Below are 57,671 nucleotides of genomic sequence, written 5' to 3' on the forward strand. Positions count from 1 at the left end.
TAAGGAAATGAATTCATGGTTTATCACTCGATACGAGGATGTATCAAGCTTATTACGTTCAAACGATTTGATTACTAGCCATCTTATTCAGGAAAAATTAGATAACCTCAAAGAAGGTGAAAGTGAACACTTTAAAGAAATTATCGACATCATTTCAACTTGGATGATTTACAACGATAGACCAGTTCATACACGCCTTAGAAAGTTCATGAACCAAGCATTTATGAGAAAAGAGCTTGAAATTATCAAGCCTGAAATTGCTAAGATTACACATACATTGATCCAAAAAATTACAGATAGTGGTTGCACAGAAATTGACTTTGTAGAGGAAATTGCACACCCATTACCTGCGATGATTTTGTGCAAAATGTTAGGTCTAGATGAAAGCGAGGTAGGAAAGTTCATCAAATGGTCGGATGATATTGCTGATTTTATGCAAAATTTTGTGGTATCAAGCGTACCAGACAAAGGAGTTTCAGATATTACTAAAAAGAGCATGAGAGAGATGTTTGATTTTCTGTTTGAAACCATTAAATCTCGTCGCAATATACCTCGAAATGATCTCATCAGTCGCTTGGCTAATTCTGAGAAATTTGAAGACGGAGCGATGTTAGGTGATGCAGAAATAGCGGCTCAAACTGTTCATCTGATTTTCGGTGGACATAAAATTCCGCAATTTATGCTAACAAATATGTTGCATTGCCTGATTACTCATCCTGAACAGATGGAAGCACTTAAACAAGATAGCTCACTACTTGATAATGCACTCATGGAATCAATGCGTTTTGAGGGGCCAATTCAATATGTCACTCGTCATGCAGCCAAGGATATCGTACTGCACGGAGAAACTATAAAAAAATACGACTCGGTTTATCTGTTTTTAGGGGCCGCAAACCGCGATCCGCGAGCTTTCCAATATCCTGACATGTTTAATATTCAAAGAGAAGAAAAGTTAAATCATGTTGCGTTTGGTGGTGGGTATCATGCGTGTATTGGTGCTGCGTTTGTACAAATGGAGCTCAATGTGATATTAGAAGGGTTGTTTGGTGCCTTTAAAGATATTCAATCTAACTACAATATTCAAAGCCCTGATTGGTCACATAATCCAACCTTCCATGGTATTAAGTCAATGAGTATTAAGGTAAAATAATAATTATGCCCCATCAGTTGTATTATTGTTGGGGCAATAGGATATTATATGAAATTTGTATTTTTAACGGATATTTACGGAATCTCAGAGCATGTTGAATTAATTGCAAAACGTTTAGATGGTGATGTGTCATTTATTTCGCCTTACGAAAGAGAAAGCGAAATCCCAAATGATAAAGATGCAGTGTATGAATATTTTCACAGTGTATCATCAATAGAAAAATACACACAAAAAGTAAGACGTGCTCTTGAATATGTCGATTCTTCGGTGATACTAGTTGGATTCAGTATTGGTGCTACAGTGGGATGGAGAATATCAGGTGATAGGCATTTTCCGATTCAGAATTCTATTTGCATTTTTGGTTCACGTATTCGTGATTATTTGAATGTAAAACCAATTAAACCTATATCATTGTTTTTCTCCAATGATGAAAAATACTTTATCGATAAGCTAGAGTATTCTGATTGGATAACCATAGAGCTGGTAAATTGTGCCCACTCGGCGATATCAGAACCTAATGGTTGCAATATTGCTGTAAGACTAATAAACAAGGCTTTAAGGTAATAATTATATATGTTGAATAATACATTAAAAACACTATGTTTCTCCTATTTTTTTGCGTGGGCCATTTTTCTCAATTTTTACTTTGTTATTGCTGAAAAAAGTGGTTTAGATGCAAATATAGCAGGAATAGTCAGTGGCATATCATTTTTAGCACGTACTGTAGGTCTGCTCACACTCTATCCCTACTTGATTAAACATTTTGGTACTAAAGGAACTGGGATATTACTTGCGGGTGGTACAGTAGTAACGTGCATCTTATTATTAATATCGACAAACAGTTACCTCTCAATAGTATGTTTAATTGCTGTTGCGTTCTTCTTACCGATTGGTCTCCCTGTAACTGAATCAACGTTGACTGGCTCAGATTTAAAAAGTGGTCAGTATGAAACGATTCGTTTATTTGGTTCACTTGGTTTTATTATTTCTATTATTTTTGCGAGTTTCTCATTTACTTATTATCAAAAAGAAATTTTAGTACTACTAATTGTATTGCCGGTATCTATATATGGTGTTACGATGACTATGAGAGTGTTAAAAAATCAATACTATGATATTTCATTAACTAATTTTCAACCAATACACCTTTATGTATTTAGCATTGTCTTTTTAATTCAGGGCGCACATGCTGGTTTTTATGTGTTTGGTGCTCCGTATTTTCATGGATTAGGCTTCAATTCAGTAAAGATTTCGGCGATCTTCATAATTGGTATTATCGCAGAAATTGGTATATTTAAAGCTCTTTCTTCCAATCAATCTATATCTTATCAATCCCTATTATTGGTTGCTACAGTAGCATCAATTATTCGATGGGGAGCTATGATTGCTTCAGACAACTTCATGATCATATTTATATCAGCAATGTTACATGGTATTACGTTTGGTGCGGCACATATTGCATTTGTTAGATTTATTAAAGGCGAAAATCCAAGTGGTAATTTTATTTCATCTTCATTTCTTATTTATGGTGCAATGATCATGAGCTTAAGCCTCAGTATAGTGACATTCAGTATCAATTCAATTGCATTTGAAAGCTACTTTACGATACCTGTGATAGTATCGATAGTTGCTCTCGTGCTAGTAGCCATGTTAATGGTATATAAAAAATATGGCGATCGCATAATGTAATACATTGATCTTATAAGATATTTGATATTTTTCTCGTTTTTCTATGGAAATGGTAGATCAATGGAAAAAGAGGATAGCAATAATAAAGTCATTATTTGACGGCAATGTTAAAGAGGCGGGAAGTTTCGCCTCTTAAGTAGTCATTAATAAATGAAATTACTCATCCGGGAATTCAGCCATAAAACTTTCGGCTTTCTCTACCATTGATTTACTGCCAACAAAGAAAGGTACGCGCTGATGCAGTTTGGATGGGATGATATCCAGAATGCGGTTGGCGCCATCACTGGCTTTACCGCCGGCCTGTTCGGCCAGGAATGCCATTGGGTTACATTCATACAGCAGACGCAATTTTCCTGATGGATGGCTGGCGGTACTTGGGTAAATGTAGATTCCGCCTTTCAGCAGGTTGCGGTGGAAATCAGCAACCAACGAGCCGATATAACGTGTGGTGTAAGGACGCTGAGTCTCCTCATCCTGTTCCTGGCAATATTTAATGTATTTCTTCACTCCCATAGGGAATTTGATGTAATTCCCTTCGTTGATGGAATACATATTGCCTTTGGGGGGAAACTGGACTTTCTCATGAGAAAGGCAGAATACGCCGAGTGAAGGATCATAAGTAAAGGCATGTACACCACAGCCAGTGGTATAAACCAACATAGTTGAAGAACCGTAGACAACATATCCGGCGGCGACTTGGCGATGACCTGGTTGCAGGAAATCTTTTTCAGTCACTGGCTCGCCGATTGGGGTAATACGGCGGTAGATAGAGAAGATAGTACCAACGGAAACGTTTACATCAATATTTGAAGAACCATCCAATGGGTCCATCAAAACAACATATTTTGCATTTTCAGCGCGGTCGCCTTCGAAAATAACGATGTCGTCTTCCTCCTCGGAAGCGATACCGGCAACTTCACCGCGTGCTTTCAGTGCTGCTTTGAGTTTTTCATTAGCATACAGGTCCAGTTTCATCTGTACTTCGCCTTGGATATTGGATGCCCCGCTGGCCCCTAAAATATCCACTAAACCGGCTTTGTTGATATCACGGTGAATGATTTTTGCTCCAAGCTTAATAGCGGAAAGCAATGCGGTGAGTTCACCCGTGGCATGAGAAAAATCTTGCTGCTTTTCGACGATGAATTCGCCTAATGTTTTCATGACGAAAGTCCTGAATGTGATTTGATAGTGGTTTTAGAATGTCCATTGCACTCTTACGCGGGCAGTTTAGCCAAAGAAAGGGATGATTCATAGGCTATTCCATTTCTTATCTTGCTTTTGATGGTTAGAATAGTGGCTAACTTCATGCTATGGAATGGGAAATCAATGCGTATTCATATTCTTGGTATCTGCGGTACTTTTATGGGTGGACTGGCAATTTTGGCACGTTCTCTCGGCCATGAGGTAACCGGCTCAGATACCAATGTTTATCCACCAATGAGTACCTTACTAGAAAAACATGGGATTAGCCTGATTCAGGGATATGACCCGGCACAATTGGATCCTGTGCCAGATATGGTCATCATCGGTAATGTTATGAGCCGTGGAAATCCTTGTGTAGAAGCCGTGCTGGAGCGCGGGCTTCCTTATACCTCTGGCCCTCAATGGCTACATGATTATGTCTTGCCGGAGCGTTGGGTTTTGGCGGTTGCAGGGACGCATGGCAAAACAACAACAGCCGGCATGTTGGCTTGGATTCTGGAAATTTGTGGCTATAAACCGGGTTTCTTGATCGGTGGTGTTCCTGGGAATTTTGCAACATCAGCTCAGATCGGAGAAAGCCCATTTTTCGTGATAGAAGCCGATGAATATGACAGTGCTTTCTTTGATAAACGATCTAAGTTTGTGCATTACAGCCCACGTACGCTGATCATGAATAATCTGGAATTTGATCATGGAGACATTTTCGGCGATCTGGCTGCTATTCAGAGACAGTTTCATCATCTTGTCAGGATCATTCCGGCTAGTGGCAAGATTTTTGTGCCAGATAACGATATTAATCTGAAACATGTCTTATCTATGGGTTGCTGGAGTGAATTGGAATTGGTGGGTGAAACTGGTCGCTGGCAGGCAAAAAAGATAAGTACAGACAGCAGTGATTATCGGGTGTTTTATGGTGGTGAAATTGTTGGAGAAGTGAATTGGTCACTGGTTGGTGAACATAATATGCGTAATGGGTTGATTGCGATTGCAGCTGCACATCATGTTGGTGTCCAGCCAGCCGATGCCTGTCGTGCTTTGCGCGATTTTATTAATGCCCGTCGTCGCCTTGAACTACGTGGTGAGGAGAATGGCATCACCGTTTATGATGATTTTGCGCATCACCCGACAGCAATTTTGGCAACACTGGAAGCTCTGCGTAGTAAGGTTGGTGGAACTGCTCGTATTATTACAGTGTTAGAACCGCGTTCAAATACCATGAGAATGGGTGTAAGTAAGAATGAGATTGCGCCAGCGCTGGGGCGTGCTGATGAAGTGTTCTTATTTCAGCCAGCTAATATTAAATGGCATGTATCAGAAATTGCAGATCGCTGTGTTCAGCCGGCGTATTGGAGTGCTGACATTGATTCGCTGGTGCATATGATTGTTGATAAGGCACAGAGAGGCGATCATATTTTGGTTATGAGTAATGGCGGGTTTAGTGGTATTCATGAGAAACTCCTATCTGAACTGAATAAAAAAACTTATCAACCCTAAGGGTGGCGGCAGGAAAATGAATCGCGCCAGCATGGCGCGATTCATTTAAAGTTCTTGTTCGAACAATTCAAGAATTTTTTCACGTAGCTGTTCTGCTGTGAAACCTCTGGCAAGTGTGATGAAAATAGTATCGTCACCCGCGATACTGCCAAGTATACCTTCTGCTTTACCAAGGGAATCCAACAGACGAGCAATAAGCTGAGCAGCACCAGGGCTTGTGCGAATTACAACAATTGAATGGTTGTGATCAACATCCAGTACCAAATTTTTTAGCGGGCTAGTGGCAGTAGGGACGCCAAGCTCAGCAGGAAGGCAGTAGACCATTTCCATTTTGGCATTACGGGTGCGAACAGCACCAAATTTAGTCAGCATTCTGGAGACTTTGGATTGATTAATATTCTCAAAACCTTCTTCCAGCAAGGCAGTGACGATTTCTCCTTGAGAGCTAAATTTTTCTTCTTTCAATAATGCTTTGAAAGCTTTTACTAACTCTTCCTGTTTAGAGGGAGTACGCATATTTCACCATATTCAATCAGCTATGAAGATTATATTATGCATATAAATGAATTTTTATGCAATAAAAATGATTTTATAACCATTTTGAAAGCATGAATTAGGCTTATGCTATATAGAAAGTCACAAAATATGAATATGAGAATTTGCTTTTTGGGACTGGTTATCAGGTAAATATATTGTTAATCAAATGATGTTGTTTGGTATTGTCGTTGGGTGTAAGGTATTTAGCAGATTATTTCATAAAATCATAAGGTAATTATCAAAATAGTGCCCATTATCTCATTAACAGATAAGCATTTTGCCTAGAATATGGCGATTTTTATGTCCCACGGTTAGAGCGTAAGTCCACAATTTGGCTGTTAACAGATTGTTTTCAAGAACGTAGTAATCTATGGTTTATAACCAGATGAATTCATAGCATTTTAAAGTATAAACGATTTAAGGAGTATCAGGATGAAAGTTGCAGTTCTCGGTGCAGCCGGTGGTATTGGTCAGGCTCTTGCTCTTCTACTAAAAACCCAGCTTCCTTCAGGTTCAGAACTCTCTTTATATGATATCGCTCCAGTGACACCTGGGGTGGCTGCTGATTTGAGCCATATTCCAACGGATGTGAGAATTAAGGGCTTTGCTGGTGAAGATGCAACGCCAGCGTTGGAAGGAGCGGACGTTGTATTGATTTCTGCTGGTGTTGCCCGTAAACCAGGTATGGATCGTTCAGATCTGTTTAATGTTAACGCCGGTATCGTTCGTAACCTGGTAGAACAAGTGGCTAAAACGTGTCCGAAGGCACTGATTGGGATTATTACTAACCCAGTCAACACAACTGTAGCTATTGCGGCTGAAGTGCTGAGAAAAGCGGGTGTATATGATAAAAACCGCCTATTTGGTGTAACAACCCTGGATATTATCCGCTCCAATACTTTTGTTGCTGAATTGAAAGGTAAAAAACCTCAGGAAATCGAAGTACCGGTTATCGGTGGTCACTCTGGTGTGACTATTCTGCCTCTGTTGTCCCAAATCCCTGGTGTGAGCTTTACTGATGAAGAATTGGCAGCTTTAACTCAACGTATTCAGAATGCAGGTACTGAGGTTGTTGAAGCTAAGGCTGGTGGTGGATCTGCAACTCTGTCTATGGGACAAGCTGCGGCTCGTCTGGGTCTTTCTTTGGTCTGTGGCTTACAAGGCGAAAGCAATGTTGTGGAATGTGCCTATGTTGAAGGTGATGGCAAATATGCGCGTTTCTTCGCTCAGCCGGTTCGTTTGGGTAAAAATGGCGTAGAAGAGCGTCTGGAAATTGGCAAATTGAGTGATTTTGAACAAAAAGCACTGGAAGGCATGCTGGACGTATTGAGAAAAGATATAGAATTAGGTGAAAAATTCATTAATAACTAATTAATATATTTTATAAATATAAAATATATGCCTATGAAACAATAAAAACCGCTGGTACAACGAATTACCGGCGGTTTTTATTTAACGAATATAATTCGTTAGCTAATTATTTGTTTGTTCGCGTATTTTCCTTTCTAATAATTCTCCGGTATTTGGATCAAAATAACGACTTGGCCAAATCTCTGAAGGGTGTATCTCCAGATAATTCGCAATTATCCATTCTCCTTTTGGCCATGGGCGGGACAGTGCATTAGCGAGTGTAGATGAGCTCAGTCCCGCTTTGCGTGATACTTCAGCTAAGGTTGTTCCCCGCTTGCGTAAAGCTGCAATTATGTCTGCAGGATGCCAATCAGATTTCCTTGAAATCATTTTTAATCCTTTTTTTATTAAATTTGATGCTATGTTAGTGGTATAAATAACAGGTCTGCATGAGAGCAATAACGAACTGAAACCTGTTATTGAGAAATAAAATAGCATTATTTTTCTAAAAATATTTCCAAATTTTTTCTTAAAAACTTCTTTTTTGAACTTGGTTACAAAAATAGAGAAACGTGATGAAAAAAGAGTGGTTTTCGGCCAAGGAATTGATCGGCGTGGGTGAGTTACCTGGATCACCACAAGGAGTTAATGCCAGAGCAAAACGCGAGGAGTGGTTATGTCAGAAAAGGCAAGGAGTACAAGGCAAAGCAGTCGAATATCACTATTCCTGTTTTCCAGAGACGACCATTGCAGCACTGGAGCTTCATGAATCATCTTCTGAGTATCAGGTGCAAAAGCAAGATCCTTTATCGATTTGGGTTGGAGCTTTCCACCAGTTGTCAGAATCTGAGAAACAGGCTGTGACAGCCATGATTTTACGAGATGGTATCAGAAGTTTTTTGGAAAAACTTTCTGTTATTTAACTTTTTTTTGGAAATTAAAAATGCCAGTTAACTTGGCTTCTTCTTCATTATCCCGGTGCAAAGTGAGAAGAAAAGTATGAAAAAAGAATGGTACTCAGCTAAAGAGCTGGTTGGTATTGCCGGACTTCCTTCTTCGCCGCAGGGAATAAATCTGATGGCAAGGCGGGAAGGATGGGAATATAGACGTAAACTGGGTGTTCAGGGCAAGGCTCTTGAATATCATATAAATAGTTTGCCTGAGGATGTACTCAATATGTTATCCGTAGGGGAAAACACAGTTGATTACGCAAACAAACGGCAGGACCCATTCTTAATCTGGGTTGAAGCTTACTATCAACTGACTAAAGTTGAGCGGGAAAAAATTGTGAAATTCATTCTTCGGGAAGGGTTGGCAAAACTTATTAGCTATATTGATGTTGAAGACGTAGAGCAAAACCTGGAGGCAGATTAACCCCAGGTTTTGCTGCTATCAATTAAGAGAGGCGTTGTACGGCGATATGCGCTAACCCCACAAGTGCTTGCTTGTATGGGGAGTTTCCCAGTACCTGTAAAGCAGCAATGGCTTTATCAGCTTCTTCTTCTGCTCGCTTACGGGTATATTCCAGCGAACCGCACTGTTTCATTGTTGTCAGTACGGTTTCGAGTAAATGGCGGCCATTACCTTTTTCAATTGCTTCACGAATAAGTGCTGATTGTTCCGGATTACCATGATTCATTGCGTGCAGCAATGGTAATGTTGGTTTACCTTCATTGAGGTCATCACCGGTGTTTTTGCCTAGTGTGTTACTATCAGCATCATAGTCCAGTAAATCATCAATTAGCTGGAATGCAGTGCCTAAATAACGTCCGTAATCTTGTAAAGCAGCTTCTTGTTCCGGTGTTGCGTTGGAAAGGATCGCAGAGGAGTGTGCGGCAACTTCAAACAGCCGCGCTGTTTTACTGTAAATCACGTGCATATAATCGTCTTCAGTGATATCTGGGTCATTGCAGTTCATTAACTGTAAAACCTCGCCTTCAGCGATAATATTGGTTGCTTCTGACATCAGTTTAAGAACCCGCATAGAGTTAAGAGTTGTCATCATCTGAAACGAGCGTGTATATATAAAATCGCCAACCAGTACACTGGCCGCGTTACCAAAAGTGGCATTGGCTGTGGCTTTGCCACGTCGCATATCCGATTCATCCACAACATCATCATGTAACAAGGTCGCTGTGTGGATAAATTCAATTAAAGCAGCGACAGTAATATGCTTATCACCCTGACAACCTAATGCTCTGCCAGCGAGAATGGCAATGATTGGGCGGATGCGCTTTCCACCGCTACTGATTATGTAGTAACCCAGTTGATTTATAAGAGTAACATCAGAATTCAACTGGCTAAGAATGGCTTCATTTACCGCTGCCATATCATCAGCGGTTAGCTTGATAATAGATTCTAGATTCATGTTTTTTCGGCTATGGGTTCTAATGCAGAGCAATGTTCATATTAACATTATAATAGTTATCGCTGTGTCTTGATTGTACTCGAAAAACAGTTCAAATAAATGACAATTCAGAAACTGTGTTTTTTTATCATCTGCTCTAATTCTGCTCTTGTCTTCTTAGGCTTTTTTGCGTAGAATTCGCGCCCTATTATGAATATTTATAGCGCGCTCTGGAATGATATTTAGGGGGCGTGCGGAAAGCGGAGTTTATATGTACGCGGTTTTCCAAAGTGGTGGTAAACAACACCGAGTCAGCGAAGGTCAAACAATTCGCTTGGAAAAGCTGGACATCGCAACAGGTGAAACTGTTGAGTTTGACCAGGTTCTGATGGTCGCTAATGGTGATGACATCAAAATCGGCGCTCCTGTAGTCGAAGGTGTTAAAGTCAAAGCTGAAGTGGTTGCCCATGGTCGTGGCGAGAAAATTAAAATCGTTAAGTTTCGTCGTCGTAAACACAGCCGTAAGCAGCAAGGCCACCGTCAGTGGTTCACTGATGTTAAAATCACTGGCATCGCTTAAGATTTAGGAGAGCAGATTAATGGCACACAAAAAGGCTGGCGGCTCAACTCGTAATGGCCGCGATTCTGAAAGCAAACGTCTGGGTGTAAAACGTTTTGGTGGCGAGTCTGTATTAGCAGGCAGCATCATTGTTCGTCAACGTGGCACTAAATTCCATGCTGGCAGTAACGTTGGTTGTGGTCGTGACCACACCCTGTTCGCATTAGCTGACGGGAAAGTGAAGTTCGAAGTTAAGGGCCCGAAAAACCGCAAATTTATCAGCATTGAAGCTGAATAAGTTTTTCGAGTTATAAACCGAATCAGAAGCCCTGCAATGCGTTGCGGGGCTTTTTATTATTCTGAATACGCCATCTCTGGGTAAAACAGCCGTCCAGCACTATAGTGGCTATCATACGGAGAAAAATATGAAATTTGTAGATGAAGCCAGAATACTGGTTGTTGCGGGGGATGGTGGCAATGGTTGTGTCAGCTTCCGTCGTGAAAAATATATTCCGAAAGGTGGGCCAGACGGTGGTGACGGTGGGGATGGTGGGGATGTTTATCTGCTGGCAGATGAAAATCTCAACACACTGATTGACTATCGTTTTGAAAAGTCTTTCCGGGCGGAACGTGGGCAAAATGGTCAGAGCCGTGATTGTACAGGCAAGCGTGGTCAGGATACTACGATTAAAGTGCCTGTTGGTACGCGTGTCCGTGATGTGGCAACCGGTGAAATTCTGGGCGACATGACTCGTCATGAACAGCGTCTGATGGTAGCGAAAGGTGGATTTCATGGACTGGGTAATACCCGCTTTAAATCTTCTGTTAACCGGGCTCCTCGTCAAAAAACAATGGGGACTTCAGGTGAAACCCGCGAATTGATGCTGGAACTGATGTTGTTGGCAGATGTTGGTATGCTGGGGATGCCAAATGCAGGGAAATCTACATTTATCCGTGCTGTTTCTGCTGCTAAACCAAAAGTTGCAGATTATCCATTCACAACTCTGGTACCCAGCTTGGGTGTTGTAAGGATGGATAACGAGCAGAGTTTCGTGGTCGCTGATATTCCGGGTCTTATTGAAGGTGCTTCCGACGGTGCTGGCTTGGGTATTCGTTTCTTGAAACATTTGGAACGTTGCCGGGTGCTGTTGCATTTAATTGATATTTGTCCTGTTGATGAATCAGATCCTGTCGAAAATGCCCGGATTATTGTCAATGAGCTACAGCAATACAGCGAAAAATTGGCAGAAAAACCACGCTGGTTAGTATTCAATAAAGTTGATCTGTTAGAGCCAGAAGAAGTTAAACAGCGCGTGCAAGCTATCGTTGATGAATTAGGTTGGGAAGGTGATTTTTACATGATCTCAGCGATAAATCGTCTGGGTGTTAAAGAGCTTTGTTGGGATATTATGGAGTTTATGAAAACCAAACCTCGTAATATGAGTACAACAGGAGATGAAGTTCAGCCTGAAAAAGTTGAATTCATGTGGGATGATTACCATAAAGAGCAACTGGAACAGGTTTCGGAAGCAGACGATGACTGGGATGACGATTGGGACGAAGATGACGATGAAGGCGTTGAGGTTATTTATAAACGCTGATTCTCCTGATCTTTCATTAATAGCTAAGGGCGCCACCTATTTGTGGCGCCAATTTTATTAGTTGTGTTGGTATAAATCTTTATACAATCTGCTTTCGAACCGCATCAAAGGAACCCGGCGGTTGCGATGATCTTTTGGCGGTACAGCATAAGCAGAAATAAATTGCACGAAGGCAACTCGCTGACCGCTGACAGTAGTTATAAAGCCAGCCAAATTATACACTCCTTGCAGGGCACCGGTTTTAGCTGAAACTTTTCCGTTTACTCCTGCTTCATCTAATCCTCCCCGGTATCTTAGAGTACCGTCATGACCTGCTAATGGCAGCATGGAAATGAAATCTAATTCTTGATCATGTTGAGCAATAAACTGTAATACTTCCATCATGGTTGCTGGGGTAATCAGATTATGGCGGGATAATCCTGAGCCATCTACCATCACGGTATTTCCCAGATCGATACCTGCTTTTTGTTTCAATACTTGCCGTACCGCATCAGAGCCTGAACGCCAGGTTCCTGGTATATCAAAGTGCTGTCGGCCTATTGTCCTGAATACGGTATCTGCGATCATATTGTCAGATTTTTTCAGCATTACTTTCAGCAGATCATGTAATGGTACTGATTGATTCTGAGCCAGAACTTTACCCGGTTCAGTTGGTAAGCTTTGGCGTTTGAGGTTACCTGTGATCTCAATTCCAGCAAGTTGCAGTTCGTTTTTTAGAATTGCCCCCGCATAGCTGGTTCCGTTCTGAATAGCGAAAGCCAGTGGTAATGGTTCGCTGCGTTGAGTAAGACATCCGGTAAGTGTAAAACGATTGAGTTCTCCAGGTACGACATCTAATTCACAGTACTGGCTTTCAGGAGAACCTTTTGCCAATGTTTTAACTTCACTAAACATATTCACTGGATAAAAGGATGCGACACGGATGAACGCAGTATCACCGGGACGTGTTGCGCTATACAATGAAACGGAAAAACAGTTTCTATCTACGATTGCGGCAGCAGGTGGCGCACTAAAACATTGGGTCATGTCATTCCATACCCAACCGGGAGCTTTATCGTGGCTGGCAAAAGCAGAAACATCAATTAAAAGATCCCCGTCAATTTTTTTCACACCAGATTGGTTTAAAACTGTAACCATATTGCGAAGTTGTTGACGGCTCAGCGTTGGATCTCCGACAAAACGAGCGATCAAATTCCCTTTTAAAATACCGTTTGAAATTTTGCCATGACTTTCCAATGTGGTAATAAAGCGATAGTCTTTTCCCAGTTGTAACAATGCTGCAAGCGCTGTGACAATTTTCAGAGTACTTGCTGGCAGAGCCATTTGCTGCCCGTGATAATCAATTACCGGGGTACTGGCGCCAACTTTCTGAGCGATTAACGCAAGATTAGTGCCATCAGGCAGATATTGCGTATATTCCTCAACAGGTGTGGCATTTGCGTTGGGGGTAGCCAAATACAGACAGGTAACGCAAACTAATTTGCTGGCAATTTTAAAGAAGGACATAAATTTCGCATATGGATGTGGACATACCACAATACTAAGGCGCAACGTAGGGGAAAGTAAACGATGACCCATCATCAAGTCTACGTTAGAATGATATATTAATATGTAGAATATGATAGTGAACTCTGGGTGGCCCGGTGGTTCACATTATTGTTTATTGTCTGGAAGCCCGCCCGACAAGGCGTGCTCATTGTGCTGTTATCTGAAAACATCAGGATGATGCTTGTTTTTTGCTCAGGAAAGATTTAGAGGATTAATAAATGAAACAGATTCCAATGACGGTACGTGGCGCGGATAAGTTGCGCGAAGAGTTAGATTATTTAAAGAACGTACGCCGTCCAAAAATTATCTCAGACATTGCTGAAGCGCGTGAACATGGTGATCTGAAAGAAAACGCTGAATATCATGCAGCTCGTGAACAGCAAGGTTTCTGCGAAGGCCGTATTCAGGAAATCGAAGCTAAGCTTTCTAATGCACAAGTGATTGATGTCACAAAAATGCCTAAGACTGGGCGCGTTATTTTTGGCGCTACAGTTACAGCTTTGAATTTAAATACGGATGAAGAGCAGACTTACCGGATTGTGGGTGATGATGAAGCTGATATTAAAGAAAATTTAATCTCAGTGAATTCACCGATTGCTCGTGGTCTGATTGGTAAAGAAGCTGATGATGTTGTTATTATCAAAACACCAGGCGGTGAAGTTGAATATGAAATCCTGAAAGTTGAATATATTTAAACTTCCGAATCAGCCTGTTGCTACTGATTCCTATTAGGTAAAGTTACACAAAAATCGTAGAGAAGGTAAAAAAGGCCGGATATGGCCTTTTTTACCATAATCATGCGCATGGCATTTTTATATAAATGTGGTTTGATTATTTAGGTAAAATAATTCTTCGTTCTTCCGATTGGCGGTAAAGAACCAGTATTTTTCCGATAATTTGCACATTATGTGCACCAGTTTCGCGGACAATTGCATCGGCGATCAAATTTTTGATTTCACGATCTTCGCCTGCGATTTTGACTTTGATAAGCTCATGGTGTGCCAGCGTTTGTTCAATTTCAGCCAACACACCCTCAGTCAGACCGTTGTTACCAATCATGACGACAGGTTTTAACGGATGAGCGAGACTTTTCAGGTGTTGCACTTGTTTTTTGTTAAGAGTCATTGTTTTTTTGCTTAGTTAGGATTGAAAACGGGACATTCTACCGCCATCTCATATCTATCACCATAAATAGTGTGTTGTGGTTTTGGTGTGCGGAGCAATAGATATCTGGCTCTTTATTAGTATAGTTGGAAAGGACAATGGCCAATAAAAAACGTTCGGCAAGCTCCAGCCGCTGGTTACAAGAACACTTTAGTGATAAATATGTTCTTCAGGCACAGAAAAAAGGGCTTCGCTCTCGCGCTTGGTTTAAACTTGATGAAATTCAACAAAGTGACAAAATTTTTAAGCCCGGCATGACCGTTGTCGATTTAGGCGCCGCCCCTGGTGGATGGTCTCAGTATGCAGTGAGTCAAATTAATGAGAATGGGCGGGTGATTGCCTGTGATCTTTTACCGATGGACCCAATTGTCGGAGTCGATTTCCTTCAGGGCGATTTTCGTGATGAACTTGTATTGAAAACATTGCTTGAGCGAGTTGGTGATAACAAAGTCCAGGTTGTCATGTCGGATATGGCACCCAATATGAGCGGAACACCTGCGGTCGATATTCCTCGATCCATGTATCTGGTTGAATTGGCGTTGGATATGTGTCGTGATGTGCTGGCCCCCGGGGGGAGTTTCATTGTCAAAGTGTTTCAGGGAGAGGGCTTTGATGAATACCTGAGGGAAATTCGCTCCCTGTTTACGAACGTGAAAATTCGTAAGCCAGACGCTTCGCGGGCACGATCGCGTGAAGTATACATTGTAGCGACAGGGCGGAAACTATAGTACCCTGAATGCTATTTGTTAACACAGTTGTAATATGAGGTTAATCCCTTGAGTGACATGGCGAAAAACCTGATTCTCTGGTTAGTTATCGCAGTTGTGCTGATGTCGTTATTCCAGAGTTTTGGTCCCAGCGATTCCAATAGTCGTAGGGTGGATTACTCTACCTTCATCAATGAGTTAGCCCAGGATCAGGTGCGCGAAGTTCGTATCACAGGTCGTGAAATTAATGTTAGTAAGAAAGATAACAGCAGATACACCACTTACCTACCAATACAGGATGAAAAACTACTTGATACGTTACTGAATAAGAACGTGAAAGTGGTTGGTGAACCGCCGGAAGAACCCAGCCTGCTGACTTCTATTTTCATTTCTTGGTTCCCGATGTTACTGCTTATCGGGGTCTGGATTTTCTTTATGCGTCAGATGCAGGGCGGTGGCGGCAAAGGGGCAATGTCTTTTGGTAAAAGCAAAGCCCGTATGCTGACAGAAGATCAGATTAAAACCACTTTTGCTGATGTTGCTGGTTGCGACGAAGCGAAAGAAGAAGTCGGTGAACTGGTGGAATATCTGCGTGAGCCAGGCCGCTTCCAGAAATTGGGTGGAAAAATCCCAAAAGGTATTCTGATGGTCGGGCCTCCAGGTACTGGTAAGACTTTGTTAGCAAAAGCAATTGCCGGTGAGGCAAAAGTGCCATTTTTTACTATTTCCGGCTCTGACTTTGTTGAAATGTTTGTTGGTGTTGGCGCATCCCGTGTTCGTGATATGTTCGAACAGGCGAAGAAAGCGGCACCTTGTATCATTTTTATTGATGAGATTGATGCAGTAGGCCGCCAGCGTGGTGCCGGTTTGGGTGGTGGTCACGATGAACGTGAGCAGACGTTGAACCAGATGCTGGTTGAGATGGATGGTTTTGAAGGTAACGAAGGTATTATTGTCATTGCCGCAACTAACCGCCCTGACGTACTTGATCCGGCGTTACTGCGCCCTGGGCGTTTTGACCGCCAGGTTGTTGTCGGTCTGCCAGACGTACGTGGTCGTGAGCAGATTCTGAAAGTTCATATGCGCCGGGTTCCTTTGGATACTGATGTTGATGCTTCTGTCATTGCGCGCGGTACTCCGGGCTTCTCTGGTGCTGATTTGGCGAATTTGGTGAATGAAGCTGCTTTGTTTGCTGCCCGTGGCAACAGACGGGTGGTTTCTATGGTTGAATTCGAAAAAGCGAAAGACAAAATCATGATGGGCGCGGAGCGCCGTTCCATGGTGATGACGGAAGAGCAAAAAGAATCAACTGCTTATCATGAAGCAGGCCATGCCATTATTGGTCGTTTGGTTCCTGAGCATGATCCTGTTCATAAAGTTACCATTATTCCTCGTGGTCGCGCTTTGGGGGTGACTTTCTTCCTGCCGGAAGGGGATCAGATCAGCGCTAGCCGGCAGAAACTGGAAAGCCAGATCTCAACTTTATACGGAGGCCGTCTGGCAGAAGAGATTATTTATGGTCCAGACAGTGTTTCTACTGGCGCATCTAACGATATCAAGGTTGCAACATCGATCGCCCGTAACATGGTAACGCAGTGGGGTTTCTCGGAAAAACTCGGCCCATTGCTCTATGCGGAGGAAGAAGGAGAAGTGTTCCTCGGGCGTTCAGTTGCGAAAGCTAAACATATGTCTGATGAAACTGCTCGTCTGATCGATCAGGAAGTTAAGGCAATTATCGACCATAACTATCAGCGTGCCCGTCATATCCTGATGGATAACCTTGATATTCTGCATTCGATGAAAGATGCATTGATGAAGTACGAAACTATTGATGCACCTCAGATCGATGATTTAATGAATCGTACGAATGTGCGCCCGCCGGCAGGATGGGAAAATGGTAACGGTAGCAACAATAACGGCCGACCAGCAAGCAATACGCCATCGCCACAGGCTGCAAAACCAACTGAAGATATCAATACGTCGGTACAAGATGGTGAACAATCAGGAAATAAAGATCTGTAATTGTTCCTTAGTCCGATAGATATATGCATTAAACCCCAGGCAAGTCCTGGGGTTTTGATATTAAAGGTAGACCAACATGAAACTCATAGCCAGAGATAATGCTCTCGATCTCTCCCGCCCGCAAGTGATGGGTATTTTGAATGTTACTCCCGATTCATTTTCTGATGGTGGTGCTCATAATACTTTGGATATGGCCTTACGACATGCTGAAAAGATGGTTCTTGAAGGAGCTGCAATCATTGATGTTGGTGGGGAATCTACCCGTCCGGGGGCTGATGAGGTCAGTGAGCAGGAAGAAGTAGATCGGGTTATTCCGGTTATTGAAGCTTTAGTTCAACGATTTAATATTTGGATTTCTGTTGATACCTCAAAAGCATTGGTTATGAGTGAATCGGCAAAAGCTGGTGCTCATTTGATTAACGATATTCGTTCATTGCAAGAGTCTGGTGCTTTGGAAAGTGCTGCTCAATCTGGCTTACCTGTTTGTTTGATGCATATGAAAGGCCAGCCGAGGACTATGCAGGATGCGCCACATTATGAAAATTTGTTGGGTGAAGTGAAACAATTTTTTACTGAGCAAATTGAACGTTGTATGGCGGCAGGGATAGCGAGAGATAAACTTATTCTTGATCCGGGCTTCGGTTTTGGCAAAGATTTGACGCATAATTATCAGTTACTGGCGCATTTAAACGAACTTCATCAATTTGGTTTGCCTGTGTTGGCAGGAATGTCACGTAAGTCCATGATAGGTCGACTGCTTTATGTCCCACCACAAGAAAGGGTTGCCGGTAGTGTGGCCTGCGCTGTTATTGCCGCTATGCAAGGAGCACAAATTATCCGGGTACATGACGTTAAAGAGACCGTTCAGGCAATGCGAATTGTTGAAGAAACATTTACAGTAAAGGAAGAAAAAAATTATGAGTAACCGCAAATACTTTGGTACTGATGGCATCCGTGGCAAAGTGGGCGATAGCCCAATCACGCCGGATTTTGTGTTAAAGCTCGGTTGGGCTGCGGGTAAGGTACTGGCCCGTCACGGTTCTCGTAAGATCATTATCGGTAAGGATACCCGCATTTCTGGCTATATGCTGGAGTCTTCTTTAGAAGCAGGTTTGGCAGCGGCTGGTTTGTCTGCTTCATTTACTGGTCCTATGCCAACACCAGCTGTTGCTTATCTGACTCGTACTTTCCGTGCTGAAGCTGGAATTGTTATTTCTGCTTCTCATAATCCTTATTATGATAATGGTATTAAATTCTTCTCTATTGACGGTAAGAAACTGCCGGATGATGTGGAAGAAGCGATTGAAGCTGAAATGGAAAAACCATTGACTTGCGTGGAATCCGCAGAGTTAGGACGTGCAAACCGTATTGTTGATGCAGCTGGTCGTTATATTGAATTCTGTAAAGGTACATTTCCAAACGAACAAAGTCTCAATGGATTAAAAATTGTTCTTGACTGTGCTAACGGTGCGACTTATCACATTGCTCCAAATGTACTCAGAGAGCTAGGAGCTAATGTTGTGACGATTGGCTGTGAGCCGAATGGGATTAATATCAACGAAAAATGTGGTGCTACCGATGTTCGGTTGTTGCAGCAACGTGTTGTAGAAGAGAAGGCAGATGTTGGCCTGGCATTCGATGGTGATGGTGACCGGGTGATTATGGTTGACCACTTTGGGCAGAAAGTTGATGGCGATCAGATCCTTTATATTATTGCCCGTGAAGCCTTGAGACAGGGGCAACTGCGTGGTGGTGTTGTGGGTACGTTGATGAGTAATATGGGATTAGAGTTGGCATTGAAGCAGCTTGGTATCCCATTCTTGCGTGCTAAGGTGGGTGACCGTTATGTGCTAGAAAAATTGCAGGAAGAAGGCTGGCGTTTAGGTGCTGAAAATTCCGGTCATGTTATCCTGCTTGATAAAACAACTACAGGTGATGGTATTGTTGCTGGCCTTCAGATTCTGAGTGCAATGGTACGTAACCATATGAGCTTGCATGATCTGTGCAGTGGTATGAAACTTTTGCCGCAGGTGCTGGTAAATGTTCGTTTTTCTGGTTCACACGATCCGCTTCAATCAGAAAATGTAATCAGTGTCACCAAATCTGTTGAAGCTGAATTAAATGGTCGTGGACGGGTACTGTTACGTAAGTCAGGCACTGAGCCATTGATTCGTGTCATGGTGGAAGGTGAAGATAATGTTCAGGTAACGGCTTTGGCGCATCGCATTGCTGATGCAGTGAAACACGCTGGTTAATTTGTTGTTTTTTTCCTCAAGTGATTCTGATTATTGAAATTAACCTTGCGTATCAGATGTTGTTTGGTTAGTATTCACACCCACTCAACAGGCGATTAATCTGTTTGGGTGGGTGATGCGGTATAAGGTAACCACGTAAATCGTGGTAAACCCCACGAGGATACAGGTACAACATATGTATGAAGCTCTTTTAGTTGTTTTCTTGCTGGTTGCTATCGGGCTGATTGCCTTGGTTATGCTACAGCAGGGTAAAGGTGCTGATATGGGTGCTTCCTTTGGTGCGGGTGCGTCTGCAACACTGTTTGGCTCATCGGGTTCTGGTAATTTTATGACCCGTATGACTGCGCTTTTTGCCACTCTGTTTTTTATTATTAGTTTGGTGCTTGGGAACATGACTAGTAGCCAAATGGGTATAGGCAGTAAGTGGGAGAATATTGGTGAACCGGCTAAAGTTGAGAAGTCTACAGAAATTCCGACAGTGCCAGTAGCACCGAATAGTGACATTCCGCAATAATCGTCACAAGAAAGAATTGAGATGAGGTTGTTGGTTAATGAATAGCCTCATATCTGTGCCGAGGTGGTGAAATTGGTAGACACGCTACCTTGAGGTGGTAGTGCCCACACTAGGGCTTACGGGTTCAAGTCCCGTCCTCGGTACCATTGAATTCAGATAGCTTGCGTTTTGGCAGTTATCAGCGTAATATTTGCCACGTTTTCGAACGCGGGATGGAGCAGCATGGTAGCTCGTCGGGCTCATAACCCGAAGGTCGTCGGTTCAAATCCGGCTCCCGCAACCACTTCTTAATAAGATGTACCTTTTTCGAATGAAATAATTCAGCAATATTTAACATATTGATCCTGATTTGAAAGGTGCGCGAAGTGAGTGGTTTAAGTCACTGGCAGCAAATAGGGTCCAGTTGCATAAAGCCCCGAATTTCGGGGTTTTTTGTTATTTGACAACAGAACTACTGGGCTAATGAGCCCTTTTTTTATGTCTTGGGGGTGGGTTTGTCCACATTAGAACAAAAATTAACAGCGATGATTTCAGTACCAGTTGAAGCTTTGGGTTTTGAATTAGTCGGCCTGGAGTTTATTCGTGCACGTGTTTCTACACTGCGGATCTATATTGATAGTGAGAATGGTATCACTGTTGATGATTGTGCTGATGTTAGCCACCAGGTCAGTGCGGTATTGGATGTCGAAGATCCTATCTCGGTACTTTATAACCTGGAAATTTCTTCACCAGGCCTAGAACGTCCATTGTTCACTGCTGAACATTACCAGCGTTTTATTGGTGAAGAAATCAGTCTGGTTTTACGTATGGCAATGCAAAACCGTCGGAAATGGCTGGGCATTATTAAAACTGTCGACGGCGAAATGATTACGGTTACGGTGGATGGAAAAGATGAAGTGTTCGCACTGAGCAACATCCAGAAAGCGAACCTGGTACCCCACTTTTAAAGTTCGGATGAGGCAACTAGGATGAATAAAGAAATTCTGGCTGTTGTGGAAGCGGTTTCTAATGAAAAATCCCTTCCACGCGAAAAAATCTTCGAGGCGCTGGAAACAGCACTGGCCACAGCCACCAAGAAAAAATATGAACAAGATATTGATGTCCGTGTCAGTATAGATCGTAAATCTGGCGATTTTGACACCTTTCGCCGTTGGTTAGTTGTTGAAGAAGTGACTCAGCCGACTCGTGAAATTACGTTGGAAGCGGCGAGATTCGAAGAGCCTGAAATTGATTTGGGTGGTTATACCGAAGATCAAATTGAATCAGTCACATTTGACCGGATTACAACGCAGACTGCTAAACAGGTTATCGTACAGAAAGTACGTGAAGCTGAACGCGCCATGGTTGTTGACCAGTTTCGCGAACAACAAGGTGAGATCATCACCAGTGTTGTTAAAAAAGTAAATCGTGAAAATATCACTCTTGATCTGGGCAATAATGCTGAAGCAGTTATCCTTCGCGAAGACATGTTACCGAGGGAAAATTTCCGCCCAGGTGACCGCGTGCGTGGTGTACTGTATGATGTCCGCCCTGAAGCACGAGGTGCGCAACTGTTTGTCAGCCGTTCCCGTCCGGAAATGCTGGTTGAACTGTTCCGTATTGAGGTTCCGGAAATTGGTGAGGAGCTTATCGAGATTAAAGCTGCTGCCCGTGATCCGGGGTCCCGCGCTAAAATCGCAGTAAAAACTAATGATAAGCGTATCGATCCGGTTGGTGCTTGTGTTGGTATGCGTGGCGCGCGAGTACAGGCCGTTTCCAGTGAACTGGGCGGTGAACGAATTGATATCGTATTGTGGGATGATAACCCAGCTCAATTCGTAATTAATGCTATGGCTCCGGCTGATGTTGCATCCATTGTTGTTGACGAAGACAAATGCACGATGGATGTTGCCGTTGAAAGCAACAACTTGGCTCAGGCTATCGGCCGTAATGGTCAAAATGTTCGTCTGGCTGCGCAGTTGCTGAAAAAACACCGTGGTGATGACAAATGGGAATTAAATGTCATGACTGCTGAGGAGCTGCAAGCAAAACATCAGGCGGAAGCTCACGCTTCTATTGATACATTCACTAAGCATCTCGATATTGATGAAGGGTTCGCTACTGTTCTGGTCGAAGAAGGTTTCTCAACTCTGGAAGAACTGGCTTATGTGCCAATTAAGGAGCTGCTGGAAATTGACGGCCTTGATGAGGAAACTATCGAAGTCCTGCGTGAACGTGCAAAAGCTGCTTTAACTACTTTGGAACTGGCTCAGAAAGAGAGTCTCAGTGATAAGCAACCAACTGAAGAGTTGTTAAATCTGACTGGTATGAACCGCACTCTGGCATTTGACCTGGCTGCCCGTGGCATCTGTACGCTGGAAGATCTTGCCGAGCAGGGTATCGACGACCTATCGGATATTGAAGGTTTGAGTGATGAGCAAGCAGGAGAGTTCATCATGGCGGCTCGCAATATCTGTTGGTTTGGTGATGATGCGTAATAAACTGTAGCAGGAAGGAACAGCATGACAGATGTAACCGTAAAATCACTGGCAGAAGAGATCCAGACTTCGGTTGATCGCCTGGTACAGCAATTTGCTGATGCAGGGATTAAAAAAACCGAAGCTGATTTTGTCTCCCAGAAAGAAAAAGAAGCTTTACTGGCGCATTTGAACCGTGAACAAGGCGGTTCAGCTGGTAAACCAGATAAATTAACATTACAGCGTAAAACACGTAGTACATTGAGTGTTTCAGGCACCGATGGAAAAAGCAAACCGGTAGCCGTCGAGGTCCGCAAAAAGCGCACATATGTAAACCGCGATGCCGTTGAACAGGTTAAAGCGGAAGAACAGGCGAAGCGTGAAGCGGAAGAGCAAGCACGGCGCGAAGCAGAAGAAAAAACGCAACGCGAAGCCGAAGCAGCAGCGAAGAAACTCGCTGAAGAGCAGGCTAAACGTGAGGCAGAAGAAATAGCCAAACGTGAGGCAGCTGAAAAAGCTAAGCGCCAGGCAGCGGAAAATGAAAAAGTGACCAATCAACATACCGAACATAAACAAAAACCAGCTCAAAATGAGAAAGCGCGTCGAGAAGCAGAAGCTGCTGATCTTAAGCGCAAAGCCGAAGAAGAAATGTGCCGTAAGGTAGAAGAGGAAGCTAAACGCGTTGCTGAAGAGGCTCGCCGTATGGCTGAGGAGAATCAGGATAAATGGTCAAATGATTCAGATTCCAGCGATAATAATGAAGATTATCATGTCACTACCTCTCGCCACGCCCGTGCTGCGGAAGACGAAAATGATGCTAAAGTTGAAGGTGATCGCCGTGCTCGTAGCCGCAGTGGTAAAACTACTCGTCAGAAGAAAAATAATAAACATTCTGAATCCAAAGCGGATCGTGAAGAAGCCCGTGCAGTTGGCCGTACAAAAGGTAAACAACGTAAAACCAGTACATTGCAACAGAGCTTCAATAAGCCTGTAGCCGCAGTTAACCGTGATGTTGTAATTGGTGAAACTATTACTGTTGCTGAGCTGGCTAATAAGATGGCGGTTAAAGGCTCCCAAGTCATTAAGGCCATGATGAAAATGGGGGCAATGGCAACCATCAACCAGGTGATTGATCAGGAAACTGCACAGCTGGTTGCTGAAGAAATGGGTCATAAAGTCATCCTGCGTCGTGAGAACGAACTGGAAGAAGCGCTGATGAGTGACCGCGATACCGGTGAAGCTGTAGCCGAATCTCGTGCGCCGGTTGTTACTATCATGGGTCACGTTGACCACGGTAAAACTTCTCTGCTGGATTACATTCGTTCTACTAAGGTGGCTTCTGGTGAGGCGGGTGGTATTACCCAGCATATCGGTGCTTACCATGTTGAAACTGAAAGTGGCATGATTACCTTCCTGGATACTCCAGGACACGCTGCATTTACTTCAATGCGTGCGCGTGGGGCGAAAGCTACTGACATCGTGGTTCTGGTTGTTGCTGCCGATGATGGCGTAATGCCCCAGACTATCGAAGCTATCCAGCACGCAAAAGCAGCGAATGTTCCTGTGGTTGTTGCAGTTAACAAAATCGATAAACCAGAAGCCGATCCGGATCGCGTGAAAACTGAGCTTTCTCAGCACGGCGTTCAGCCTGAAGAGTGGGGTGGTGAAACTCAGTTTATCAATGTGTCTGCTAAAGCTGGTATCGGAATTGATGAACTACTGGACGCAATCTTGCTACAGGCTGAAGTCCTTGAACTGAATGCTGTCTATTCTGGTATGGCAAGCGGCGTTGTTATCGAATCGTTCCTAGATAAAGGCCGTGGTCCGGTTGCGACAGTACTGGTTCAGGAAGGCACTTTGAACAAAGGCGATATCGTGCTTTGTGGTTTTGAATATGGGCGCGTTCGTGCGATGCGTGACGAATTGGGTCGTGAAGTGTTTTCCGCAGGCCCATCTATTCCAGTGGAAATTCTTGGCTTGTCCAACGTGCCGGCAGCGGGTGATGAAGCAACGGTTGTACGTGACGAGAAGAAAGCCCGTGAAGTGGCTCTGTATCGTCAGGGTAAATTCCGTGAAGTCAAACTGGCTCGTCAGCAGAAATCTAAACTGGAAAACATGTTTGCTAATATGGAAGAAGGTGAAGTTTCTGAACTGAATATCGTTCTGAAATCTGACGTTCAAGGGTCATGTGAAGCGATCCGCGAAGCATTGGAACAACTGTCTACCAATGAAGTGAAAGTGAAAATCATCGGCTCTGGGGTGGGTGGTATTACTGAAACTGACGCTACATTGGCTGCTGCTTCCAATGCAATTATTCTGGGTTTCAACGTCCGTGCCGATGCTTCTGCACGCCGTGTCGTTGAAAATGAAAGCCTGGATCTGCGTTATTACTCCGTTATCTATAGCCTGATTGATGAAGTTAAACAGGCAATGAGTGGTATGCTGGCACCTGAATATAAACAGCAGATCATGGGCCTTGCAGAAGTTCGTGATGTGTTTAAGTCACCGAAATTCGGTGCGATTGCAGGTTGTATGGTGACTGAAGGGACCATTAAGCGTAATAACCCAATCCGCGTACTGCGTGATAACGTGGTGATTTACGAAGGTGAACTGGAATCCCTGCGCCGCTTTAAAGATGACGTTAACGAAGTCCGTAACGGTATGGAATGTGGTATCGGTGTTAAGAACTACAACGACGTTCGTGTCGGAGATATGATCGAAGTGTTTGAAATTATTGAAATTAAACGTTCTATCGCTTAATTCCTACCGCTGGTTAATTTCATTGTTGGGGGGCTTATGCCCCCCAAATGTCAGGAGATATAACAATGGCAAGAGAATTCAGCCGTACTCAGCGCGTTGCACAGGAAATGCAAAAAGAGATTGCCATCATTTTACAGAGAGAAGTAAAAGATCCTCGGATCGGTATGGCGACTGTTTCTGGCGTTGAAGTTTCCCGTGATTTGGCTTATGCCAAAGTATTTGTTACCTTTCTGAATGTGTTGACTGAAGAACATGATTCCGATGTGGTAAAAAACGGTATCAAGGCATTGAATGAAGCTTCTGGTTTTATTCGTTCTCTGCTGGGTAAAGCAATGCGTTTACGTATCGTACCAGAACTGACTTTCTCCTATGATAATTCCCTGGTAGAGGGGATGCGGATGTCCAATCTGGTTACTAATGTCGTGAAGAATGATGAACAGCGCCGGGCTTCTGTGGATCATAAAGAGGAGAAGTAATGGGGCGTCGTCGTCGCGGTCGTGATATACATGGCGTGTTGTTACTGGATAAGCCGCAGGATATTTCTTCTAATGATGCGCTGCAAAAAGTAAAACGTATTTTCAACGCCAACAAAGCTGGTCACACTGGCGCGTTGGATCCGCTGGCAACGGGTATGCTACCGGTTTGTCTTGGTGAAGCTACGAAGTTTTCCCAGTTCTTACTTGATTCTGATAAGCGTTATCGGGTGATAGCCCGTCTTGGTCAGCGTACTGACACATCTGATTCACACGGGCAGATCATCAGTGAAAGAGCAATTCGGTTAGATCAGGTTCAGCTTAATGAAGCTTTGGCTAAATTCCGTGGTGATACCATGCAAATTCCTTCGATGTATTCTGCACTGAAACATCAGGGGAAACCACTGTATGAGTATGCCCGTCAAGGTATTGAAGTAGAACGGGAAGCACGGCCAATTACTGTCTATGAATTACAGTTTATCCGCTGGGAAGATGATGAACTGGAATTGGAAATACACTGTTCGAAAGGAACTTATATTCGCACTATTATTGATGATTTAGGCGAATTATTAGGTTGTGGTGCTCACGTTATTTATTTACGTCGTTTACAGGTAGCGAATTATCCAAATGATCGAATGGTTACGCTTGAGCAATTATATGAGTTGCAAAAGCAGGCTGAAGATCGGGAAATACCTGTGGACGAATTAATTGATCCGTTGTTATTACCAATGGATAGTGCAGTTGCTCATTTCCCAGCGGTTAATTTACTTCCGGTAGTTGCGGCTTATTTTAAACAAGGTCAGGTGGTACGAAGTGCTAAATCTCTGGCTTTGGTTGACAGTATGGTGCGCGTAACTGAGGGTGATGAACGCAAATTCATTGGTATTGCTGTTATCAATGATGATGGACTGGTTGCTCCTCGCCGTTTGGTTGTTGAAAACCGGGATTAGGGTATTTGGGGCTATCTTGCGCTTAACTTATTTGCAGCGTAGAATGGCGCAGTTATTATGTTAGGTGGCTGAATTAGAGATCGGCACCTGTAATTTTAATTTATGTATTTTTGGAGTTGTAATATGTCTCTAAGTACTGAAGCAAAAGCGCAAATTATTGCTGAATTTGGTCGTGATGCGAATGACAGTGGTTCTAGTGAAGTGCAGATTGCTCTGCTGACCGCACAAATTAACCACCTGCAAGGCCATTTTTCAGAGCATAAAAAAGATCACCATAGCCGTCGTGGTCTGCTGCGTATGGTTTCCCAGCGTCGTAAATTGTTGGACTATCTGAAGCGTAAGAATGTAACAAGTTACACTGCGCTGATTGGGCGTCTTGGCTTACGTCGCTAATCAAGCAAGTTTCAGTGGAAAGGGGCCATATATGGCCCCTTTTCTTCTGAGAAGTCATCATATGTAACAGCATAAGAATGCTGATGATGATTTTGGGGTAAGGCTCTTCGGTTACAGAGGTTCGCGCGGCTAATGAGAGTGCTTAAAGGAGTGAGACCTGTCATTAGTCGCGAGGATGTGGCATGAAGAGATCATTCATTGTTGTCTGCTGAATATAAAAGACAACGTTAACGAAAGGATATTATTTTGCTGAATCCGATTGTTCGTAAATTTCAATATGGTCAACATACTGTTACTATCGAAACTGGTATGATGGCTCGCCAAGCCACAGCTGCTGTCATGGTCAATATGGATGACACTGCTGTATTCGTAACTGTTGTTGGTCAGAAAAAAGTAAAAGCAGGTCAGGATTTCTTCCCACTGACTGTTAACTATCAGGAGCGTACTTACGCCGCAGGCCGTATCCCAGGCAGCTTCTTCCGTCGTGAAGGCCGTCCAGGAGAAGGCGAAACGTTGGTAGCCCGTTTGATTGATCGCCCTTTGCGTCCTCTGTTTCCGGAAGGTTTCCTGAACGAGGTTCAGATTGTCGCGACTGTGGTTTCTGTCAATCCACAAATTAACCCGGATATCGTCGCAATGATTGGTGCTTCTGCTGCGCTGGCATTGTCTGGTATTCCATTTAATGGCCCGATTGGCGCTGCCCGCGTTGGCTATATTAATGATCAATATGTGCTGAACCCAACCAGTGATGAACTGAAAAACAGCCGTTTGGATCTGGTGGTTTCAGGTACTGCCGGCGCTGTTTTGATGGTGGAATCTGAAGCAGATCTGCTAACTGAAGAGCAAATGCTGGGTGCGGTAATGTTCGGCCATGATCAACAACAAGTGGTTATTGATAACATTAATGCGTTGGCTGCGGAAGCGGGCAAACAGAAATGGGATTGGGTGCCAGAACCTGTTAACCAGGTGCTGCATAATCGTGTAGCTGAATTGGCAGAAAGCCGTCTGGGTGATGCTTACCGTATCACTGAGAAACAGGAGCGTTATGCTCAGGTTGATGCTATTAAAGATGAAGTTACCGCTGCGCTGTTGGAACAGGATGAAACTTTGGAAGAAGCGGAAATCTATGAAATTCTGGGCAGCTTAGAGAAACATGTTGTTCGTAGTCGTGTCCTGCGTGGTGAGCCACGTATTGATGGTCGTGAAAAAGATATGGTTCGTGCGTTGGACGTACGTACTGGTGTTCTGCCCCGTACTCATGGTTCTGCATTGTTTACTCGCGGTGAAACTCAGGCTCTGGTTACTGCGACTCTGGGGACAGAACGTGATGCACAGATCATTGATGAGCTGATGGGCGAACGTGCAGATCGCTTCTTGCTGCACTATAATTTCCCTCCCTATTCTGTTGGCGAAACAGGTATGATGGGTTCACCAAAACGTCGTGAAATTGGTCATGGCCGTTTGGCCAAACGTGGTGTATTGGCAGTCATGCCAAAAGCTAACGAGTTCCCATACACAGTTCGTGTAGTTTCTGAAATTACAGAATCTAACGGTTCATCTTCAATGGCGTCTGTTTGTGGCGCATCTCTTGCATTGATGGATGCCGGTGTGCCGATTAAAGCTGCTGTTGCAGGTATTGCAATGGGTCTGGTGAAAGAAGGTGATAACTTTGTTGTTCTGTCTGATATTCTGGGTGATGAAGATCATCTGGGGGACATGGACTTTAAAGTAGCGGGTAGCTGTGAAGGTGTTAGTGCGCTGCAAATGGATATCAAAATTGAAGGTATCACCCGTGAAATTATGCAAGTTGCTTTGAATCAGGCAAAAGGTGCACGTTTGCATATTCTGAACGTGATGGAGCAGGCAATTAACAGCCCACGTAATGATATTTCTGAATTTGCGCCACGCATTCACACTATCAAGATCAACCCGGACAAGATCAAAGATGTTATTGGTAAAGGTGGTTCGGTTATCCGTGCACTGACTGAAGAAACTGGGACTACCATTGAGATCGAAGATGATGGCACAGTGAAAATTGCTGCAACTGATGGCGAAAAAGCAAAACATGCAATCAGTCGTATTGAAGAAATTACTGCGGAGATCGAAGTTAGCCGTATTTACGTCGGTAAGGTAACCCGTATCGTTGATTTTGGTGCATTTGTTGCTATCGGTGGTGGTAAAGAAGGTTTGGTTCATATTTCGCAGATTGCTGATAAGCGCGTTGAGAAAGTGGCTGACTATTTGCAGGTTGGTCAGGAAGTATCAGTTAAAGTATTGGAAATTGATCGCCAGGGCCGTGTACGCCTGAGCATCAAAGAAGCGACAGTCGGCACAGCTGTTGAGGAAGCACCACCGGCACTACAATCAGCAGAATAAATTTGATGTCATAAACGGTGTCTTTGTAAAAAGTCGCCGTTTAATAGACTCAGGGCAGGAGGCCCAATAAATGCAATAGGTGATAGGGCATTCTTAATCAATGTCTGACTTTGGGAGTAGGAAATGAATTTTTTTCTGCGCTGGTGTTATGCTGTAGCAATACTTATTTTGGCAGGATGCAGCAGCAAGGATTGGCGTAAAAACGAAGTCTTTGCTATTCCATTACAACCTTCATTGCAGCAGGAAGTTATTCTGGCCCGTATGGAACAGATTCTTGCGAGTCGATCATTGACAGAAGATGAGTACGCACAGCTTTTATATGAGAGGGGTGTGCTGTATGATAGTCTCGGGCTGAGAGCCTTGGCACGGAATGATTTTTCTATTGCCTTGTCTATTCGGCCTAATATTCCAGAGATTTTTAATTATCTGGGAATTTACTTTACGCAGGCTGGCAATTTTGATGCTGCCTATGAAGCGTTTGATTCTGTATTAGAGCTTGATCCAACTTACAATTACGCGCGTCTGAACCGCGGCATCGCGTTGTATTACGGTGGCCGGTATAAGTTAGCGCAGGATGATCTGCAGGCGTTTTATCAAGACGATCCAAATGATCCCTTCCGTTCGTTGTGGTTATACCTGGTGGAAAAAGAATTTTATCCTAAAGGAGCGATGGTAAATTTGTCGCAACACTACGAAAGAGCGAATCGGGGGCAATGGGGCTGGAATATAGTTGAATTCTATTTAGGTAAAATCAGTGAATATACATTGATGGGTCGCTTGAAAGAGAATGCAACGGATAACACTTCGCTCGCTGAGCATCTCAGTGAAACTGACTTCTATTTAGGTAAACACTACCTAAGTCTGGGGGACAAGGATAGCGCAACTGCGTTATTCAAGCTGACGGTAGCTAACAATGCACATAACTTTGTTGAGCACCGCTATGCATTGTTGGAATTGGCGCTGTTAGGCCAGGAACAAGACGACCTATCAGAATCGGACCAGCAATAGCTGACGAACATTCGAGATCGATTAGCAGAGTCCACATCTTGACCGATGAGGGCTTGTTTGTTCGTTTAATTAAATACTTTGAGCCAGTTCACATTTTAAATGAAAATGACCGAAATTTTTTTCAATGCGTTATGTAGACTGGCCGCCATAACTAATGAGGCACCATTACATGACCACTGAGACTGAAATCTCTTTTGCTGATTTGGGTTTATCAGCACCTATTCTTTCTGCACTGGAAGATCTTGGCTATGAAAAGCCATCCCCAATCCAGCAACAATGTATTCCCCATTTACTAAATGGTCGTGACGTGTTGGGTATGGCACAGACCGGCAGTGGTAAAACGGCGGCGTTTAGCCTGCCTTTACTGCATAACATCAATGCTGAGCTGAAAGCTCCGCAGATCCTTGTGCTGGCACCGACCCGTGAACTGGCGGTACAGGTAGCTGAAGCGTGCGCAGATTTTTCTAAACATATGCGTAACGTGAATGTTGTTGCACTGTATGGTGGGCAACGTTATGACGTTCAGTTACGTGCTTTGCGCCAAGGCCCACAAATTGTTGTAGGTACACCTGGGCGTCTTTTGGATCACTTGAAGCGTGGTACTTTGGATCTTTCTAACCTGAGCGGTTTGGTTTTGGATGAAGCAGACGAAATGCTGCGCATGGGCTTCATCGAAGATGTTGAAAATATCATGAGCCAGATCCCCGCGGAGCACCAAACTGCGCTGTTCTCTGCAACGATGCCGGAAGCTATCCGCCGCATCACTCGTCGTTTCATGAACGATCCTCAGGAAGTGCGTATCCAGGCGAGTGTAACGACCCGTCCTGACATCAGCCAGAGCTACTGGTCTGTTCACGGTATGCGCAAAAATGAAGCGTTAGTGCGTTTCCTGGAGGCTGAGGATTTTGATGCTGCGATTATTTTCGTGCGCACCAAAAATGCAACACTGGAAGTGGCAGAAGCACTGGAGCGTAGTGGTTACAATAGTGCGGCCCTGAACGGTGATATGAACCAGGCACTGCGTGAGCAGACACTGGAACGTCTGAAAGATGGTCGTTTGGATATTCTGATCGCAACGGATGTTGCAGCGCGTGGTCTGGATGTTGAACGTATCAGTTTGGTTGTTAACTATGATATTCCAATGGATGCGGAATCTTATGTTCACCGTATTGGTCGTACAGGTCGTGCGGGACGTGCGGGACGTGCATTACTGTTTGTAGAAAACCGTGAACGCCGCCTGTTACGTAACGTTGAACGTACAATGAAGTTGACTATCCCTGAAGTTGAACTGCCGAATGCCGAGTTGCTGAGTCAGCGCCGTCTGGAAAAATTCGCAGCCAATGTGCAACAACAACTGGAAAGCAGCGATTTGGAGCAGTACCGTGCTCTGTTGTCCAAATTGCAACCTGCGGAAGATTTGGATATAGAAACTCTGGCAGCGGCGTTGTTGAAAATGGCACAAGGTGAGCGTCCGTTGATTCTGCCACCCGATCCGGTTCGCCGTCCTCGTCGTGAGTTCAACGAGCGTGATGATCGTCGTCGCAATGGTTCCGATGATCGTGGTGAGCGGGGTGAACAACGTGGTGATCGTCCTCGCCGTGAGCGCCGTGATGTTGGTGACATGGAGCTGTACCGTATTGAAGTGGGTCGTGACGATGGTGTTGAAGTTCGTCATATCGTTGGTGCGATTGCTAACGAAGGCGATATTAGCAGCCGTTATATTGGTAACATCAAACTGTTTGCAACTCATTCAACAATTGAGCTGCCAAAAGGTATGCCAGGCGAAATATTGTCTCATTTTACCCGTACTCGTATTCTGAATAAGCCAATGAATATGCAGTTAATGGGTGATGCGCAACCATTTGAACGTCGTGAACGCCGTGGTGGCCCACGTAACGGTAATAGTAATGGCAATGCTCCTCGCCGTGATCGTGAGAATTTCAACGGTGGTGGCCGTCGTTTCAGCGGTGAACGCCGTAGTGGAGAAGGTCGCGGTGGTGAAAGTCGCGGTGAAGGCCAAAACCGTAGCAATTTCCGTGGTCGTAGCGATGAGAATGGTTCATCTGCCCCACGCCGTCGTTATAACAACAGCAACGCGCAGTAATTAACTGATATTTGAATGATAAAACGGCTCCTTTTTACAGGGGCCGTTTTTGTTGCTAGTGCACTTCAATCTACCTTTTGCCTGCTGTAGTTTGCATTGTCTCAGGGGGCCGAAAAAATTTGGTGTAAAAATGATCCACGGTATACATTTTGTCATTTGGTGCCCTATCAACACAAAATGGATCAATTTCAGAATACAGCTGATTGTTGAATGTTATACCAATCTGAATGCATCGGTCGATACCGATTGCGCCAAGTGCGTCTAGACGGTCTGCATCCTGGATGATCCTCGCTTCTAAGGTTGTCGGTACTAATTTGCATTGAAACTGTGGGCTACAATTGCATGATGAATGTCTGAAAGGCATTTCTGGGGGTAGCCTATCTTTTCCAGAAATGTGATAGCTATATCAGCAGCAATTTGTGAATTTCTCCCTCTGTCTGGGTGATTTTTGGGGAGAGTATAACAATCATGTAGGAAGCGACGGGTATGATTACTTTACTGTTTGCTTTCTCTTGCAGACATAATCTTTTTGACGTTTGCACTATCCTCATAATATGGTTGATGTCATGTGCAGGATCCGTATTCATTTCTTTATAAATGAACTCTCGGAATAGCATTTCATACCTGTTCAAATGTTTCATGAAAATGACTTTTTTTAAAAGTTGTTGGGGGTTGTTGGCATATTTCATATAGATAACCATACCGGGCGAGATTTCACATTATTAAAATGATCTGATAATCATCTTTCATAAAAAAAGTGATTTTGACGATGACTATTTTTAACTATATCAATGAAATACCAGCCCCACACGCTGACATTAATGCTCTGCGTTTTATGATAGGCAGGTTTTAAACTGTCATTAAAAGTCATTTTTTAACTCATGGTTCTAATTGGTATAAAGTTTTCACCGTTGTTTTTACCCCTTTTAACGCTTGCTTTTTGTTAAGTTTAATCATCATTGGATATCGTATTTTACCTTTAACGAACGCTAATAATACTCGCTTTTTATCTTTACTAACTCTGTTTTTCGACTTTTTCCCTTTTTCCATCACCATCATATCGTTTACGATAAGGTTTACTGGCAATACGAATAGTTTTCATAAGTCACCTCCCTTTATTTTTTCTTTATAAATCAGCAAGTAAATAGCTTGATGAGATAAAAGTACTCCTTTCTGTTTTTTCGGATAATCAATCCCTTTTTCAGGGCTTAAATCCTGCTAAATTAATCGTTTTATCCATTTTTTATTGCGTTATTTTTAGGGTTTTCTTCGTAAAATGACCGGCGAAAAAGCGCTTTAATACCTCTGTATTCGTGCTTTTCAATGATTATGGCAGATTAGGTAAATGTAAAATAAGTGGAGTATAGAGTCCCTTATATAATGGATTAAATATGCATTCATTTTTATAGCAAAAAAGCTGCCCCCATAAAGAGGCAGCTTTGATCTTTAATACTAAGAAGAATCAGTTACTCAATACTTCAACCGGATTGTTTGCACTGCGTGCGCGCCATAGTTTCAGCCATTGCATAATAGAAGAAACCATAATCACTACACCGAGGATAACCATCACAATGGAGATAGTTCCGTTGAAGATGTTGAAACCTTTTGCTGCGGAGTTGAAATAGACATTTTTCACCATCCAATAGGCAGCGTAGTTCACCGTAACATACAGGTAAGCCAGTGGGATCAGGCAGGTCAGCATATACCAGCGTTTTTCAGACAAACGCAGGATAATTGTTGCACCAATCATCAGGCCGATAGATGCCATCAGTTGATTGGATACACCAAATAGTGCCCAAACTGAATTGATATCACCGGAATTCAACAGATAACCCCACAATAAACAGGCAACGACACTGCAACCGACCGAACCCGGTAACCAGTCGAGGCGTTTCAGAGGCGCCCAGATATCGCCCAGAAAATCTTGCAGCAGGTAGCGGGCAACACGTGTACCAGAATCAACTGCTGTCAGGATAAACACCGCTTCGAACATGACGACGAACTGGAAGAAATAGGATGCCAATTGGCTGAACCAGGGGATACGGGTGAAGATATCCGCCATACCCACTGCCAGGGTGACTGCACCACCAGTACGGCCATACAGATCCAAGCCAATTTCCTGACTGAGTGTTGGCAGGTGGACAACATCCATACCCAGTGTGGCGAAGACTTCCGGGGCGGAGTTAATAGCGAAATAGTCAGCCGGATATAGGGAAGTGGCTGCAATCAGCGCCATTACGCCAACAACGCATTCTGCCAACATTGCGCCGAAGCCAACGGGCAAAATATCACTCCACTTATCGATCTGTTTAGGTGTCGTACCAGAACCGATAAATGCGTGGAAGCCAGAAATTGCACCACAAGCGATAGTGATAGAGATAAACGGCCATACTGGTCCAGCCAGCACCGGGCCATTACCATGAATAAATTCAGTCACTGCCGGGAATTGGATCTCTGGGTTAATAAAGATCACACCCACAACCAGCGCACCGAATACACCAATTTTCATAAAGCTGGAGAGATAGCCACGTGGAGTCAGCAGCATCCAGACAGGCAGGGCGGTTGCGAAAAATGCATAGATTGGCAGTGCCATGCTGACGGTGGATGTACGCAGACTCAGCCACTCACCGAAAGCCGATTCCTGGATATAAGGGCCGATGAGCACACAGGCCATAATGGTGATAATACCTACCCAGGTTGCTCCGCGCATATTGCCGGTAAAGCGTTCCCACAGGCCGACACCGATGGCTACCGGGATGGTCATAAATACTGCAAACGTTCCCCAGGGGTTACGTTCTAATGCGTGAACTACCACCATAGACAGACCTGCCATGGTAATCGTGATGATGAACAACATTGCAAGGCCGGTACACCAGCCTGCAACTGGGCCAAGTTCTGCTTTGGCAACTTCTGACAGCGATTTACCACGATGTTTCATTGAGGCGAATAAAACAACTGTATCGTGTACAGCACCGCCGATAACACAGCCGATTAACAGCCATAACATACTGGGCAGATAACCGTATTGAGCGGCTAATACTGGGCCAACCAGCGGTCCTGCGGCTGCGATTGCCGCGAAGTGGCTACCGAAATTCACCCATTTTTTCGTAGGTACATAATCTTTGCCGTCTTCCAGTAAATGCGAAGGTGTCACTTCACTGTCATCAGCTTTCAATACTTTCTTAACGAAGAATACGCCGTAAAAACGGTAGCAGATAACCAGAATACACAACGTCGCAATAACAAATGTGAGAGCGTGCTGCATTTCTCTTCTCCTGAGGGCTATAATTTTTTACTCCTATCTTGTCACAGCTAAAGGAAGCTATCAGGAAGTGTCTGAGTGAGTGGTTGTATGGCGGGTTAAGTGGTTAGATTCAGCAGGTAAGCGGTGAGTCGAAATTTACTAACCTGCTGAAGATGTGATGAATATCACGCATTATTTCAGCCCTAATGCCTCTTTCAGCGGTTTCAGATAGCGGCGGCTGACAGGAATAGTTTGACCATTACGTAAAACCAATTCGGCTTGTCCGTTATCACCAAACAGGATTTCGCGCAGATGGGTCATATTGACCAAATATTGACGATGATTTCTCATCAGTGGTGTACGGGTTTCCAGTGTGCGAAGAGTCAGTTCAGTAAATCCTTCCTGCCCATTGGTACACATAACATAGACTCCGCTTGGGCGGGAGGTGACATAAAGAACCTCATCCTGTTGAACCAGCCAGATCCGGCTGTGGCCTGTGCATGGGATATATTTCAGCGGCTCTTCTGCTTTCAGTATGGAAATATCCTGTTTCTGATGCCCTTGTCGTAATCGTTGTAAGGTTTTGGTCAGACGGTTTTTTTCCAGTGGTTTTAATAAATAATCAAATGCGCTTTCTTCAAACGCTTGTATTGCATATTCATCAAATGCGGTCAGGAAAACGATATAGGGGCGGTGCTCTGGATCGAGCATACCTACCATTTCTAACCCGGTGATACGTGGCATCTGGATATCCAAAAATACAACATCCGGTTTCAGGCGATGTATGGCCCCAATAGCCTCAACGGCGTTGGCACATTCGCCAATAATTTGGATATCCCGTTCTTCTTCCAGCAAACAACGCAGGTTTTCCCGTGCCAGCGGTTCGTCATCAACAATTAATATATTCATGCTCACACAGTTTTATCAGCCTCTTTATTTAATGGTAAACATAAAATTACGCGGGTAAATTGTTCTGGCTGGCAATCTATTTGCACACCATAATTTTCACCATAGCGAAGTCGCAGCCGTTTATCCACCAGGCTCATTCCTAGTCCATCTCCCATAGAAACTGACTTATAAAGACCCGCATTATCTTCCACTTCCAGTATCAGCAATCGATCCTGTTGATGAGCTCGGATGGTAATCCTACCGGTTTCCAGTAATTGTGATGTGCCGTGTTTGATCGCATTTTCTACTATTGGTTGGAGAGAAAAAGCAGGCAGTTTGGCGTGAAGCAGAGATTCCGGCAGTTCAATAGTTATTTGCAGGTGATCGCGGAAACGGGCCTTCTCAATTTGTAAGTAAGCATTCACATGCTCTATTTCATCAGACAGAGTGACGATCTCTTCTGACCGTTTCAAGTTTTTACGGAAGAAGGTTGAGAGATATTGTACTAACTGACCAGCCTGATGACTGTCTCGCCGTATCACTGCTTGCAGGGTATTTAAGGCATTAAATAAAAAGTGAGGATTCACTTGCGCGTGAAGCAGCTTAATTTCTGACTGGAGCAGTGATTGTTTGTTACGTTCATATTGTCCGGCGAGGATTTGGGCAGATAACAGGCTGGCAATACTTTCCCCCAGGGTGCGATTGATTGAGCTAAACAGACGGTTTTTGGCTTCGTAAAGTTTAATTGCTCCGATAACTTGCTGATTTTCTCCCCGTAGTGGAATGACCAGGGTGGAGCCTAGTTTGCAAGTTGGATTGATTGAGCAACGGTAAGGTATTTCATTGCCATCGGCATAAACCACTTCATTATTTTCAATTGCCCGGCGGGAGTGCTCCGAGGAAATAGGTGTTCCAGGAAGGTGATGATCTGAACCGATACCGATAAATGCCAGCAGTTTTTCCCTGTCTGTAATGGCGACGGCACCAATTTCCAGTTGCTGATAAATAACTTTTGCTACCCGCATACTGTTATTTTCATTAAATCCTTTTCGCAAAATACCTTCGGTATAGACAGCGATTTTCAGTGCCTGAGCAGAAAATGCACTGGTGTATTTTTCAAATATAGCACGCCGGTCAAGTAAGATACGCATGAACATGGCTGAACCAATACTATTGGTGACAATCATCGGGGAGGCAATATTTTTTACCAACGCTAATGCTTCACTGTATGGGCGGGCAAGTAGCAGTAAAATGCCCATCTGTATCATTTCAGCACAAAACGTGACGATAGCGGCTGTCCAGGGATTAATCAGTCGGTTTATTTGACCCCGTTTCATCAGATAGCGGTGAATAATGCCACCGATTAAACCTTCAACAATGGTTGATATCATACAACTGAAAGCAGTCATCCCTCCCAGAAAATAGCGGTGCAGTCCCCCTGTTAAGCCAACTAAAGCTCCGACGCCTGGCCCGCCCAGAAGCCCGCCAAGTACAGCGCCAATAGCACGGGTATTGGCAATGGAATCACCGATATGCAGACCAAAATAAGTCCCCATAATGCAGAAAATGGAGAAAATGACATAGCACAGCAATTTATGAGGTAAACGCACTGTAACTTGTAACAGTGGAATAAACAGAGGTGTTTTACTTAGCAGCCAGGCGATCACCAAATAGACGCACATCTGCTGTAGTAATAACAACACAAGGTTAAATTCGTACATGGTTTTTCCGGCAGGATGGTGAATGTTGCTAGTTTACAGAAATAGCTAAATAAGATTATCAAAAATTTATTTCAAGTAGTTCAATATTTGACAAGAATCATAAACCACTACACTATTATAAAAACTTATTCTTTCCGTCAGTGATTATACGTACAAATATATAAGAAATTTTCCGTGAAATAATGCGAAGATGCTATTAGTTTCAGGTTGAGCAATTTTGAGTGTGTAAGACATAATGAAAAAAACAACACTTTTTACGATCTTACTGGTTATCCTGCTCACAGCAATGGCTGTGTTATTCCGTTCTCATAACCAATATTTATTGTTACAGGGTGAAGTTGATGCGCCGGAAGTGATTGTGGCATCTAAGGCTAAAGGCCGGGTGATCGCGCGCCACGTCGAACGGGGAGATGATGTTAAAACAGGTCAGCTCCTGATCACACTTGAAAGCCCTGAATTACTGGCTCAAGTCGCTTCATTGGAAGCTATCCGTGATCAGGCTAAAGCTCAGTTAGAGCAATCTCTGCATGGTACGCGTGAAGAAAGTATCCGGAATCTGGAAGCGGGTTTAGCACAGGCTCAGGCTGAATATGATAATGCGGTACGTGAATATAACCGTATTCAGAACATCGCGTCTAAAGGCTATGTTTCACGCAATGAACTGGATAACGCCCGCAGAAGCAGGGATGTTTCCTATCAAAAAATGCAGGGAGCGAAAGCCGCGTTAGATGAAGGTATGCATGGTGACAGGATTGAGCTACGCCAGAAATATGCGGCGGCTCTGCGTCAGGCTGAACAGCAGCTCATTGAGTTACAAACCCAGAAGGATGATTTACAGGTTAAAGCGCCAGTCGAGGGTGAAGTTGGGCCGATTCCGGCAGAAGTGGGTGAATTATTTAATGCCAACAGCCCGCTGGTGACATTGGTTCGTGTTTCAGAAGCCTATTTTATTTATAACTTGCGGGAAGACATTCTGGCGAAAGTGCGTAAAGGGGATAAAGTCAAACTCCGTGTTCCTGCACTGGGTGATAAAGAGATCGAAGCAGAAATACGTTATATCGCCCCGATGGGAGATTACGCAACCAAACGCGCGACTCGTGCAACCGGTGATTTTGACCTGAGAACCTTTGAAGTTCATTTGTTCCCCTTACAGCCGGTTGAAGGTTTACGCCCTGGTATGAGTGCCTTGTGGCGTTGGGATAAATAGGTGACTTGCTGATGAGGGGCAAGGTTGCATGGCGTGGGTTCGAACGTGCTTTTAGTCAAGAGATTCGGGCTACGATCCGCAGTCCAGTTTTTCACTGGCTAAGTTGGTTATTCCCTTTGCTGCTGTTTGTGCTCATCAGCGCTAACTTTTCGGAAGGGACGTTGCTTAATCTGCCGGTATCGGTAGTGGATAATGATCATAGCCCGTTGTCACGTAGTCTGATCCGTAATCTGGATGGCGCTTCTCATGCGCATATTAAATCCTACGATGGCGGATTGCATGAATCTCTTGAACGGCTTGGCAACGCTAAGGATTACTCTCTGCTTTATATCCCGAATGATTTTGAGGCTGATGCTCTCCGGGGGTACCAGCCAACAGTTCGTATGTATTACAACGCATTATTTTATGGCGCCGGGAGTTATTCTATTCAGGATTTCAGTGGCGTAATGGCGCAAGTCAATGCGAAATACCGTTCCATATTGGCAACAGAGATGGGGAGCCAGTTACCTCCGTTAGCCAGTGTCACACTCGCTTATGATAGTCTTTTCAATGCCAGTGGTAGTTACATCTATTATCAGCAGTTTGCGGCCACTATCCATTTGTTACAGCTTTTTGTTGTGACTTGCACGATTTACAGTATGGCCCGCGGCAGTACGCTGATGACAATGAAACCGTTTACCTTCGCCCTGTTGGGAAAACTGGCGCCTTATACCCTGTTTTTTACTCTGTTGTTGATTGTGGAGTTGGCAGCGCTGATTGGGGTATTTGATGCAAAAGTGAATGGTAATCCAATATATATGCTGGCGGTAGGTTTCTTCTATGTGATTGCTGCTCAAAGTATTGGCCTGTTGCTGTTTACTTTCACCAATAGCGCACTGACAGCGTATAGCCTTATCGGGGTACTGGTAAGTATCGCGATGACCTTTTCAGGTATGTCAGTACCCGAATTATCAATGATATTGCCGGCGAGGATAATTGCTAATCTCGAGCCTTTGACCCATGCCTTGAATGCGATGTTTGATATTTTTCTGCGTGAGGTTTCTTTACTGGGTATTTTATCTGTTTGTGCTTCGTTACTGACTTATCCGGTCGTTTGCTCCCTGCTGGTGCGTAACCGATTATTGAAACGGCTTAGTCTGCCACAAGGTGGTGAATAATGCAGATGTATTGGCAGACTTTTCGCCGGGTGTTAATGGGAATGCTGGAAAAACCTATGTGGATGTTGATGCTGGCTTCCCTGTGTCTGATGAGTTTGGTATATGTCCGGCCAACAGTATGGGATCTGCCTGTTGCTGTGATCGATCAGGATCACAGCTTCGCCAGTCGTGCACTGATACGTCAGCTTAATTCCACGGCTAAAATTGCTGTCCACAGCTATGACAATCTGGCTGATGCTCGTCACGATCTGCTGTTACGTGAAATTTTTGCAATCATCATCATACCGGCGGATCTGGAGAAAAATATCCTTAATGGAAAAAATATCACCTTCCCGATTTATGGAGATGCAACGAGTCGTCTTGCCAATGGGCAAATTCAGCAAGAGTTGACCTCTGCCCACCGGCAATTGCTGAGTGAATATAACAGCAAATTACTCTTGAAATATGGTTTCAGTCCTGAACAGGTAAAGCTACTACTGATGCCAATTCGTAGTGAAACTGTTGGGCTGTTCAACCCAGGAGTTAGCTTTGCTGCAATTACCTTCCCTGGTTTGTTGGTGATGTTGTTGCAACACTCTTTGCTAATATCTTGTGTGCGGGTCAGTATTACGATGCGCAGTACGCCGAAAGGTAAACCACCATTACCCGTCTATTTAGGTGCATTATCGGCGTTATTACCAATCTGGCTTTTCCTCTCCACTCTATTTTTTGTTCTTTGGCCGTGGGTATTGGGATACCGGCAGGAAGCGTCTATTCCTCTGTTATTAATGCTGACTTTCCTGTTTATGCTGGCGGTGTTCGGATTAGGAAAGCTGGTGACAGAATGCATGCGCAGTGTGGAAATGATCTATCTGACGCTCGCCCTTAGCACAACGCCTGTGTTCTATATTTCCGGCACAATCTGGCCAGTACAGGCGATGCCTGATTGGGTGAGGGCAATCTCTTCTGCCTTACCATCCACTTGGGCGACAAAAGCGATTGCAGGTGTTAACCAGATGGGGCTGCCATTACAGAATGTACTGGGCGATATCGCCATGATGCTGATCCTTGGCGTGGTTTATACGCTGCTGGGGATTCTGATCGGGAGGGTGCGTAATCGGATGGGAACTAATCTGTCGCGTTAAATCAAACTGTAGAAAAGCAATGCGACTGGACGGGTTAAAACAGGGTAAAGCAAGTTTAAATTGGCATATTTAAGGTATCGTGGTTTTTCATGGAAATTTTTATTTTCGATGATTTAATTGGTTTATGAAAAAATTTATTCCCGGTTGAAAACGTTATTAAATCCTGTTCCTTTTGGAAAATATATTGCCTGATTAACCTATTTAAATTACAGTCTCTTTTAACGGTTGTTTTTACCACTTTTAACGTCTGTTTTTGTAAGTTTAATCATCATGGGATATTGTGTTTTCAGACAGTAAATTAACTTGATAATGTAAAGATACCCTTTTATGTTTTTTCGGATAATCAACTCTTTATTCAGGGTTTAAATCCTGCCGGATTAAATAAGTTTTCATAATTACTCTCTACTTTCAACCAGCCCTTGTGTACCAAGACATACAGCCTTTTCATCCAAGCGACCCGTGGAAATAATGAAATAGGCTATAAAACCAATATTGTTCAAGAAAAAACAAAATGCATAGGTGTATCGGTATTATGGAAAGCTATTTAGCGGCTGTTCAGCGCAGTGATTCTTGCGCCTGGTAAAAGTTAAAAAGGGAGAAACACCAAAAAGAAGTTAATTAATGAATGTCTAATATAAGCCATACATATATATACCCGTTATCTTTCAAGTTGCCTCTTTGTTGGCTGCACTCGCTCACCCCGGTCACATAGTTTGCTATGCTCCCGGGGATTCGCTCCCTTGCCGTCGCGATGCATCTTGAAATCTATAGGGTATATATTGAAAAGATTTAAATTTAGCCAAAATAACACACTGTGTCATTTTTCACTTGAAAAGTTGTAATATCATCATAGATAACATGGAGAAGTTACGATGGATTACTTGGAGTTTATCGAAACTACCGCTTTCAGTAAGGTTAGAGCAGAACTCATAGAAGATGATGAGTTTCAGAGCTTCAAATTTACTTGTTGAAGTATCACGAACATGGCGACACGATTAGTCAAACTGGTGGGTGTAAAAAGATTCGCTGGGGCCGCAAAGGGATGGGTAAGTGCGGTGGGGTACGAGTTATTTACTATGTTAGGACGTTAAGCGGTCGATTGTATTTGTTGTTTGTTTATCCGAAAAATGTACAAGAAGACCTGACACAAGATCAGAAAGCACAATTGAAAAATTCTATTCAACATATGAAATAAAATGCCGCCCTTGGGCGGTTAACTTCTCCAGTTTTATATCTAAATTTTCAGGGAATGATCTAACGTATTGAGGATAAATTATGGAAGAAAACATGTTTAAAGAGCTTTTGAGTAGTGTAAATGAGATGGTCGCTATAGAAAACGGTGAATTTCAGCCTAAGCCTGAACATGTTCATCGTCATGCTATCCCTAATGTTAAATTAATCCGCAAAAATTTCGGTATGAAACAATCCGAGTTTGCGGAAATGGTAGGGGTGAGCATTAGACTGGTGCAAAGCTGGGAACAAAACCAGCGAACACCATCAGGGATCGCATTGAAAATGCTATTTTTAATAGAGAAAAATCCGAATATCATAGACACGTTAAGATCTATTTGAGCAAGAAAAGCATGCTAATTGTCTGAAACATTTAGGTAAATATTGCTGCTTTTTATGCATGTTCGGAAAGTAACTGCGTTGAGCTGTTACTTTCCGATATAACGTCATGCTTGCAGCGTCCAGCAACTAAGTTCATGACAGGTATGCTATGCCAACATTTAGCCCGAATGAAGAGTTGCTCACAAAAACCCAGTTGGCGCGTGACATTCGAGTTTATTGATGGTGATGCATATATCGTTAACTATGAGGATTATTATTAATGAAGAAGATGTTTAACCCCCCCTCACCCTGGTGAAATTGCGTATGGCCTTGATAAGGCAGAAAAAGTGGTTGATGTTTCAAGATTAACCCCTCTATTTAAGTCAGTAAATCTATCCTATGCTTAATAATAACAACCTAAATAACTATATGGACACCCACTTGAATTGAATCGGTGTCCATATAGTTATTTAACCATGTTATCCCTTTTTTATTGCGTTATTTTTATGGCTTGCTTCGTTAAATGATGGTGATAAAGCACCTGAATATCAGTCTGTTTAGATAATATTCTTTTATATGCTGATTTGTTTTCAACTTTCTGTTGATTTTTAATGGACTTCGATTAAACGCAATTCACTATCCTGTTGAAAAGCACGTTTATTGAGTTAAATCTGCCTTTTATATAAGAGCTTTAATCTCTCTATTTGTGTTTTTAAATAGTTATGGCAAGTTAGTATTTTTTCCGTTTCACGTCACGTATTTAAACTTTCCCATTTTCATTAAATTGATATTCAGGTTTTCTCGTTTTTACTTTTTCTGTATTTGATTTTTCAGGTTTAAAACCAGAGAGGGTAAAAGAGATATCAATAGTATTAAAATTAAAGCCTGTTTTCTCTTCCAATGTCAGTATAACATCGAATCTTTTACCCACTTTAAAAAATCTTTAATCACGGTTTTTTGCCTTTGATGATTAAAGTTTCTACCTGTTTTTTGATTAAAATAGAGTGACGGATAAAAAAACAGAGCTTTGTTAATAATCTGAAATGGCTTCCTTATTGGGAAGCCATTTTGCTGTGGTATTCCCACCTAGAATCTCGTCTTTTTCAGCGAAAATAAAAACAGCATATTTTTAACGATAAAAGCGCTGATTAAAAACCAGAGGAAAATGAAAAACGTATCAATATAAGTAAGATTAAGACAAATGAAATAGGCCATTGTAATACCAATGGCGGAATCAAGCTGATCGAATAAAATAAACAGCTGCTTATTTTGCTTCGGATGTTGTCCCGGTGGTGCGCCGAGTCTCCTTTTCAACCAGGAGTTTGGCAACTCGAAAAGAACGTAACCTAAACCCGCCAGGAACCCGGTAAATAAACAGGAGGCAATGGTCCGTGGAATAATGGTGTCCTGTGTTTCGGTACAGAGTATTAACCACAGCGGTGAAAATAGCGCGGTAATAATCGGTACAGCAATAAAACCACGCCAGGTCTTGTTGTAGCCGAAATAACGTTGATGTACCGGGATAGCCCAGTAGGAAAAATAGTTTTTTGTAACAATCACCATGTGTAAACAACCACCAAGGATAACGGGGATAAGTAAAATCCCCGCGTGATAAAAACTATTGAACATAGAGACTCCAGAAATGAAGACCTGTAAATAAAACAAACCCCGCAAGTGTTGTACTGACGATAGTACTGAGATGTTTGAACTTATAAAACGGACGATCCCATAGCATGGCGATACTGAATGCAAGAAGCGCTAGCGTTAGTAAAAGCTGAGCCAGCTTCGGCGTTGCCACTAAGCCGACCAAAGCGTAACCGCTAATAATAAATAAACTCCAGAATACGGGCATACCAAGATAGGAGAGCTTACTTTCATTCTTAATATTCCCAACTTCATTGAAGACAGATAATCGCAGACAACCACTGATTATCATTAAGATAATAAACAGGGAATACCAAGATTGATAACCGGAAAGGTATAGGATAATGGCTGGTGAAACCAAGTAAATCAGTTGATCCATAAAGCCATCGAGATAGCGGCCAAAGGAACGGTCAATGTGTAAATTTCTGGCTATGATGCCATCGAGTGCATCGCCAAGCATGGCAAGATATAAGAACGCAATGGCAAGATAATACCAATGCTGTAATGCGGCTGCCACGGAGAGAGCGCTAAATACTGCTCCACCAATAGTGATATAGTCCGCTCTGTTTAGCTGGATGATGAAATGGTTACTGTTCATAATTTTTCCTTGTATGGAAAGGAGGATAATTGGCCTTTCCTGAGCATATTTATCAGTGCTATGCGGTTTATTTTGCTGTTATGGCGAATGTCGACGGGAATAGGATTGACATAATAAATTCGGGTAACCAGAGTGAGATCCAGTTCGTCTAAAATGGTGGATAAACCTGTCGGCAGGGTGGTACTTTCCAATATCAACGCGGCTCCACCCAAAGGATGCAATACGAATGCGCTCCGTGCGACGTTTGGCAGTTCATTGATCCTTTTTTCCACCACATAGGGATGGATAATGCGCCCATCATCTAACAGCACCTGGTCTTTTACCCGTCCAAGCAACCAGAGCTGTCCTGTGGTATCCAGGCGGCCAACATCACCGGTACAGTGCCATATCCCTCCCTGTTTACGCGGGAGTTTGTTTTCTTTTGTTGCTTGTGGATTATCAATATAGTCTTTGAGCACATGAGGTCCGGCAACCAGAATTTCACCTATATCACCGGTAGCCAGCGGAGTAATTTGCTGGGGATCAGCGGTTATCTCTCTGATACATATTTCCGCTTGTGTGACGGGTTTCCCGGCCAGATAACCATCATGGGTTACCCAGTGATTTAATTGCGTTGTCATTTCGACCGTACTGATCGGTTCAACCTCGGTGGAACCATAGACCACCAGACGCAGAGCATGTGGGAAGACTGCCTGGCAGTTTTCAAGCAGTTCCTTATTGGCAGGTGCACCGCCTACGATGACAGTCCGCACGTTAGGGAATGACAATCTCTTGTTTCTGGCGTAATCAGTGACTTTGCTCATATAGGCGGGGGCACCGCTGAGGCAGGTGATGCCCTCATCTTGCAACTGCCCGACAATCTTCTGCGCATCAACAGTTGCAGGATGGGCAAAGTCAAAATCAGGCAGAATACTGCTGTTGCCGCAGCACAATGAATGCAGCACCATAACGGGGAAACTGTGCAGGTCGATCTCGCTCTTTTCCCCGGGAAAAATCGCTTTTATGGCATAAAGTTGTGCTAACAGGCTGTCATGAGTACGGTTTGCACCTTTAGGCATACCGGTAGAACCTGAGGTAAAAGTAATTAATCCAGTCGTATCCGGCGGTAAATCCCGACAGATAAAGCTATTCATTGATGAATGTTGGCTGGGGGTTTTCAACACTTTCATGCCCCAGATTGGCTGTCCGATAACAAAACGGCGCAGTCGCCACAGTTCGGGGATCAGAAACCAGAATTTTCCTAACGCAGGTTGGGTGATAACCGCCGATAATTTGCTGTGTCGTAGTGTCTCCCGGAGCTGTTTTCTGGAAAGCCCCCGTTCAAGCATAACCGGAACCAGCCCCAATCCCAGAATGGCGATAAGCAATGGGTAAAGAACTAAGCCTGGCTGAACGATCACTAACAAGCGATCGCCGGCCACGAATCCGGCCTGAGTTAACAGATGCTGGAAGTGGGATGCATGAGAAAAAAATTCCCGAAAACTTAAACTACTGCCGTGTGGTGCTTGCAGGGCTAAATGCTCAGGGTATTTTTGGGCCGCATCGACAATTGGCTGACAAATATTTGTCATGCGAGCCTCCTGTAATAAAGCGCGTATTGATGTCTGGTGGAGGCAGGTGTATTGAAAAGCCGTTGTGCGGTCTTTAATGATTTATTATCTTCGCGCATCAGGGCACCCCCCAGACGGGGATGAATACGGCTGGCACTCTGCTGATATGAGTGATACAGCGCGTGATATAGCCGACTTCCCCGGTATTGCGGCGCGACTGCTACGGTTTTCAACAAGCCTATAGCGGGCTGACCGTTTTGGCTCACGGATAAGCTAAGAATTAACCCGGCAATCTCACCACTGTCGGTTTTAGCTAGGAATGATGCAGGATAATGGCAAAAAGGTTTAATAAACGCCTCACCGCAATACTGTTGAAATGTTGCCCATGACGGTGTGGTGTAAGCGAAATTTTCGCCGAAGACTGAATCAATAAAGGAATATAATCTAACTTGTTCCTGTATCCATAATTCCGGCGTTAGCGGCAGTAACGTCGCCTGAGTATCAGGGAGCTTTTGCCCACGCTGATAGTCCAGCCGAAAATTGTTTGCTACTGCCTGAGTATCGTCGAATATCGAGGTGTAGCGGTAACGAGTATCGAACCCTAATCCTTCTAACAATAGGGAGTAATAAGGCGGGTTGTAAGGTTCATGCTCAAAGGGGGGAACATCAAAATGATCAAGCCGGACGCGGTAATGCCCGAAGGTTGAGAAGTTAATCGGCCCGTAGAGATTGTGTGCGCCATTTTTCTTGGCCCATTGTTCCAGGGCGTTAAACAGCATGGTGTTGCTTGCCATATCATTATCGGTTTCCCAAAAACCGAAAAATGCGGCGGATTGACCATCAACGGCGTGGGGCACTAAAAAACCGGCAAGACGGGTTTTCCCCGTAATACAGCCAATCCAGGCTTTGCTGTGATTAAACCAAGGATTCTCCAGACTGAACTGTTGTTGTACTTTCTCCCGGTCTTCGCCAGGCCAGAGCGGCCAGTCACGGTAGATTGTTGCCGGAAGATCGAGAAAACTTTCAGGTAATGGGGTGGCCGGGGACCATTCACCCATGAAGATATCAGACATGTTCGTTCCTTGCAGGTAATTCTTCTGTCGTGGTGTCGTGCAAGCGGATAACACTCCCGGTTGCGCCATCCATGCGTACCCGATCGCCATCTTTTAAAATTTGGGTGATCGCCGGAATGCCGACAATGGCGGGGATCCCCAGTTCACGAGCAACGACGGCAGAATGCGAGAGGGTGGAACCGCGTTCGATCAATAACCCGCCTGCGGTAGGGAATAGTGGTGCCCAACCGGGATCGGTACGGACGGTACAAAGGATCTGCCCTGCTAATGACATCTCATCCTGTGGGTTTTTAATTAAGCGGATGGTTGTTTCAACCACCCCTGGATAACAGCCTATGCCCTGTAGCATGCCGCTATCGGTTGGGGTCTGTCGCTCCTGATAGGGATAGCTGTAATCTTGCTGTTGATACAGTGAGCCTCTGATAAAGAAGTGGTGAGCAGGCTCCTCCTCTGTTTCGTAGCTGGCGTATTCTTGTTTGCGTATAGCGACTAAAGGCTTAAGCTGGGTCTGTACTGCTGTTCCTTCGTAACCGCTGTAGATCTCCTCTAACGTCAGATAGAAAATATCGCGGGGTTCTGCGAGGAGTCCTTCTAATGCATATGCCTGGCCGAGCTGTATGAAAATATCCCGGTATAGCCCAAACATACGGGTTCGGGTGAAGCGCATATTTTCCCGGTGGCGTATCGCCTGACGTAATTTACGCAGATTTTTTTTGAAGGCTTCCATACGCTTGGAACCAAGTTGCTCGCGTATTTGCTGAAATGCCGTGTTTTCAGCTTGAGTACGCAACTTTCTTTCTCGGCTGGACAAGGTTTCTGGTGTGAGGGTATCGATCGCAAGGTAGTTTTTTATTATCAGAAATAGAAAACTGGGATCTTGTTTTAGCGTAATGGTCTCCAGCTTTAGCTCACCCATAGTACGATCGCCATATTTTTCAATATAATCAATGCACTGTTGGTGGAATGATGTATCGAGTTTGCGTACCTGAGTTAACAGGGTACGTGCATCTCCATGTGTTAGCAGGGTGCATAATGCTGAATTCTGGCGTGCGTACTGGCACATTTTCAACAACACTTTAGTCGGCTGGGTGCTTTCTATATCTTCATCCCCGGAAAGAAGATCGCCTAATAATGCGGACGAGTTTTCAATACCCGCAGCGGTCAGTCCCCGGTGTACCCGGCCATTGAACATCATCACATAGAAGTCATTCAGGATAGGCGTCGTCCAGCGTTGTAGCAGATGTTCATCCAGATATTTCAATTTCTCGATCAGTTGGCTGCTGTTGCAGATGTGCAATTCAGTTCGCCTTATGGCGGCAGCATGCTGTTTAAACTGTTCTAAGAAAAGTTCTACCCGCTGATCCATTGTTCTGAAAGCATATAACAGGCGCAGGAGTGCCCACCCCATCTGTGGGAGTTTTTTTATTTTATCGCTCAGTGAAGGTATTTTATCTTCAATAAAATCAACGGGGTCTTCCAGCCCCATCATTCTTTCCATATCTTTTTTATTGGTTTGGAAAGAGGGCAGTAATAATAGTCCTTTGTACCAATTATTGATGTTGTAATAGATCCTGCCTTTAGTTAAACCGAGCATGTTTTCCAACATGGAACGATGCTGATTAATTTGTTTATCCGAACAGCCTAAGGCACGTATTGTCTGTTCATAAACAGTGGCATAACCTGCGCGGGCAAAAGAGAAAGTCAGCGGCGTTGTTATTCCACAATAAGATTCCTGAATATTGGAGTTATCGAAAATAATATGGCGTTCGCTTTTATCATTCAGACGGGGTAACCGAGTGATTGGCCGAGTCTGTAGAATAAAGATTTGGTGGTTTTGAATTGTCCATTCAATATCTTGTGGACATCCCCGTGCCGCGGCGATTTTTTTGCCAATATCCCGCAATGCATAGATTTCTCTATCGGGTAAAGTCGGTTTCCACTGTTTTTCTTCCGCGACGGACATTGTTACCGTACCGCTGCCGCTGGTGGTATCGAAAACACTTGCTGTCCCTTTTTGCGTGATATGGCGTTCGATTTCAGGTGTAGTGAGGTGAACGGAAAATTCATCGGTATCACATTCGCCGGAAACCACACCTTCTCCTGTGCCCCAGGCGGATGAGATTAGGCAATGTTGTCTGCTGCCGGTCACTGGATGTGCAGTAAACATGACACCAGAAACCTCACCGGCAACCATGTTTTGAATGATGACAGCGCTACGGATATTGCCCATCGGCAGCTGTTTGTGTAAACGATATTGTAACGCGCGGGTATTAAAGGCTGAGGCCATCACGGCGCGTAAGCTGTCGGCAAGGGCGGATTTGCCACGCTGAAACAGATAGCTGTCCATCTGCCCGGCGAAGGACGCGTTGGCTGCATCTTCACCAATAGCTGATGAGCGAACAGCAAAAAACGCATCCGGGTAATTCTCTGACAAGAGAGATAATTCTTCTTCTAACTCAGCAGGCAACGGAATCGACTGTAGCCATTGGCGCAGAGGGGCGGCGATAGCGTCGAGTTTTTCCTGACTAATATCATGCGGCACGGAGGCTAATTGTTCCACAATGTTAATCGCAAAAGTATCGTTGATTAATAGACTATTCAGCACCTCGCTGCTGATGATCCAATAATCAGGTACAGGGAATCCGTTTTGCGTAAGCCATAATAAATTAGCCGCTTTACCACCTAAAGAATGTTCTGCTAATTCAATAGCGTTATCTTGAGCATAGAGATATTTCATGTTGTTCCACCAATGCAGCAATAGTACACCTTGCTTACATCATGGCCTTATCTGCGCGTAATAATATTGGAGTAGGTCAATCAATAAGACACAAATGTATTACAAACTATTGCTGCACCCTTATTTTAGAGGAAGAGTAAATTAAATAATTTATTTGGGTTACTATTAGTTCCGAGTTAATGAAATAAGCCAGCGGATAGTTTTCATTGTGCGTTCCATAAATGGGTAGCCAACAACATTATGCGCCATCATATAAAGCGGTATTCTTCTCATCCATAAATCACGTAATGCGAGCTCATAGCCACGTTGCCAACTTATTGGATCGAGAGAAATTCCCGATTTTTGCTCAAGTTCAACCCGGTGCAGTTCAATATAATAGGCCACACTGTCTGCATCGCTATACTGGTCTAAACTAAAAGCCAGTAGTTCGGCAAGGTCGCGTTGTGGCAGATGCAAAGTAGACAACTCCCAATCCCAGGCGCATAAACGCAACCCATCTTCCTGCTGCCGGAAGGCAATATTCCGTGGGTTGAAATCACCATGGATCAATGTTCTGGGCATTTGCTCGATTTCTTGCCACCAAGTGGCGGTGTTATCTACCCAGTGCTGGAAGTCTTGTTGTTCTTCGGCGGTGAACAGCTCAGGGAATGCCTGGTGAATAAAATTGCCTAGTTTTTGCCACAGGGGCTTCATCTGTGAAACTGTATCAGCGTCAGGAATTTGCAGTTGTGGGAATTTCCACATAAGCTCGCCTTCCTGCCCTAACCAGATGGAGTGAATATCGGCTACCCCTCTGATAGCGGTTTCAAGATGGTGCTGTTCCCACGGTGTTTCCAGGTTAATATTGTTCATTAACACCATATCTTGGAGTAATTCTTCAATCAGGGCATAAGTTCCGGTTGCCTCATTTTCAATCACGCCATAGATAATGGGTATATAGCGCATCAACTGTGGATTCTGCTGATTCATAATAGCCAGTTCACGGCTATGACTTTGGTTAAATTCAAGCTGGTGGGCAAAATCCTGGAAAACAGCAAATAATTCAGGGGAACAGTGCCTGGCAATATCCAGGACCATTTTAACGATCTCACTCCCCAAAGGTTTCAGTTTCAGCATCACTGGCAGAGTACGTTGTGCGGATGTCGTCATGGCAAAGGGAAATAAACCAGTTAAACGTTCCGCATAATTCGAGCTCAGATGCGTCAGTAGACTGTGTCCATCATTGCTAGAAAATTCAGGTTTGATCTTGGTCAGGTGAGTTCCCTGTAACACAGGGTTAAAGCTTGCTTGCCGGAAGAATGACAAATCAAGCTCTTGTTGGGTGTGCGGAATAATATCGTTAGTGTGGGTTGGACGGTTGCGGCCAAGTCTTTCATGTGATTGAGCAAACTCATCCGCTGCAATGGCTGACAGGGTTGAAATATCAAGGGCCAGGCAATAACTGGCGATGATTTCAGCCAAGCGGGCAGTGCCGTTTTCATCGGTACAGCCCAGCATGTTCAGACATTCACGCTGGTGTGGTAAATAGGTCCCGCCACCGACTGTTCCTACGATTAGCGAGGGCAGTGTGATGCTGCAATAGACTCGGTTATCGGCAGTTAATGTCATGTGTAAATGCGCGACTGATGATTCATGCACACAGGCGATGTCTTGACCGAGGGCAGTAAACATACCGGCGATAACATTTGCTGCATTAATATTTATGCCGACCGTTCCTGAGGCGATAGCCCCCTCGCAGATATGATGATAAGCCGTGACAAGTTGTTGCGGAGTGACTCTCAGGATTTGCTGGCAGGATTCAGCACTGAGATAGACCTCGGCGACGACACGTGTCCCACGTCCTTCAATAAACGTTTTATAAGACACTTTTTTATCGCCGGAAGTATTGCCATCTATCATAAAGTGACGCAGTGGTATAAACGCCATTTTGGCTAATTGTTGTTGGATCCATTGGCATGCATACCAGGTGCAGACGGTAGTCATATTTTGGCCTGCTGCTGCCGCTGTGTTGTAGATGAACTGCAAATGGACGCTGCGTCCGATGACTTGAGGCTTTATTTCCAGCAGTTGTGCATGTTTGGAGTGGCGGCCAATTTCATGTCGTATTTCGCTAAGATGCTCTTTAATCCAATCACTGAACATGACGCTGTGTGCTACGCTATGAAATTCAAAACGGGGTGCTCGTATCATGCGCTGGCCGAGCACACGGGTAGTGGCGCCACCTGATTGCATAATGGCGAAGGAGCCACGGGATACCGACGCAATTAAAGCGCCTTCTGTGGTGGAGAGCGGTGCATAATATACCCCTTGAGCATATTGTCCCTTTATCAAGAGAGGCCCGGCAATCCCCACAGGAATTTCTATTGAACCAATAAATCCCTCAATAGTTTTTGTTAGTTTTGTCGCATCCAAGTGGGTAGCTGCTATGTGTTCCAGTGCATGTCCGGTATGTTTTGCCAAATAATCCAGGCGCTTTTGCCGAGCTTCCTCGGTATATGTATAGAGGTGGCGGCGGGGCAATAATTTTACTTGGGTTGCTTCTGTGCGGACGCCAGATGCTTCTTGGTGTGTAATGCTGAATATGTCACGTGATAATTCTAGAATAGAATCTCGCGCACAGTTTTTTATGTGAGCAGTGGTATTATCTGAGACATCAAATACGCATGATTGGACTTCTTTTTGCAACATAACTCTATTTCCTTTAATACCTAAGCAAACCCAAGTTTTATTAAGATGCTGGCAGTGCAAACTGAGTAACCCAGTACCATAAATATTCCCACTACAGCCTCATTGCGTTTGCGATTCTGGATAGTGGGGCGATGAAGGAATTTGCCTAATTGCCATAGACATAATGCATAACAAACAACCAAGATAATTAACGCCCATAACGCTATACCATCAGTGGTGATATTGATTAGCCAAATCTGTAACGCCAACATTACGGTGAGTAATGATGCGATAATAGCGACGGCTATTTTTCTGCCGAAAATAGATGAATAAGTCGGTATTTCCAGACGCTCTTCATCTGGACCTTTACATTTGCGTGTAATTTCGAAACTGAATCCAGAGAAAAAGCACAATCCCATTAAAACCCATATTGGGAAAGTGAGTGCAACGTTAGGGCTGGCAATATTGCCCAACCACCAGATAATGAGTGGCATTACCAGCATATGGGAAATGGCGTACCAAGTGAGGTGTTGGTTTAACCATTCACTGATAAAGAACTCTTTCCCCATAAGGCAGGTCCAGATAAAGACTAATAGCCAGGCAAAAGTGACTGAACCAACGCCTCGATCTAAAAATAGACTTCCACCCAATTGTAATGTGATACAACAGATACCGAGTACCCGTAGATTTTTCAGCGTAATAATACTTTGCTGTAAGATCCGTTGTGGGTGGTGTTCACAATCCAGTTGATAATCCTTATGCTCATCGAATATCCGTAATAGTAAAAAATAGGAGAAGGCCATCAGGCAACCGAGCAGGATTTCCCATGACAGAACAGGCTTTTCCCCTATTGAATAAAAAGCTACGGAATAGCTGATGATATAAAAAATAAAGAAAAGCGGTGCATTTTGTAGTGGGAAACGTTCATCCATCCATAGCTTTATCCTCTTACCAATGAATTTTGAATAGATATCTTGGCCTTCCATACGTCATTCCTATTTATTGTATAAAGATTAAACTAATATACGTTTGTAACAATCCAATCCAAGGATAATAAATCCAAAAGCAAATCTTAATAAAGTCTATACGTGCTTTTTAGCAGGTAGCCGTAAGAAATACGTATCGACCAGTGGCATACGTTAAGCCAAAAATTTGCAATCCGCTATAATCAGGATGTGTAAATTTAAATATTAGTATGCAACTTATGTTTACATTTTCTTTCATAACTGTATGTTTGTCTGATGTTTTTGGTTTTTTTGATTGAAAAATAATGGGCCTTGATGTTATGTTTCGGTCCGATATAAATGACATCCATCCCGTTATCTACAACAACCATGCTCCACATAAATAAGCTTTTTGTGGGGCAATGTTGTTCTATATGAAATACTGGAATAAAGTAATAATGATTAATAATTGTAATTAACCGAATGGTGAGATGTTTTGATTTAGAGCAGTTTATAGGCGGATATTACCCCAATAGTTGAAAGGTAAAATTTACAACTGGTTCTGTATTGGATTCTTGATGTAGGATCCGAGAAATACCGATATATTCTGGTTGAATAGCTATGCTACTTTATCAAGTAAGGAGTCTGAGCTGTGTTAGGAAAAATCCGCGATCTTAATTTGCGCTGGTTTACTACTGTCCGTGATAATCATTTAGTTGTCAGCCAGCATAAGCAGGAAGAGGTTAGTTTCATCGGTGAAACCAATGATCTGATTCTAATAGCTACCCATCAAGAAGAGCTGGATTTTTTGTCTTTCCAGTGTCGTTTGTATATTGCAGGGAATGCAGAATCAGGGTTGTATATTAGAAATTGGGTAGATACGATAGCATTGAAGTTTATGATTGCTGTTATTCGTACCGGTTTATTACGATTGGTTGAGTTTATTAAAGTCAGTTTACCGGAGGGCGCAGAACAGTACGCTCCTGCGCGATTATCATGTTAATCAGGGTAGAAATTCCAGTAGATGCAGCGGGAATAGATCAGTTACTGCGGAAATCTTTTGATACCCCGGCGGAAGCGGAATTGGTACAACAATTGCGGGAAGATGGATTACTCACGTTGGGTATGGTTGCTACGGATGAAGAAGGTCAGGTCATTGGTTACGTGGCATTCAGTCCGGTAGATATTAATGGAGAGGATCACCAATGGGTTGGTTTAGCGCCGCTAGCGGTTGCTGGAGAATATCGTCGACAGGGGATTGGTGAAAAACTCGTTTATGAAGGTCTGGATAGCCTGAATGAATTTGGTTACGGCGTAGTCGTTGTTTTAGGTGATCCGCACTATTATCGCCGGTTTGGTTTTACGCTTGCCAGTGAGCACCAGTTACATTGCCAGTGGCCAAAGTGTGAACCCTATTTTCAGTTATATGAATTAGCTGACAGTTCTTTGGCTGATTATACTGGGCTGGTTACTTACTCTCCCCATTTTGACCGTTTCTGATTGATGCCAAATATTTTGCTATACAGATAGGCTGGCAAATAACCAGCCTCTCTTTTTGTTGCTTACTCAATTGCTTTACCTGATATTCCAGTCGTGAGGCGCTGGATCTGTCTCCGGCATGACTGCTGAAAACCAGCTGTAATGGCCCTTTCCCTCTCAGTGCTTTTGCTCCTTTACCATTTGCATGTTGCGCAAAACGGCGGTTGATATCTGTCGTTATCCCGGTGTACAGCATTCCTGCTTTTGTTTTCAGTAAGTAAAGAACCCATTGATTTTTAGCCATATAATTTTTCTTAATTTTGTATTTTTGTATTTTTGTATTTTTGTATTTTTGTAAGACGTTTTTTCTATATTATTTTTCTGAATAACTTAGTTTAAGTCATTATAATATAAAAGTTTTATCAAAATTAGTTACATATCAAATTCCTATATTAACTGTTTTTATTCAAAAAATTTGAAATAAAATAGCAATAATTGCTAATTTTTATTCCGGTCGTTAGAGCATACTATGATCCATATCACAGAGAGTAACTCATTCCATTAAAAATTGATCAAGGATCATGTTATGAAAAACGTAAAATATATCGCTGCTGCTTTGGCTTTAAGTGCTATCTCTTTTGGTAGTATGGCAGCAACAGAAGTTCAAACTACTTCATCTGCCAAGGTTGGCGTGGTTTCTGTAACCGGTGCTGATACCCTGGAAGGCTTGAGTGCCGAATTGTCCAAAAAAGCTGACAAAGCTGGCGCATCTTCTTTCCGTATTATATCTACTAGCGGTAAGAACCAATTGTCAGGTGTTGCTGAAATCTATAACTAATTTATAGTAGAACACACTGAACCCTGACTTTGTCGGGAGATGTCAGAACACGCCGCAAGATGATGTTTATCCCGGCGTGGTTCTGGGTTTCCAGGCCAATAAAAAATCCTCCCATCTTAACCTCCAAAGGGTACTCCCGCCGACACAAGGCGGGAGGGGAATTTGGACGGGCTTGAAAAGCCCGAAAAACCCTCAGCCACGCTGATGTTGAATGTATTGCCTGACTACTTCCAACTGAGCACCTCCGCACGAACCCGCAAAATAAGAACGTGACCACAGCACCGGTGAGAGTTTAATTGTGGGTGGGTATTCAATCAGCATGTGGACATGAGCAGATGCGCCGTTGCTTTCTTTCAATTCAGCACCAAAATCGTGGCAGACCTCGCCTGCATACTGATGAAAGGCTGCGGAGTGTCAATCACTGCGTATTTTCCGCCGGTATTTGGTGACGAAAACAAGATGTACATGCAAAAGAAAAGCGGCATGTCTTGAACGGTTGATTTTGTATTTTTGCATTGAAATTAACCCAATAGACAGTAAGATAGTGAGTCAATTGACTCCACACTGAATACTCATGCTCATCCTGAAA

The 57,671-nt window shown here is 43.6% G+C and carries 52 protein-coding genes, 2 tRNA genes and 1 pseudogene (1 of these 55 only partly in view); 36 read left to right on the forward strand and 19 right to left on the reverse strand.

What is annotated here, in order from left to right; translation table 11 throughout:
* The 3 genes in view from C5470_RS00270 to C5470_RS00280 are tightly spaced (at most 48 nt apart) and all read left to right on the forward strand, a layout consistent with a single transcriptional unit that may run on beyond the window.
* Positions 1 to 1,150, forward strand: the 3' portion of a protein-coding gene (locus tag C5470_RS00270) for a cytochrome P450 (RefSeq protein WP_166285080.1). 92 nt of this gene lie to the left of the window's left edge; the window shows 1,150 of its 1,242 coding nt (coding positions 93-1,242); its start codon lies off the left edge, out of view; the stop codon is at positions 1,148 to 1,150.
* A gap of 48 nt (positions 1,151 to 1,198) precedes the next feature.
* On the forward strand, positions 1,199 to 1,714 hold the full coding sequence (locus C5470_RS00275) for a hypothetical protein (RefSeq protein ID WP_166285081.1): 516 nt from the start codon (positions 1,199 to 1,201) through the stop codon (positions 1,712 to 1,714).
* Positions 1,715 to 1,723: 9 nt separating this feature from the next.
* Positions 1,724 to 2,839 carry an MFS transporter gene (locus tag C5470_RS00280; protein ID WP_166285082.1) on the forward strand — a complete coding sequence of 372 codons (1,116 nt, stop codon included), beginning with the start codon at positions 1,724 to 1,726 and terminating at the stop codon, positions 2,837 to 2,839.
* A gap of 156 nt (positions 2,840 to 2,995) precedes the next feature.
* On the opposite strand, the gene fbp is transcribed toward C5470_RS00280, so the two are convergent.
* A complete protein-coding gene (fbp, locus tag C5470_RS00285) occupies positions 2,996 to 4,000 on the reverse strand; it encodes a class 1 fructose-bisphosphatase (RefSeq protein WP_166285083.1) in 1,005 nt (334 codons plus the stop codon).
* 165 nt (positions 4,001 to 4,165) lie between these two features.
* On the opposite strand from fbp, the gene mpl reads away from it, so the two are divergent.
* On the forward strand, positions 4,166 to 5,536 hold the full coding sequence (gene mpl / locus C5470_RS00290; protein WP_166285366.1) for a UDP-N-acetylmuramate:L-alanyl-gamma-D-glutamyl-meso-diaminopimelate ligase: 1,371 nt from the start codon (positions 4,166 to 4,168) through the stop codon (positions 5,534 to 5,536).
* A 45-nt stretch (positions 5,537 to 5,581) separates the two neighbouring features.
* Here the strand turns inward: mpl and argR are convergent, their stop codons facing one another.
* On the reverse strand, positions 5,582 to 6,052 hold the full coding sequence (gene argR, locus C5470_RS00295; RefSeq protein WP_021323292.1) for a transcriptional regulator ArgR: 471 nt from the start codon (positions 6,050 to 6,052) through the stop codon (positions 5,582 to 5,584).
* 453 nt (positions 6,053 to 6,505) lie between these two features.
* On the opposite strand from argR, the gene mdh reads away from it, so the two are divergent.
* Positions 6,506 to 7,444 (forward strand): malate dehydrogenase, encoded by a 939-nt coding sequence (gene mdh, locus C5470_RS00300; protein ID WP_166285084.1) that lies wholly within the window; start codon positions 6,506 to 6,508, stop codon positions 7,442 to 7,444.
* Between the two features lie 102 nt (positions 7,445 to 7,546).
* Here the strand turns inward: mdh and C5470_RS00305 are convergent, their stop codons facing one another.
* Positions 7,547 to 7,813 carry a helix-turn-helix domain-containing protein gene (locus tag C5470_RS00305; RefSeq protein ID WP_036770439.1) on the reverse strand — a complete coding sequence of 89 codons (267 nt, stop codon included), beginning with the start codon at positions 7,811 to 7,813 and terminating at the stop codon, positions 7,547 to 7,549.
* A 185-nt stretch (positions 7,814 to 7,998) separates the two neighbouring features.
* Here C5470_RS00305 and C5470_RS00310 point away from each other — a divergent pair, with 185 nt between their 5' ends.
* Positions 7,999 to 8,346, forward strand: coding sequence for a DNA-binding protein (locus C5470_RS00310; RefSeq protein WP_166285085.1), 348 nt, complete (start codon positions 7,999 to 8,001; stop codon positions 8,344 to 8,346).
* A gap of 76 nt (positions 8,347 to 8,422) precedes the next feature.
* Positions 8,423 to 8,797 (forward strand): DNA-binding protein, encoded by a 375-nt coding sequence (locus tag C5470_RS00315; protein WP_166285086.1) that lies wholly within the window; start codon positions 8,423 to 8,425, stop codon positions 8,795 to 8,797.
* Positions 8,798 to 8,819: 22 nt separating this feature from the next.
* Here C5470_RS00315 and ispB read toward each other — a convergent pair whose 3' ends face one another.
* Positions 8,820 to 9,791, reverse strand: a complete 972-nt coding sequence (ispB, locus tag C5470_RS00320; protein WP_166285087.1) for an octaprenyl diphosphate synthase — start codon at positions 9,789 to 9,791, stop codon at positions 8,820 to 8,822.
* 250 nt (positions 9,792 to 10,041) lie between these two features.
* Here ispB and rplU point away from each other — a divergent pair, with 250 nt between their 5' ends.
* The 3 genes from rplU to cgtA all read left to right on the forward strand — a co-directional run bounded on the left by rplU (position 10,042) and on the right by cgtA (position 11,930).
* Positions 10,042 to 10,350 (forward strand): 50S ribosomal protein L21, encoded by a 309-nt coding sequence (gene rplU / locus C5470_RS00325; RefSeq protein WP_015836119.1) that lies wholly within the window; start codon positions 10,042 to 10,044, stop codon positions 10,348 to 10,350.
* A gap of 19 nt (positions 10,351 to 10,369) precedes the next feature.
* Entirely contained in the window at positions 10,370 to 10,627 is a 258-nt protein-coding gene (rpmA, locus tag C5470_RS00330) for a 50S ribosomal protein L27 (RefSeq protein WP_015836118.1), read from the forward strand.
* Between the two features lie 127 nt (positions 10,628 to 10,754).
* Positions 10,755 to 11,930: an Obg family GTPase CgtA gene (gene cgtA, locus C5470_RS00335; protein WP_166285088.1), complete on the forward strand. Its 1,176-nt coding sequence runs from the start codon at positions 10,755 to 10,757 to the stop codon at positions 11,928 to 11,930.
* Positions 11,931 to 11,987: 57 nt separating this feature from the next.
* Here the strand turns inward: cgtA and dacB are convergent, their stop codons facing one another.
* Complete coding sequence (dacB, locus tag C5470_RS00340; RefSeq protein ID WP_166285089.1) at positions 11,988 to 13,436, reverse strand: serine-type D-Ala-D-Ala carboxypeptidase; 1,449 nt, start codon at positions 13,434 to 13,436, stop codon at positions 11,988 to 11,990.
* Positions 13,437 to 13,696: 260 nt separating this feature from the next.
* On the opposite strand from dacB, the gene greA reads away from it, so the two are divergent.
* Positions 13,697 to 14,173, forward strand: a complete 477-nt coding sequence (greA, locus tag C5470_RS00345; RefSeq protein ID WP_166285090.1) for a transcription elongation factor GreA — start codon at positions 13,697 to 13,699, stop codon at positions 14,171 to 14,173.
* Between the two features lie 136 nt (positions 14,174 to 14,309).
* On the opposite strand, the gene yhbY is transcribed toward greA, so the two are convergent.
* Positions 14,310 to 14,603: a ribosome assembly RNA-binding protein YhbY gene (gene yhbY, locus C5470_RS00350; RefSeq protein WP_166285091.1), complete on the reverse strand. Its 294-nt coding sequence runs from the start codon at positions 14,601 to 14,603 to the stop codon at positions 14,310 to 14,312.
* Positions 14,604 to 14,740: 137 nt separating this feature from the next.
* On the opposite strand from yhbY, the gene rlmE reads away from it, so the two are divergent.
* The 17 genes from rlmE to C5470_RS00435 all read left to right on the forward strand — a co-directional run bounded on the left by rlmE (position 14,741) and on the right by C5470_RS00435 (position 32,660).
* A complete protein-coding gene (gene rlmE, locus C5470_RS00355; protein WP_015836112.1) occupies positions 14,741 to 15,370 on the forward strand; it encodes a 23S rRNA (uridine(2552)-2'-O)-methyltransferase RlmE in 630 nt (209 codons plus the stop codon).
* Positions 15,371 to 15,427: 57 nt separating this feature from the next.
* Entirely contained in the window at positions 15,428 to 17,371 is a 1,944-nt protein-coding gene (gene ftsH, locus C5470_RS00360) for an ATP-dependent zinc metalloprotease FtsH (RefSeq protein ID WP_242687776.1), read from the forward strand.
* Between the two features lie 76 nt (positions 17,372 to 17,447).
* Positions 17,448 to 18,296 (forward strand): dihydropteroate synthase, encoded by an 849-nt coding sequence (folP, locus tag C5470_RS00365; RefSeq protein ID WP_166285093.1) that lies wholly within the window; start codon positions 17,448 to 17,450, stop codon positions 18,294 to 18,296.
* A complete protein-coding gene (gene glmM / locus C5470_RS00370; protein ID WP_166285094.1) occupies positions 18,289 to 19,626 on the forward strand; it encodes a phosphoglucosamine mutase in 1,338 nt (445 codons plus the stop codon). The genes folP and glmM overlap by 8 nt, the downstream gene beginning before the upstream one ends.
* A gap of 175 nt (positions 19,627 to 19,801) precedes the next feature.
* The gene (gene secG / locus C5470_RS00375) at positions 19,802 to 20,140 is read left to right on the forward strand and encodes a preprotein translocase subunit SecG (protein ID WP_166285095.1); all 339 of its coding nucleotides are present in this window, start codon (positions 19,802 to 19,804) and stop codon (positions 20,138 to 20,140) included.
* Positions 20,141 to 20,197: 57 nt separating this feature from the next.
* Positions 20,198 to 20,286, forward strand: a tRNA-Leu gene (locus tag C5470_RS00380).
* Between the two features lie 60 nt (positions 20,287 to 20,346).
* Positions 20,347 to 20,423 (forward strand) — tRNA-Met (locus C5470_RS00385).
* Between the two features lie 211 nt (positions 20,424 to 20,634).
* Positions 20,635 to 21,087 (forward strand): ribosome maturation factor RimP, encoded by a 453-nt coding sequence (rimP, locus tag C5470_RS00390; RefSeq protein ID WP_166285097.1) that lies wholly within the window; start codon positions 20,635 to 20,637, stop codon positions 21,085 to 21,087.
* 21 nt (positions 21,088 to 21,108) lie between these two features.
* Positions 21,109 to 22,617, forward strand: coding sequence for a transcription termination factor NusA (gene nusA / locus C5470_RS00395; RefSeq protein WP_036844076.1), 1,509 nt, complete (start codon positions 21,109 to 21,111; stop codon positions 22,615 to 22,617).
* 24 nt (positions 22,618 to 22,641) lie between these two features.
* Positions 22,642 to 25,356: a translation initiation factor IF-2 gene (gene infB / locus C5470_RS00400; RefSeq protein WP_166285099.1), complete on the forward strand. Its 2,715-nt coding sequence runs from the start codon at positions 22,642 to 22,644 to the stop codon at positions 25,354 to 25,356.
* Positions 25,357 to 25,421: 65 nt separating this feature from the next.
* Entirely contained in the window at positions 25,422 to 25,832 is a 411-nt protein-coding gene (gene rbfA, locus C5470_RS00405) for a 30S ribosome-binding factor RbfA (RefSeq protein ID WP_166285101.1), read from the forward strand.
* Entirely contained in the window at positions 25,832 to 26,779 is a 948-nt protein-coding gene (gene truB / locus C5470_RS00410; RefSeq protein WP_166285103.1) for a tRNA pseudouridine(55) synthase TruB, read from the forward strand. Before rbfA ends, truB begins: the two co-directional genes overlap by 1 nt.
* A gap of 123 nt (positions 26,780 to 26,902) precedes the next feature.
* Positions 26,903 to 27,172: a 30S ribosomal protein S15 gene (rpsO, locus tag C5470_RS00415; RefSeq protein ID WP_015836102.1), complete on the forward strand. Its 270-nt coding sequence runs from the start codon at positions 26,903 to 26,905 to the stop codon at positions 27,170 to 27,172.
* Between the two features lie 246 nt (positions 27,173 to 27,418).
* On the forward strand, positions 27,419 to 29,548 hold the full coding sequence (pnp, locus tag C5470_RS00420; protein ID WP_166285105.1) for a polyribonucleotide nucleotidyltransferase: 2,130 nt from the start codon (positions 27,419 to 27,421) through the stop codon (positions 29,546 to 29,548).
* Positions 29,549 to 29,671: 123 nt separating this feature from the next.
* Positions 29,672 to 30,556 carry a lipoprotein NlpI gene (gene nlpI, locus C5470_RS00425; RefSeq protein ID WP_166285106.1) on the forward strand — a complete coding sequence of 295 codons (885 nt, stop codon included), beginning with the start codon at positions 29,672 to 29,674 and terminating at the stop codon, positions 30,554 to 30,556.
* Positions 30,557 to 30,661: 105 nt separating this feature from the next.
* Positions 30,662 to 30,736 (forward strand): protein YrbN, encoded by a 75-nt coding sequence (yrbN, locus tag C5470_RS23505; protein ID WP_350305794.1) that lies wholly within the window; start codon positions 30,662 to 30,664, stop codon positions 30,734 to 30,736.
* Positions 30,726 to 32,660: a DEAD/DEAH family ATP-dependent RNA helicase gene (locus C5470_RS00435; protein WP_166285107.1), complete on the forward strand. Its 1,935-nt coding sequence runs from the start codon at positions 30,726 to 30,728 to the stop codon at positions 32,658 to 32,660. The genes yrbN and C5470_RS00435 overlap by 11 nt, the downstream gene beginning before the upstream one ends.
* Positions 32,661 to 34,122: 1,462 nt before the next feature.
* Here the strand turns inward: C5470_RS00435 and C5470_RS00440 are convergent.
* From C5470_RS00440 to C5470_RS00450, 3 genes are all read right to left on the reverse strand, one after another.
* Positions 34,123 to 35,925, reverse strand: coding sequence for a carbon starvation CstA family protein (locus C5470_RS00440; RefSeq protein ID WP_166285108.1), 1,803 nt, complete (start codon positions 35,923 to 35,925; stop codon positions 34,123 to 34,125).
* A gap of 171 nt (positions 35,926 to 36,096) precedes the next feature.
* Positions 36,097 to 36,813 carry a two-component system response regulator BtsR gene (btsR, locus tag C5470_RS00445; RefSeq protein WP_152963399.1) on the reverse strand — a complete coding sequence of 239 codons (717 nt, stop codon included), beginning with the start codon at positions 36,811 to 36,813 and terminating at the stop codon, positions 36,097 to 36,099.
* 2 nt (positions 36,814 to 36,815) lie between these two features.
* Positions 36,816 to 38,513, reverse strand: coding sequence for a sensor histidine kinase (locus tag C5470_RS00450; RefSeq protein WP_166285109.1), 1,698 nt, complete (start codon positions 38,511 to 38,513; stop codon positions 36,816 to 36,818).
* A gap of 235 nt (positions 38,514 to 38,748) precedes the next feature.
* On the opposite strand from C5470_RS00450, the gene C5470_RS00455 reads away from it, so the two are divergent.
* From C5470_RS00455 to nadS, 5 genes are all read left to right on the forward strand, one after another.
* Positions 38,749 to 39,720 (forward strand): HlyD family secretion protein, encoded by a 972-nt coding sequence (locus tag C5470_RS00455; protein ID WP_166285110.1) that lies wholly within the window; start codon positions 38,749 to 38,751, stop codon positions 39,718 to 39,720.
* Positions 39,721 to 39,731: 11 nt separating this feature from the next.
* Positions 39,732 to 40,877, forward strand: coding sequence for an ABC transporter permease (locus C5470_RS00460; RefSeq protein ID WP_166285111.1), 1,146 nt, complete (start codon positions 39,732 to 39,734; stop codon positions 40,875 to 40,877).
* A complete protein-coding gene (locus tag C5470_RS00465; protein ID WP_166285112.1) occupies positions 40,877 to 42,001 on the forward strand; it encodes an ABC transporter permease in 1,125 nt (374 codons plus the stop codon). Before C5470_RS00460 ends, C5470_RS00465 begins: the two co-directional genes overlap by 1 nt.
* Positions 42,002 to 43,043: 1,042 nt before the next feature.
* The gene (locus tag C5470_RS23350; protein ID WP_339915802.1) at positions 43,044 to 43,196 is read left to right on the forward strand and encodes an addiction module toxin RelE; all 153 of its coding nucleotides are present in this window, start codon (positions 43,044 to 43,046) and stop codon (positions 43,194 to 43,196) included.
* Between the two features lie 80 nt (positions 43,197 to 43,276).
* The gene (gene nadS, locus C5470_RS00475; RefSeq protein ID WP_166285113.1) at positions 43,277 to 43,573 is read left to right on the forward strand and encodes a NadS family protein; all 297 of its coding nucleotides are present in this window, start codon (positions 43,277 to 43,279) and stop codon (positions 43,571 to 43,573) included.
* Positions 43,574 to 44,312: 739 nt separating this feature from the next.
* On the opposite strand, the gene C5470_RS00480 is transcribed toward nadS, so the two are convergent.
* The 8 genes from C5470_RS00480 to C5470_RS00515 form a co-directional block, all read right to left on the reverse strand.
* Positions 44,313 to 44,483 carry a hypothetical protein gene (locus tag C5470_RS00480; RefSeq protein ID WP_152963394.1) on the reverse strand — a complete coding sequence of 57 codons (171 nt, stop codon included), beginning with the start codon at positions 44,481 to 44,483 and terminating at the stop codon, positions 44,313 to 44,315.
* Between the two features lie 155 nt (positions 44,484 to 44,638).
* Positions 44,639 to 45,181 (reverse strand): CDP-archaeol synthase, encoded by a 543-nt coding sequence (locus C5470_RS00485; RefSeq protein WP_152963393.1) that lies wholly within the window; start codon positions 45,179 to 45,181, stop codon positions 44,639 to 44,641.
* The gene (locus C5470_RS00490; protein WP_036844053.1) at positions 45,171 to 45,794 is read right to left on the reverse strand and encodes a CDP-alcohol phosphatidyltransferase family protein; all 624 of its coding nucleotides are present in this window, start codon (positions 45,792 to 45,794) and stop codon (positions 45,171 to 45,173) included. The genes C5470_RS00485 and C5470_RS00490 overlap by 11 nt, the downstream gene beginning before the upstream one ends.
* Complete coding sequence (locus tag C5470_RS00495; protein ID WP_166285114.1) at positions 45,791 to 47,365, reverse strand: fatty acid CoA ligase family protein; 1,575 nt, start codon at positions 47,363 to 47,365, stop codon at positions 45,791 to 45,793. The genes C5470_RS00490 and C5470_RS00495 overlap by 4 nt, the downstream gene beginning before the upstream one ends.
* Positions 47,362 to 48,417 carry a hypothetical protein gene (locus tag C5470_RS00500; protein WP_036844050.1) on the reverse strand — a complete coding sequence of 352 codons (1,056 nt, stop codon included), beginning with the start codon at positions 48,415 to 48,417 and terminating at the stop codon, positions 47,362 to 47,364. The genes C5470_RS00495 and C5470_RS00500 overlap by 4 nt, the downstream gene beginning before the upstream one ends.
* Complete coding sequence (locus C5470_RS00505; RefSeq protein WP_166285116.1) at positions 48,410 to 51,154, reverse strand: phosphoenolpyruvate synthase; 2,745 nt, start codon at positions 51,152 to 51,154, stop codon at positions 48,410 to 48,412. The genes C5470_RS00500 and C5470_RS00505 overlap by 8 nt, the downstream gene beginning before the upstream one ends.
* A gap of 165 nt (positions 51,155 to 51,319) precedes the next feature.
* Positions 51,320 to 53,842: a phosphotransferase gene (locus C5470_RS00510; RefSeq protein WP_166285118.1), complete on the reverse strand. Its 2,523-nt coding sequence runs from the start codon at positions 53,840 to 53,842 to the stop codon at positions 51,320 to 51,322.
* Between the two features lie 20 nt (positions 53,843 to 53,862).
* Complete coding sequence (locus C5470_RS00515; protein WP_166285120.1) at positions 53,863 to 54,807, reverse strand: prenyltransferase; 945 nt, start codon at positions 54,805 to 54,807, stop codon at positions 53,863 to 53,865.
* 610 nt (positions 54,808 to 55,417) lie between these two features.
* On the opposite strand from C5470_RS00515, the gene ubiT reads away from it, so the two are divergent.
* Both ubiT and C5470_RS00525 read left to right on the forward strand, forming a co-directional pair.
* Positions 55,418 to 55,768: a ubiquinone anaerobic biosynthesis accessory factor UbiT gene (gene ubiT / locus C5470_RS00520; RefSeq protein ID WP_166285122.1), complete on the forward strand. Its 351-nt coding sequence runs from the start codon at positions 55,418 to 55,420 to the stop codon at positions 55,766 to 55,768.
* Positions 55,762 to 56,265, forward strand: a complete 504-nt coding sequence (locus C5470_RS00525; protein ID WP_166285124.1) for a GNAT family N-acetyltransferase — start codon at positions 55,762 to 55,764, stop codon at positions 56,263 to 56,265. Before ubiT ends, C5470_RS00525 begins: the two co-directional genes overlap by 7 nt.
* On the opposite strand, the gene C5470_RS00530 is transcribed toward C5470_RS00525, so the two are convergent.
* Complete coding sequence (locus tag C5470_RS00530) at positions 56,234 to 56,548, reverse strand: GIY-YIG nuclease family protein (protein WP_166285126.1); 315 nt, start codon at positions 56,546 to 56,548, stop codon at positions 56,234 to 56,236. The two genes, C5470_RS00525 and C5470_RS00530, sit on opposite strands and share 32 nt — an antisense overlap.
* 282 nt (positions 56,549 to 56,830) lie before the next feature.
* On the opposite strand from C5470_RS00530, the gene bhsA reads away from it, so the two are divergent.
* Positions 56,831 to 57,082: a multiple stress resistance protein BhsA gene (bhsA, locus tag C5470_RS00535; protein ID WP_166285128.1), complete on the forward strand. Its 252-nt coding sequence runs from the start codon at positions 56,831 to 56,833 to the stop codon at positions 57,080 to 57,082.
* Positions 57,083 to 57,274: 192 nt separating this feature from the next.
* On the opposite strand, the pseudogene tnpA reads toward bhsA, so the two are convergent.
* Positions 57,275 to 57,598: pseudogene (tnpA, locus tag C5470_RS00540) on the reverse strand (IS200/IS605 family transposase).
* Positions 57,599 to 57,671: the final 73 nt, after the last annotated feature.

The sequence above is a fragment of the Photorhabdus stackebrandtii genome (assembly GCF_011189495.1).
GTDB lineage: Bacteria > Pseudomonadota > Gammaproteobacteria > Enterobacterales > Enterobacteriaceae > Photorhabdus > Photorhabdus khanii.

What these genes read in the sequence shown, in the direction of transcription:
- C5470_RS00525 (WP_166285124.1), top strand. Translation starts at nt 55,762, where the DNA reads ATGTTAATCAGGGTAGAAATTCCAGTAGATGCAGCGGGAATAGATCAG.
- ispB (WP_166285087.1), bottom strand. Translation starts at nt 9,791, where the DNA reads ATGAATCTAGAATCTATTATCAAGCTAACCGCTGATGATATGGCAGCG.
- argR (WP_021323292.1), bottom strand. Translation starts at nt 6,052, where the DNA reads ATGCGTACTCCCTCTAAACAGGAAGAGTTAGTAAAAGCTTTCAAAGCA.
- infB (WP_166285099.1), top strand. Translation starts at nt 22,642, where the DNA reads ATGACAGATGTAACCGTAAAATCACTGGCAGAAGAGATCCAGACTTCG.
- C5470_RS00530 (WP_166285126.1), bottom strand. Translation starts at nt 56,548, where the DNA reads ATGGCTAAAAATCAATGGGTTCTTTACTTACTGAAAACAAAAGCAGGA.
- nlpI (WP_166285106.1), top strand. Translation starts at nt 29,672, where the DNA reads ATGAATTTTTTTCTGCGCTGGTGTTATGCTGTAGCAATACTTATTTTG.
- greA (WP_166285090.1), top strand. Translation starts at nt 13,697, where the DNA reads ATGAAACAGATTCCAATGACGGTACGTGGCGCGGATAAGTTGCGCGAA.
- cgtA (WP_166285088.1), top strand. Translation starts at nt 10,755, where the DNA reads ATGAAATTTGTAGATGAAGCCAGAATACTGGTTGTTGCGGGGGATGGT.
- mpl (WP_166285366.1), top strand. Translation starts at nt 4,166, where the DNA reads ATGCGTATTCATATTCTTGGTATCTGCGGTACTTTTATGGGTGGACTG.
- C5470_RS00440 (WP_166285108.1), bottom strand. Translation starts at nt 35,925, where the DNA reads ATGCAGCACGCTCTCACATTTGTTATTGCGACGTTGTGTATTCTGGTT.
- fbp (WP_166285083.1), bottom strand. Translation starts at nt 4,000, where the DNA reads ATGAAAACATTAGGCGAATTCATCGTCGAAAAGCAGCAAGATTTTTCT.
- rplU (WP_015836119.1), top strand. Translation starts at nt 10,042, where the DNA reads ATGTACGCGGTTTTCCAAAGTGGTGGTAAACAACACCGAGTCAGCGAA.
- C5470_RS00280 (WP_166285082.1), top strand. Translation starts at nt 1,724, where the DNA reads ATGTTGAATAATACATTAAAAACACTATGTTTCTCCTATTTTTTTGCG.
- mdh (WP_166285084.1), top strand. Translation starts at nt 6,506, where the DNA reads ATGAAAGTTGCAGTTCTCGGTGCAGCCGGTGGTATTGGTCAGGCTCTT.
- C5470_RS00435 (WP_166285107.1), top strand. Translation starts at nt 30,726, where the DNA reads ATGACCACTGAGACTGAAATCTCTTTTGCTGATTTGGGTTTATCAGCA.
- truB (WP_166285103.1), top strand. Translation starts at nt 25,832, where the DNA reads ATGGGGCGTCGTCGTCGCGGTCGTGATATACATGGCGTGTTGTTACTG.
- rpmA (WP_015836118.1), top strand. Translation starts at nt 10,370, where the DNA reads ATGGCACACAAAAAGGCTGGCGGCTCAACTCGTAATGGCCGCGATTCT.
- C5470_RS23350 (WP_339915802.1), top strand. Translation starts at nt 43,044, where the DNA reads ATGGGTAAGTGCGGTGGGGTACGAGTTATTTACTATGTTAGGACGTTA.
- nadS (WP_166285113.1), top strand. Translation starts at nt 43,277, where the DNA reads ATGGAAGAAAACATGTTTAAAGAGCTTTTGAGTAGTGTAAATGAGATG.
- ftsH (WP_242687776.1), top strand. Translation starts at nt 15,428, where the DNA reads ATGGCGAAAAACCTGATTCTCTGGTTAGTTATCGCAGTTGTGCTGATG.
- C5470_RS00455 (WP_166285110.1), top strand. Translation starts at nt 38,749, where the DNA reads ATGAAAAAAACAACACTTTTTACGATCTTACTGGTTATCCTGCTCACA.
- glmM (WP_166285094.1), top strand. Translation starts at nt 18,289, where the DNA reads ATGAGTAACCGCAAATACTTTGGTACTGATGGCATCCGTGGCAAAGTG.
- C5470_RS00460 (WP_166285111.1), top strand. Translation starts at nt 39,732, where the DNA reads ATGAGGGGCAAGGTTGCATGGCGTGGGTTCGAACGTGCTTTTAGTCAA.
- rpsO (WP_015836102.1), top strand. Translation starts at nt 26,903, where the DNA reads ATGTCTCTAAGTACTGAAGCAAAAGCGCAAATTATTGCTGAATTTGGT.
- btsR (WP_152963399.1), bottom strand. Translation starts at nt 36,813, where the DNA reads ATGAATATATTAATTGTTGATGACGAACCGCTGGCACGGGAAAACCTG.
- dacB (WP_166285089.1), bottom strand. Translation starts at nt 13,436, where the DNA reads ATGTCCTTCTTTAAAATTGCCAGCAAATTAGTTTGCGTTACCTGTCTG.
- bhsA (WP_166285128.1), top strand. Translation starts at nt 56,831, where the DNA reads ATGAAAAACGTAAAATATATCGCTGCTGCTTTGGCTTTAAGTGCTATC.
- secG (WP_166285095.1), top strand. Translation starts at nt 19,802, where the DNA reads ATGTATGAAGCTCTTTTAGTTGTTTTCTTGCTGGTTGCTATCGGGCTG.
- nusA (WP_036844076.1), top strand. Translation starts at nt 21,109, where the DNA reads ATGAATAAAGAAATTCTGGCTGTTGTGGAAGCGGTTTCTAATGAAAAA.
- C5470_RS00490 (WP_036844053.1), bottom strand. Translation starts at nt 45,794, where the DNA reads ATGAACAGTAACCATTTCATCATCCAGCTAAACAGAGCGGACTATATC.
- C5470_RS00465 (WP_166285112.1), top strand. Translation starts at nt 40,877, where the DNA reads ATGCAGATGTATTGGCAGACTTTTCGCCGGGTGTTAATGGGAATGCTG.
- C5470_RS00495 (WP_166285114.1), bottom strand. Translation starts at nt 47,365, where the DNA reads ATGACAAATATTTGTCAGCCAATTGTCGATGCGGCCCAAAAATACCCT.
- C5470_RS00305 (WP_036770439.1), bottom strand. Translation starts at nt 7,813, where the DNA reads ATGATTTCAAGGAAATCTGATTGGCATCCTGCAGACATAATTGCAGCT.
- C5470_RS00310 (WP_166285085.1), top strand. Translation starts at nt 7,999, where the DNA reads ATGAAAAAAGAGTGGTTTTCGGCCAAGGAATTGATCGGCGTGGGTGAG.
- rlmE (WP_015836112.1), top strand. Translation starts at nt 14,741, where the DNA reads ATGGCCAATAAAAAACGTTCGGCAAGCTCCAGCCGCTGGTTACAAGAA.
- C5470_RS00510 (WP_166285118.1), bottom strand. Translation starts at nt 53,842, where the DNA reads ATGTTGCAAAAAGAAGTCCAATCATGCGTATTTGATGTCTCAGATAAT.
- C5470_RS00500 (WP_036844050.1), bottom strand. Translation starts at nt 48,417, where the DNA reads ATGTCTGATATCTTCATGGGTGAATGGTCCCCGGCCACCCCATTACCT.
- C5470_RS00515 (WP_166285120.1), bottom strand. Translation starts at nt 54,807, where the DNA reads ATGGAAGGCCAAGATATCTATTCAAAATTCATTGGTAAGAGGATAAAG.
- C5470_RS00485 (WP_152963393.1), bottom strand. Translation starts at nt 45,181, where the DNA reads ATGTTCAATAGTTTTTATCACGCGGGGATTTTACTTATCCCCGTTATC.
- rbfA (WP_166285101.1), top strand. Translation starts at nt 25,422, where the DNA reads ATGGCAAGAGAATTCAGCCGTACTCAGCGCGTTGCACAGGAAATGCAA.
- folP (WP_166285093.1), top strand. Translation starts at nt 17,448, where the DNA reads ATGAAACTCATAGCCAGAGATAATGCTCTCGATCTCTCCCGCCCGCAA.
- yhbY (WP_166285091.1), bottom strand. Translation starts at nt 14,603, where the DNA reads ATGACTCTTAACAAAAAACAAGTGCAACACCTGAAAAGTCTCGCTCAT.
- C5470_RS00505 (WP_166285116.1), bottom strand. Translation starts at nt 51,154, where the DNA reads ATGAAATATCTCTATGCTCAAGATAACGCTATTGAATTAGCAGAACAT.
- C5470_RS00315 (WP_166285086.1), top strand. Translation starts at nt 8,423, where the DNA reads ATGAAAAAAGAATGGTACTCAGCTAAAGAGCTGGTTGGTATTGCCGGA.
- C5470_RS00275 (WP_166285081.1), top strand. Translation starts at nt 1,199, where the DNA reads ATGAAATTTGTATTTTTAACGGATATTTACGGAATCTCAGAGCATGTT.
- C5470_RS00450 (WP_166285109.1), bottom strand. Translation starts at nt 38,513, where the DNA reads ATGTACGAATTTAACCTTGTGTTGTTATTACTACAGCAGATGTGCGTC.